Here is a 55,282-nt window from a genome sequence, read left to right on the forward strand (position 1 = left end):
ACCGTGGTGCCGGGCGCGAGCCCGGCCTTCCCTTCATCATCTGCTCCGGATCATCATGCTCGGTTCGAGTCTTTCCACTTTCTTCTGCCCCACCCGCATCCACATGGGCGTGGGCGCCCACGTACGCATCGTCGACCTGCTGCGCCAGCACGGCTGCAAACGGGTGTTCGTGGCCATCGACGGCGCGTTGCTGGATACCGAGTTCTACGCTCAGCTGCAGCGGATGCTGCAGGAAGCCGGCATTGCCACGGCCTCCTATTCGGACATCGAGCCGGATCCCAGCGCGCACACCGTGGCGCGTGCCTTCGAAGCCTGCCAGGCCCACGGCGCAACGATGCAGCTGGCCATCGGCGGGGGCAGCACCATGGACGTGGCCAAGGCGGTCGGCATTCTTGCCACCAACGGGGGGCGTATCCACGACTACGAGGGCATCGAGAAGTTCAGTACGCCCGGACTGCCGCTGATCGCCGTTCCGACCACCGCAGGAACGGGTTCGGAAGTGTCGGGGTCCTGCGTGATCACCGATACGGACAACAACCGCAAGATGTCCATCCGGCACGCCGCGCTCAATCCGGCCACGTACGCCGTGCTGGACCCGCTGGCGCTGCGCACGGTGCCGGCGCACGTCGCCGCGCACTCGGGCATGGACGCATTCGTGCACGCCTTCGAGTCATACCTGTCGCGCCAGGCCAACCTGTTCACCGACGCGATCAATCTCCAGGCCATCGGCCTGATCGCCGCCAACCTGCGCCAGTTCGTTGCCAATCGCGACAACCTGGAGGCCGGCCTCAACATGCTGTGCGGCTCCGCCCTGGCCGGCATCACCTTCGGCCAGACTGGCCTGGGCAACGTGCACTGCATGGCGCGGTTCGTGGGCGCGGCCTGCCATGTGTCGCATGGCCTCTCCAACGCCGTATGCCTGCCCGCCGTGGCGCGTTTCAACCTGCTCGCCAATCCCGCCAAGTATGCGCGCGTGGCCGCAGCCATGGGCCGGCCGGTGCAGGGCATGCCGGAGCTGGACGCGGCATACGAGGCCGTGCATGCCATCGAGGCGCTCTGCCGCGACCTGGGCATTCCCGCGCGCCTGCGTGACATCGGCGCCGAGCAGGACAGCCTGCCGCAGCTGGCGCAGTGGTGCAGCGAGGCCGGCTACAATCGCTGGAACCCCCGCCACACGAGCCGCGCGGACTTCCAGGCGCTGTTCGAGGCTGCCTACTGACCAACACGCCGCCCAGGCTGAAGCCCCCTCGCCACTCCACTGTGAAAGCGTCCGAGCCGTCGCCAGACGACGTCGCAATCCCCCGCAAGCGCGTCACCGTGCATGACGTCGCGCGTGCCGCCGGGGTCGCCATCAGCACCGTGTCGCGCGTCGTCAATGGCGCGCCCACCGTCACGGACGACATCCGGCAGCGCGTCGAGTCGGCCATCAGGCAGCTGGGCTGGACCCCCAGCATCGCCGCGCAGGCCATGCGGGGGGCATCGGCGCGCATGGTGGGATTCATCTTTTCCGACATCCGCAACCCGATGTACACGGAAGTGATCAAGGGCGCCGAGGACGTGCTCAGCGCCCACGGCTACATGCTGATGGTGGCCAGCAGCGACGGCCAGCCCGCCCGCGAACTGGCCCTGATCGAACTCTTCCGGCGGCGCCGCGCCGACGGCCTGCTGTTCGGCGTGGAAGAAGAGTCGAACCCCGAGGTCATGCGCGGCGTCGTCTCGGCAGGCTTCCCCACGGTGCTGCTGGAGCGCGAAATGGCGTTGCCCATCAACGCGGTCGGCGCCGACCATTGCTCGGGCACGCTGCACGCCACGCGCCACCTGATAGCGCTGGGCCACCGCCGCATCGCGCTCATCAGCGGAGGCCGGCGCAACCGGGTGGGGCGCGACCGGCTCGCGGGGCTGAGCCAGGCCCATGAAGCGGCGGGGCTGCCGCTGGACCCGGCGCTGCTGAGGCTCGACAGCTTCGCCACCGAATACGCGTTTCGCGAAACCCAGCTGCTGCTCGCGCTCGACGAGCCGCCCACGGCCATCATTGCGGCAGGCATGCACCTGCTCGAGGGCGTGCTCCCCGCCGTGCGCGCAGCGGGGCTCGCGATACCCGGCGATCTCTCCCTGGTGGCCTCCAATGACAGCCCGCTGGCCCGCCTCGCCACGCCGGCGATCAGCGTGATCCGCTACGATGCCTATGCGCTGGGCCGCGAAGCCGCCATGTTGCTGCTGGGACGCATGCAGGAGGGAGAGCCGGCCACGCGCAGCCGGATCCAGATTCCCACCGAATTCGTGCTGCGCGACTCCTGCGCCAGCCCGCCGCGCCGGCGCGACAAGCGCAGGCGCTGATCCCGCCGCCCGCCTCGGCGCCGCCCACCACACCCCTGCCATGACCGGTTTCGAACACAATCCCTTCCTGCACTCGCTGGGTGCCGTCATCGAGAGCTGGGGCGACGGCCGCATCGTGCTCGGCATGGACCTCAGGCCCGGCCACCTGAACCGCCAGGGTGCGCTGCAGGGCGGCGTGGTGTGCGCGCTCCTGGATGCCGCCTGCGGCTACGCCGGCATCGTGCCCGACGGCGAGGACAGCCGGGGCAACGCCGTCACCATCTCGCTGGCGATCAATTTCATCGGATCGGTCAAGGAAGGCCGGGTCATCGCCACCGGCACCGTGACGGGCCGCGGCCGCAAGATATTCTTCTCGCGTGCCGAGGTGTGCACGCCCGACGGGCGGGTGCTGGCGTCGGCACAGGGTTCGTTCAAATATGGCGGGCCGCGCCTGGTGGCCGGCGAAGCGCAGGGAGCCGTCTCATGAGCGATGCGTCGCAGGCCGTGGAACATGCCATCACGTCGCGCTGCAGCGTGCGCGGCTTCCTGCCCGATCCCGTGGCGCCGGCGACGATCCGCCGCATCCTGGCAGCCGCGGCGCGTGCGCCCAGCGGCAGCAACATACAACCCTGGAAGGTGCACGTGCTGACCGGCGCAGCGCGCGACGCCCTGTCGCGCGCCCTGCTGGCAGCCCACGAGCGCGGCGAGCCCGAGCGGCGCGAATATCAGTACTACCCCGTGAACTGGCGCAGCCCCTACCTCGAGCGGCGCCGCGAGACCGGCTGGGGACTCTACAGCCTGCTGGGCATCGCCAAGGGCGACAGGGCCGCGTCGGCGCGCCAGCACGGGCAGAACTACGTGTTCTTCGGCGCCCCCTGCGTGCTGATCTTCACCATCGACGCCGACCTGGGCCAGGGCAGCTGGCTGGACTACGGCATGTTCCTGCAGAACATCATGGTGATGGCGCGCGGCTGCGGCCTGGACACCTGCGCGCAGGCCGCGCTGGCCAACTATCCCGACATCGTCAGGCGGCAACTGGGCATCCCCGGCGACCAGGTCGTGGTCTGCGGCATCTCGCTCGGCTACCGCGATCCCGCGGCGCCCGCGAACCGGTACCGCACGCGCCGCATCCCGGTCGACGAATTCGCCACGTTCCACGACGCCTGACGGGCGGCCGCAGGCCGCGCCCCGGTCAGGGCACGTCGATGACCCAGTCGGCCCGGAAGCCTGCCTGCTCGCCCTTGCGGGCATAGCCCAGCGGGTTGGCGACCACCCGGCATGCGGTTTTCCGTCCGCCTGCCGTGCCCTGGACCACGTAGTCGTGCGGGCAGTGCAGGTGGCCGTGTATCCACAGGCTGGCCAGGGGCAGCAGGTCGTCCAGGCCATTGCAGAAACCCGCCGTGCCGGGCGTCAACCCATAGCGCGGGTCGGCGCTGAGCAGGCTGGGCGCGAAGTGCGTGACCACCACGGTGGTTCCATCGTAAGGCTGCGCCAGCGCGCCGCGCAGCCAGTGCTGGCACGCCAGGCCGAGCTCCCGCAGGTCTTCGGCCAGCATGGGCCGCCCATCGCGCAGCGTGGTGTTCTTGCCGAGGTAGAAGTTGGCCGCGCGATAGGCCTTCTCCAGTTGCTGGCGGCGGCGCGTCTCGGTGGGCTGGCGCAGGGCCAGCGCCTCGAAATCGGTCCACAGAGTGGTGCCGATGAAGCGCACGCCCTGGATCAGGACAGTTTCGCGCTCCAGCCAGACGATGCCCAGCCGTGCGCAGATGCCGCGCAGGCGCGCCAGGGTGTCGTCGAAATCCAGCGCGTCGAATTCATGATTGCCCGGCACGTACAGCACCGTGGGCCAGCCGCTCTCGCGGCCGAGCGGCGCAAAGCGCTCCAGGCCGAAGTCGTCGCCGTCCAGCGCCGAGCCCGGCTGGTACGAGCCGATGTCGCCCGCCAGGACCAGCACGTCCACGCCGGGCATCGGTTCGAACTCGAAACCGGGCTCGGCTTCCAGGTGCAGGTCGGAGAGGATTTGCAGGCGCATGGATGGCGATGCGGGACAGGAGGGTGGCCCGCCCTACACGATTCGAACGTGTGACCGCTCGCTTAGAAGGCGAGTGCTCTATCCAACTGAGCTAAGGGCGGACTTGCGCCGGACGGCGCCGGCGAAGTGGCGGGTATTTTACCTGCATGGCATGCGGCGTCGCGCCGCCCCCCGGGGCAGGCCGCCACGCCGGGCCAATCCTGCTTACAGGCCGTATCATGTCCGCTATCTGCCGGTGCTACAGTGCGCCGTCGAAACAGCAAGCCTCCAATCGATGCTCATGCCCGACCCCTTCACTTTCCGCGCTGTCCCGCGCGGCATGCGGCGCGCTGCGGCCGCGGCCGTGCTGGCCGCCGCTTCCTGCCCCGCCATCGCAGGCGTCACCTATCGGCTGGATCGTCCCGCTGCGGCGTCCGGCGAAACCGTGCGCCTGGAAGCCATTTTCTTCAACGACGGCGACGCCGTCATGCGCTGGGAGGCCCCGCGCGAACTGGTGGTGCAGTGGCGCAACGCCAATGGCGGCGTCGTGCGCAGCCTGGCCACCCTGCCCGGCGATCCGCCTGCGGTGGAGATCCCGGTCAACAACTTCGCGCGCGTGAGCTGGAACGTGGTCGTGCCCGTGCAGGCGCGCGGCATGCAGGCCGTGTCGATCGAGGGCGAATCGGCCATGCTGGCGCTGGAGGCAACCGGGCGGTCGGGCAGCCAGCTGGCGGCCACCCCGGCCGACGTGCCGGTCACCGACGCGCTCACCGGGCAACCGGTCGCGCCGGCCGGGGTCACCCAGGCGGGCGCTTCGCCCGCGCAGGGATCGGCGCCGGCCCAGGTGGCTGCCGCGCCTGCCGCCGGGGCATCGGCCTCGCCGTTCGAATCTTTCCGCAGCGCCATCACGCCCTACCAGCCGATGTACTTCAGCGTGGGCACGCGCGGCGGCACCACTGCCCGCTTCCAGATCAGCGCCAAGTATCGCGTCTTCACGCCGCCCAGCGACCGGCCGGCAACCTTCGCGGAAAACTTCTACCTGGGCTATACGCAGACCTCGCTGTGGGACCTGGAAGGCGACTCCCGGCCGTTCATCGACACCACGTTCAATCCCAGCGTGTTCTGGCTGTCGGACAACCTCTGGCAATCGGCCAGCCGCAACTGGCGGCTGGGCCTGAACACCGGCGTGGAACACAACTCCAACGGCAAGGACGGCGACGACTCGCGCTCCTTCAACGACGCCTATGTGCAGCCCGCCCTGAACTACCGGTTCGACGGCGGCAGCACACTGACCTTTGCCCCCAAGTTCAAGCAGTATTTCGGCAAGGGCGGCGAGAACCACGACTACGCCGACTACGCCGGCTACGTCGACTGGAACCTGCGCTGGGCGCAGGACAACGGCGCCGTGGTGTCGGCCATGTACCGCCAGGGCGACCAGGGGCGCCGCACCACCCAGCTGGACTTCGCCTGGCCGCTGCAGCGCACCTGGCTCGACATGAACGGCTACCTGCACCTGCAGTATTTCAACGGCTACGGCGAGACCCTGCTGGGCTACAACCAGCGCAACGAATCCCAGTTCCGCATCGGCCTGTCCATCGTTCCCTGACCGCGGGCGCCCGGTACCATCGGCTTCCCCCGGGCCTCGGCCCGCCTGGGGCAGCCGCGGCCCCGACTTTGCCGCGACGCAACAATTTTCTCGGGGATTACCCTTAACATTCTCATTTTTTGAGAATTTCCGCTGAGAATTTTGAGAATTCCCGGCCTAACATCCCGGCGAAAGCAATAACTGCAACAAGGGGTGTGCATTCATGGCTGAGGATCGTGCCGTCGCCGGCGGCGCCGAACGGGTGCTGTCCGTGCTGGCGACGCTGGCCCGCCAGGAGCGGCCGCTCGGCGTCGCAGCCCTGGTCGAGCTGACCGGCCTGGCGCAGAGCACGCTGTATCGGCAACTGGCGCTGCTCAAGCGCTGGGGCTTCGTGAGCGAACATGCCGGCGAGTATGGCCCCGGGCCGCTGTGCCTGCAGCTGGCCTGGGGCTTCGACCAGTCGTCCTTCCTGATCCAGGAATCCCAGGAAGACATGGCGGCCCTGGCGGCCGAATCCGGCGAGACGGTCGGCCTGATGGCCGCCATCAAGGACCAGGCCGTGTGCCTGGACATGGTCGAAAGCCAGCATCCCTTGCGCTGCTCGTTCGTCAAAGGCCGCGGATTGCCGCTGGTGCATGGCGCCTCGGCGCGCTCGCTGCTGGCATTCATGCCCGAGCCGCGCCGGCAGGCCGCGCTGGAATCGCTGCGCGCCAGGCTGGAGCCCGCCGCCATGGCGGAACTGGAGCAATCCCTGGCGGCGATACGCGCCGCCGGCCATGCCGTCACCGACAGCCAGGTCGACCAGGGAGTCTGGGGCGCGAGCGCCCCCATCTTCCAGCGCCCCGGCCATGCCATCGCCTCGCTCACGCTGATGGCGCCGTCCACCCGAGCACAAGACCGCGCCGCCCAGCTGGCGGCGCTCACTGTCCAGGCAGCGCGCCGCATCTCGGCGCGGCTGCAAAGCCTGTGAACCCTCTCCTCCCCAGCCCCAAGGAACCCGCCATGCTGACTCGCCGCCATCTGCTAGCCACCTTCGCCGCCCTGTCGCTCGCCGCCTCCGCCGGCGTGGCCCAGGCCGCCGACACGATCCGCGCCGTGACCGACGCCACCTTCCCGCCCATGGAATTCGTCAAGGACGGCAAGCGCACCGGCTTCGACATCGAACTGGTCGAAGCCCTGGGCCAGGCCATGGGCAAGAAGATCGAATGGATCGACATCGACTTCAAGGGCCTGATCCCGGCCATCCAGGCCGGCCGCGCCGACATCGCCGTCTCGGCCATCTACATCACCGACGCCCGCAAGCAGGTGGTGGACTTCACCGATCCGTACTACGCGGGCGGGCTGGTGGTGCTCACGAAGAAGGACGGGCCGATCAAGAGCCTGAAGGATCTGGACGGCCGCAAGGTATCGGTGCAGGTCGGCACCAAGTCCGTGAACTTCCTGAAGGAGAACCATCCCAAGGTCGAGCGCGTGGAAGTCGAGAAGAACCAGGAGATGTTCAACCTGGTGCAGATCGGGCGCGCCGACGCCGCGGTCACCGGCAAGCCCGCCGCGAAGCTGTTCGCGCAGAGCACGACCGACCTGACCGTGCTCGATGAGCAGCTCACCACCGAGGACTACGGCATCGCCGTGTCCAAGCGCACGCCGGAACTGACCCGCGACCTCAATGCCGCGCTGGCCACGCTCAAGCAGGATGGCACCTACGCCAGGATCGTGAACAAGTGGTTCGAGGCCCCGGCGCGATGAACCTGGACTTCAGCCCCGTCTTCGCCGACTGGCCCGCGCTGATGCGCGGCGCGCTGGTCACCATCGAGGTCACGGCCTGCGCCCTGGTGCTGGGCTGCGTGATCGGGCTGCTGGCCGGCGTGGGCCGGCTCAACCCGCAGCGGCGCATGGTCTACGCGGCCTGCAGCCTGTACCTGGCGTGCTTCCGCGGCACGCCGCTGCTGGTGCAGCTCTTCATCTGGTTCTTCGGCCTGCCGCAGTTCGGCATCACGCTGCCGGCGTTCGCCTGCGGCGTGCTGGGCCTGGGCATGTACTCCGGCGCCTACGTATCGGAAATCGTACGCGGCTCGATCCAGTCGATCGACCGCGGCCAGACCGAAGCGGCCCGCTCGCTGGGCATGTCCGCCGGACAGGCCATGCGCATCATCGTGCTGCCCCAGGCCTTCGTGCGCATGATCCCGCCGCTGGGCAACGAGTTCATCGCGCTGATCAAGAATTCGGCCCTGGTCTCGCTGCTGACCATCCACGACCTCATGCACGAGGGCCAGAAGATCATCTCGGTATCGTACCGTTCGCTCGAGACCTACCTGGTCGTCGCGCTGATCTACCTGGTGCTCACCATGGCCACCACGGCGGCCCTGCGCCGCATCGAGAACCGCCTGCGCTCCGGAGGCATGGTGCAATGACCCACACCGACATGATCCGCATCCGCGGCCTGCACAAATCCTACGGCGACCACGCGGTGCTCACCGGCATCGACTTCTCGGTGCCGACCTCCAGCGTTGTCGTGGTGATAGGCCCCAGCGGCTCGGGCAAGAGCACGCTGCTGCGCTGCTGCAACGGGCTCGAAGTCGCCCAGCAGGGCACCATAGAGATCGACGGCCAGCCGCTGCTGGACCACGGCCGGCTGCTGCCGGACCCGCAGCTCAACGCCCTGCGCACCCAGGTGGGCATGGTGTTCCAGTCGTTCAACCTGTTCCCGCACCTCTCGGTGCTGCACAACGTCACGGTGGGGCCGCGCACGCTGCGCGGCATGCGCAAGGCCGAGGCCGAGGCGCTGGCGGCCGACCTGCTGGCCAAGGTGGGCCTGGCCGAGAAGATGCATGCCATGCCTGCCAGCCTGTCCGGCGGCCAGAAGCAGCGTGTGGCCATCGCCCGGGCGCTGGCCATGCAGCCCAAGGTCATGCTGTTCGACGAGCCCACGTCCGCGCTCGATCCCGAACTGGTGGGCGAAGTGCTGCAGGTGATGAAGCTGCTGGCCAGGGAGGGCATGACCATGATGGTGGTCACGCATGAGATGGGCTTTGCGCGCGAGGTGGCCGACACCGTGGCCGTGATGGACGGCGGACGCATCGTCGAGTCCGGATCGCCGGACGTGATCTTCAGCGCCCCGCGCGAACCCCGCACCCGCGCCTTCCTGCAGGCGGTATTGAAGTAGCGCCATGGACGCATCCCGTATCCTCCACGCTTCCGACGCCCTGCTGCCCGGAGGCTGGGCCCGCGACGTCATCCTGCAATGGGACGCCTGCGGTCGCTACACGCGGGTGGAACCCGGCGCAACGCCGCCGCCCCATGCACCGCGCGCATCCGGGCCGGTGATCCCCGGGCTCGTCAACCTGCATTCCCACGCATTCCAGCGGGCCTTCGCCGGCCTCACCGAATATCGCGCCGCGGAGGCCGACAGTTTCTGGAGCTGGCGCACGCTGATGTACGGTTTCGCCGCCGTACTGCGCCCTGAACAGGTGGAGGCCGTGGCGGGCCTGCTCTACCGGGAAATGCTGGAGGCGGGCTATACCCACGTCTGCGAATTCCATTACCTGCATCACGCCGAGGACGGCCGGCCCTACGCCGACGACACGGAAATGGCCCAGGCGGTGCTGCGCGCGGCAGCATCGGCGGGCATGGGCATCACCCTGCTGCCGGTGCTCTATCACGCTTCCGGCTTCGGCGGCGCGCCGCTCAATGCCGGCCAGCGGCGTTTCGGCCACGACCTCGACAGCATGCAGCGCCTGCTGCAGCATCTGCAACCGCAATGCGCCGCCCAGGATGCCCGCCTGGGCCTGGCGCCGCACTCGCTGCGCGCCGTCCCGCCGGCGCAATTGGCGGGCGCGCTGCAGCTGCTGGACGACATCGACGCCACGGCTCCCGTCCACATCCATATCGCCGAGCAGGTCAGGGAAGTGGAAGACTGCCTCGCGCATACCGGCCAGCGGCCGGTGGCGTGGCTGCTGGACCATGCGCCCGTGGACCGCCGCTGGTGCCTGGTGCACGCCACCCACATGACCCCGGACGAAGCGCGGCGCGCCGCCGCCACCGGCGCCGTGGCCGGACTGTGCCCCAGCACCGAGGCGAACCTGGGCGACGGCATCTTCGACATGGCCGCGTGGCGCGAAGGCGGCGGCGCGTGGGGCGTGGGCTCGGACAGCCACGCCTGCGTGAACGCCGCCGAAGAACTGGCGCTGCTCGAGTACAGCCAGCGCTGGGCCACGCGCGCCCGGAACGTGCTCGCCACGCCGGCGCAGCCCCACGTGGCCGACGCCATGCTGCAGGCGGCCGTGGCGGGCGGCACCCAGGCCGCGGGGCTGCCCGCAGGCGGCCTGCAGGCCGGCGCACGGGCCGACTTCGTGGTGCTGGATCCGCAGCATGTGGCCCTGGCGGGGCTGCCGCCGTCCGACATGCTGTCGGGGCACGTGTTTGCCAGCCATCGCACGTCTGCCGTCGCCGAAGTGTGGCAGGCCGGCAGTCGCCGCGTGCAGGCAGGTCGCGCCGAGGGCATGGAAGCAGCCCGGCAGGCCTTCGTGGCGGCGCGGCGTGCCCTGCTGGCACGGGTTCGCGCCTGACCCCGCCTTTGGCGGCCTATGCCGCGGGGCAGCCGGTTCCGCAGCGGGCCTGCAGCAGCCTCACCAGCGCCCCGTGCGCGGCGGCGAAGCCGTCGCTGCCGGGGCCCTCGCGCACCAGCGCCCAGACCAGGCGCTCCCGGGCGGCGCGCTCCGGCGGGCTTTGCGGCCATCCCATGTCGCTGTCCATGTCGAGCAGGGACTGCACCAGGGCGCCGTCTCCGGCTTCGGACCCGGGCCGCGCCGGCGGTGCGGACGCGTCCACGTTCATGAGCAGGCGCTCCTCCCAGCGTACGAAGCGCGCCAGCGCATGCAGCGGCCCCGCGGGGCGGTGGTCGGGTGCACGGCTGACGTAGGCGGCCAGCCAGTCCGGCAGCGACTCGGCAGGCATGGGCATGGAGACGACATAGCCCTGCACGACGTCGATGTCCAGCGCCCGCAGGGCATCGAGCAGGTCGGAGGACTCCACGCCTTCGGCCACCACCTTGCGGCCCAGCGCATGCGCCAGGCGCGTGAGCTGGAACACGAAGCGCAATCCACGCGTGGGGTCGGGCTCGTCGATCTCCAGCATGCTGCGGTCCAGCTTGGCCCAGTCGAACGGCGCGCGGCGCATGCTCCCCAGCCCGCTGTGCCCTGCGCCGAGGTCGTCCTGCGCCAATTGCACGCCCAGCTCCTTGAAACGCAGGAATATGGCCTGGCGCCCTTCGGCCAGCCGCAGCTCTTCGTGTTCCAGCACCTCGAGGATCAGCCTTGCCGGCGGGCAGCCGTGCGCCTGCAGGGCCGTGCGCGTGGCCTCGTAGTAGCGGATGTCGTCCAGGGCGGCGGTGGGGAGGTTCATCGAGATCGCGATATCCAGCCCGTCGTGCTCCTGCCAGGCCCGTCGCTGCGCCAGTGCCTGGTCCAGGCCGCGCGCGTAGAGATCGAAATAATCGTCCGAGGAAAAGGCCGGCAGGAATTCGCCCGGCGCACAGACGCGGTCGCAATCGACCAGCCTGGCCAGAGCCTCGACCTTGGAGACCGTTCCCGTCCGCAGGTCGAGCAGCGGCTGGTAGTACATCTTCAACCCGCCCGAGCGCAGCAGCGTCGCCCAGTGCATGCGGCTGGCATGCGACACCGCGCCGCTGGCGTCGAGGTCGGAAAGGCTCATGAAGGCGCCGTCCACCAGCCTGCCGAGCAGGTCGACGAACGCCACCTGCTCGGGCCCCAGGAAGCCGCCGGGATAGTCGGAATCCAGCACCAGCACGGCCACCGGCTTGCCGCCCTGCGGGCCCAGGGGAATGGCGACGGAGGAGCGCACGCCCTGCCGGCGCACCGGCTGCTGCCAGGGGTCGACCTGCGGATGCGTGGCCACGTTGACGATGCGCTCGACCCTGTCGTTGCGCCAGGCCAGGCCGATATGCGACTGCCCCTGGGGCACGTCGGCGGCCGTGACGAAGCGGGTCTCGGGCGCCGAGGCCATCTCCAGCAGGGCCTGGCCCTTGTCTTCCGGCGCGACCGCCTCGAAGTGGAACACGCCCTGGCCATCCGGCCGGCAGATGCCGCAGCGCGTGATTTCGTCGTGTTCCGCCAGGATGCGGACCAGCCCCTGGATGAAATCGGTGTAGCGATGCACGCTCCACGCCAGCTGGGTGAGCTCCAGCAGCACCTGCTGCCGGGAATCCTGCAGGGCCTGGTAGGCCTTGAGCTGCCACGCCAGGTCGGTGTTGAGCCGCCGGATGTAGCGGTTCAGCGAGCGGGCGCTGACCGACGGCGCGACCACCGCGTCGAGCGCATTGGACAGCGCATCGCGGCTGCGCACGAGTTCCTCCTCGTCCAGCCCCACGATGGCATGCACGCGCCCCACGCGCAGCGCCATCTGGGCATGCGCCTGCGGATCGAGTTCCGGCGCCGCCAGCGCCAGCAGGTTCTCGGCCTGGCGCCGCTTCAGGTAGGCGAATTCATCGGGCGACAGCATGCGCAGGATCTGCTCGGACTTGGGCAGACCCGACAACGCCGCGTAGAACGCCTCCACGACGGCGTGAACCTCGCGATTCAGTACTTCGATGAGATCCTGCATCGACCGCCTTTGCACGGGCCGGCGGCGCGCGGCCCAATACGGGAAATACTACGGCCAGTTGTAGCGCTGAGGCAAGGCACGCGCTTATCGCCCGGTGTCCGGGTAATTCGGTCCGGCGTCGTGGAAGCCCCCGTTGCTGTAGGGATTGGCGGCACCCGGATGCGGCGGCCCCGGATTGGCGAAGCGCTCGGAAGCGCACCCGGCCAGCGTGCCGGCCAGCAGGATCAGCAGGGCACAGCGTTGCAATGCGGGCGACATGGCATCCTCCTTCTGAACGGGCCATGCCGCATTGTGCCGCTGCCCGGCCCGGACGCCAAATCGCCGCGGGCCGGCGCCGCTACGCGCGCCGCGGCGCGGCGCGACGGCAAGTGCCAGCCACGCTTCGCGCCCGAAGGCCCTGGGCGCCACATGACAGCCGGATGACCCGCGAGGCCGATCCGTTTGCGTTCTGTTTCCTTTTCGTGCCGCCACTTCACCGCGATGTCATTTCGCGTTCCTAGACTGCCGCGGGTCTGCCGTCCGGTGCTGCGGCCCTGCGGCAGGCATTTCCCGTTCCGGATACCCACCTACTATCCCATGCCAAATCTCACTACTGCGCGCGCCCTCGCGGCTGCGCTGGCCATGGCCGTGCTCATGACGGCCTGTGGCGGCGACGACGATGACGACCACGGCCCCGGCGCCGACCCCGGAGGCAGCCCCGGCACCGAGCAGCCCGCGGAATCCAAACCCGAACTGCGCTGCGCGCCCTGAACCGGCCCGCCCTTCCCATCCACGCACAGCGATCCATGACCTCACGCCGCCAATTTCTGCAGACCACCGCCGGAGCCGGCTTTGCCGCCGCCGTCCTGGCAGCCTTCCCGCCCAGCATCCGCAAGGCCCTGGCCATCCCCGCCAACAACAAGACGGGCACCATCAAGGACGTCGAGCACGTCGTCATCCTGATGCAGGAGAACCGCTCGTTCGACCACTACTTCGGCACGCTCAAGGGCGTGCGCGGCTTCGGCGACCGCATCACCATTCCGCTCGCCAACGGCCGCAGCGTCTGGGAACAGGAGCGCGCCAACGGCGAAGTGCTCATGCCTTACCATCTCGACGGCACCGCGCACAACGCGCAGCGGGCCAGCGGCACGCCCCACTCGTGGGACGACAGCCAGCAGGCCTGGGACAACGGCCGCATGAACCAGTGGGCACGGCACAAGACCGACACCTCCATGGGCTACTTCAAGGAACAGGAGATCCCGTTCCAGGTCGCCCTGGCCAACGCCTTCACGATCTGCGATGCCTATCACTGCTCAATGCATACCGGCACCGACGCGAACCGCTCCTTCCACCTCACCGGCACCAACGGCCCCACCGCCCAGAACGTGGCCTACGTGAACAACGAATGGGACTGGATCAGCGGCCTGCCCGACTCCGATTCCGTGGGCTACACCTGGAAGACCTACGCCGAACGGCTGGAAGAGGCCGGCGTGAGCTGGATCTGCTACCAGAACATGCCCGACGAATGGGGCGACAACATGCTGGGCGCCTTCCGCCAGTTCCGCGCCGCCAACCTCGCCTCCGGCTATCCCGTGTGCAGCGGCGGCGCACCGAACTCGCCTTATGCCAATACCGGCCAGGCGCTGCCCTACAAGGCCTACGACCCCGCCACCGACAACCCCGGCAACCCGCTCTACAAGGGCATCGCCAACACCCTGCCCGGCACGCAGCCTGAGAACTATCTCGACGCCTTCCGCCGCGACGTGATGGAAGGCCGCCTGCCCCAGGTTTCGTGGATCAACGCGCCGTCGATCTACTGCGAGCACCCGGGCCCCTCCAGCCCCGTGCAGGGCGCGTGGTTCCTGCAGGAAGTCCTGGACGCGCTCACGGCCAATCCGGAGGTCTGGAGCAAGACCGTGCTGATCGTCAACTTCGACGAGAACGACGGCTACTTCGACCACGTGCCTTCGCCCTCGCCGCCCTCGCGCAACGAAGACGGCACCTATGCAGGCAAGACGACCCTCAGCGAGCAGGACCTGGAACCGGAATACTTCACCCAGCCCGCGCCCGAAGGCAGCACCAGCCAGCCGGCGCCCGACGGACGCGTGTTCGGCCCGGGACCGCGCGTGCCGATGTACGTGATCTCGCCCTGGAGCCGCGGCGGCTGGGTCAACTCGCAGGTGTTCGACCACACCTCCGTGCTGCGCTTCCTGGAAGCCCGCTTCGGCGTCGAGGAGCCCTACATCAGCCCCTTCCGCCGCGCCATCTGCGGCGACCTCACCAGCGCGTTCAACTTCGCCACGCCCAACACCGAGACCCTGCCCACCCTGGACGGCCGCACCACGCGCACCGTCGCCGACCAGCTGCGCGCCACGCAGGAAACCCTGCCGGCAGTGCCGCTGCCCACCGACATGCAGCCGCCGATACAGGCCAGCGGCACCCGGCCCTCGCGCGCCCTGCCCTACGAGCTGCATACCAGCGCCCGCTGCGGCACCGACGGCAACGTGGAACTCATCTTCGCCAACACCGGCAAGCAGGGCGCCGTCTTCCACGTCTACGACCGCCACCACCTGGACCGCATCCCGCGGCGCTACGCGGTGGAAGCCGGCAAGACCCTCAGCGACACCTGGAACGCCGGCCTCGACAACCTGGGCCGCTACGACCTCTGGGTGCTCGGGCCCAACGGCTACCACCGCCACTTCAAGGGCGATACGGGGCGCATCCGCGACACCGCCACGCGGCCCGAGACCCGCGTCTGCTACGACATCGCCAACGGCAACGTGTACCTGGAGCTCATGAACGGCGGCACCGCCCCCTGCACCTTCACGGTCACGGCCCGGGCCTACCGCACCGACGGCCCCTGGACCGTCACGGTGGCACCGGGCGGCATGGAGACGCTGCACTGGCAACTCGCCGACAGCGGCCAGTGGTATGACTTCGCCGTCGCCTGCAACACCGATCCCGCCTACCTGCGCCGCTTCGCCGGCCGCGTGGAGACCGGCCGGCACACGGTGAGCGATCCGGCGATGGGCACCGCCACCGGCGAGGCCTGATCCGCGGCGCAGCGGCTGGCCGTTGCATGCATTGCGCGGCCAGCGGCCTCCGCCCCGGGGGCGGGCCGGGAGAGACAGCCGCCGCTCCTGCCGGCGTCTCCGGCGCCCGGCCCGAGCCCCAGGCGGGCCCAGTGCAGCAGCGCCTCGCGGTCGTCGAGCGCATCATCGGGTACCGAGTAGTAGCCCAGCGCCACCGCGCCCCGCGCCTTCGTATCGTAGGTATAGGGCGCGCACCCGTGCCGCCTGAATACGTCCACCGCCGGCCCCTTGGCCTTGACGTAGAGGCGGTTCTCGCCGCTCACGAAAGCGAACATCGTTCCTTCCAGGAACAGCCCCATGCACCCGAAGATCCGCCGCGTGCTGATGCGCCCGAGCGGGGAGAGTTGGTCGACGAGGTGTTCTACCAGGCCTTTCGAAGGTGCCATCATGCGCCCAATGATACCTAGGGTAAGCCCTCTTAATTTACATACTGATTAGTTGGTATCTTTATCGGAACCCCATTTGAACTCATGCGCTTCAGCGGCGTCCCCTCATGCTTCCCAGCGTTGCCGACTATCGAGACGTGGCCCTTCGGCGCCTCCCCCGCTTTGCCTTCGACTATCTCGAAGGCGCGGCCGAGGACGGCGATGCCATGCATCGCAATCTGGACAGCTACCGTCGCATCCTGCTGCGGCCTCGCGTGTTGCGCGACCTGACGCACTGCTCGACGGAGACGACCTGGTTCGGGCGTACACAGGCGGCTCCCATGGCAGTCGGGCCTACCGGCCTGAACGGGCTCTTCTGGCCCAAAGCGGACGAACTGCTTGCTGCAGCCGCCGCCCAGCGGGGCTTGCCTTTCATTCTTTCCACGGCATCGACTTCCCTGCTGGAGGACGTCCGAAGCGCCGCGCCCGGTGCGGATCTCTGGCTCCAGCTCTATGTGCAGCGCGACCGCGGCATCGCCGAAGACATCATGCGTCGGGCCGGCAAGGCAGGTTATCGGTGCCTGGTAATGACAGTGGATACGCCGGTCCATGGCAAGCGGGACCATGATCTGCGAAACGGCTTCAAGCTGCCCATACGCCTGACACCCGCGCTGGCCCGCGACGTGCTGCGCCGCCCCAGGTGGGCCTGGCAGATGCTGCGCAATGGCGGTCCGCAATTGCTCAACATCGCGCGCAGCCTGGGCGAAGCGCCGGAACTGGCGCGGCAGGCGGCCACGCTGAGCCGCGCCATGGACCTGGCGCTGCAATGGGACGATATCTCGTGGGCCCGCCGCCATTGGAACGGCCCGGTGCTCATCAAGGGCATACAGACCATCGAAGATGCGCAATTGGCCGCCCGGCACGGCGCCGATGGCATCGTGCTCTCCAACCACGGCGGCCGGCAGCTGGGCAGCGCAGCGGCGCCTCTGGATGTGCTCCCCTCCGTGCGGAACGCCGTGGGCGAGCGGCTGCGCATCTTCGTCGACGGCGGAGTGAGGCGTGGTGCCGACGCCATCAAGGCGGTGGCCTGCGGCGCGGATGGCGTATTGCTGGGTCGCGCGCCGCTATATGGCCTGGCCGCAAGCGGCAGCAGCGGGGTAAACGAAGTGCTTGCGCTGCTGCTCGAGGAAGCCGCCATCTGCCTGCGCCTGCTTGGCTGCACCTGCATGGGCGAGCTGGATTCCACTCATGTGCAGCAGATCCCCCTGACCGCCCTCATGCCAGCCCCAACCCATTGAATCGGACTCGACATGCAAGATCGGAATGCAATTCTCGCTGAACTCGCCGGCCTATTGGGCAATGCCGGCGTGGTGGCCGACGAGAAAGACGCAGCGCCTTATCTCAGCGACTGGTGGGGCAAGAACCGAGGGTCGGCCCTGGCAGTGGTCAGGCCCGCCAACACGGAAGAAGTGTCTGCCGTGGTGAAACTGTGCGCGCGCGCAGGCATCGGCATTGTGCCGCAAGGCGGCAATACGGGCCTATGTGGCGGCGCCACGCCCATCCCCGGCGGCCGGGATTGCGTGGTCCTATCGCTGTCGCGCATGAACCGCATCCGCGACCTGGCCCCCTACAACCAGACCATGACCGTCGATGCCGGCTGCACGCTGGCCGCGGTCCAGGACGCCGCCCGCGACGCCGAACGCCTGTTCCCGCTCAGCCTGGGCAGCGAGGGCACCTGCCAGATCGGTGGCAATATCTCCACCAATGCGGGCGGAACGGCGGTGCTGCGCTACGGGAACATGCGTGACCTGGTGCTGGGCATCGAGGCCGTCCTTCCCGACGGGACGATATGGAACGGCTTGCGTGGATTGCGCAAGGACAATACCGGCTACGACCTCAAGCACCTCTTCATCGGCGGAGAGGGCACGCTGGGCATCGTGACCGGCGCCGTCCTGAAGCTCTTTCCTCGGCCGAAAGCGCACGCCACGGCATGGGCCGCGCTCGACACCCTCGATCAGGCTCCGTTGCTGCTGGCGCTGGCACGCTCGGTCTGCGGCGACCGCATCACCAGCTTCGAAGTGTGCTCGCGATCGCAGCTCGACCTCGTCTATCGGCATATCGCGGATACGCGCGATCCGCTGAATGGCCGTGGCGACTGGATCGCCTTGATCGAGCTGGCGGACATGCAGGATACACAGGCTCTGCAAGTGCTGCTCGAAACGGCAATGGAGCAGGCACTGGAAGACGACATTGCCAGCGACGTCGCCATCGCCGCCAGCGAAGCGCAATCCGAGGCCATCTGGCGCATCAGGCATTCGGTTTCCGAGGCGAATGTGCGCGAGGGCCATAGCATCTCCCACGACATCTCGGTGCCGTTGTCGGCCGTCGGCCAATTCGTCGACAAGGCCAACGCCGCATTGGCCGATCTCGCGCAGGGCGCACAGACGCTCGTGGTGGGCCATGCCGGCGACGGCAACCTGCACTACATCCTGCTGTTCCCGCATGCCGTCTGGGGCGAACTGGACCCCACCCTGCGCGCCGGACGCGCCGCGGCGATTACGGCAATCGTGCAACAGACCGCGCTGACCCTGGGCGGCAGCATCAGCGCCGAGCACGGCATCGGCGTGGCGCATCGCGACGAGCTGCAAGGGGCGAAGCCGGCCATCGAGCTCGCGCTGATGCGCACCGTGAAACAGGCCATCGATCCGCTGGGGATCATGAACCCCGGCAAGCTGCTGTAAGCCCAACCTCATCTCCTACAGGGAAATCCCATGACACTGGACGCAGCACATCTCACAGGCATGTTCCCGGCACTGCCCACGCCTTTCCGGACAGACACCAGCGTGGACGAGCCCAAGCTGGCGCAGTTGGCCGAACACCTGATCACCGCGGGCGCTGCTGGATTGGTGCCGATCGGCGGCACCGGGGAATACACGGCCATGACGCCCGCAGCGCGCGTCCAGGCCGTGGCAACGACCGTACGCGCCGCGCGTGGCCGCGTGCCGGTGATAGCGGGGGTGCTCTCTCCAGGCTACGCCGAAGCGCTTGCCGCCGGGCAGGCCTTCATGGACGCAGGCGCGAGCGGGCTGCTGCTCATCACGCCCTTCTATGCCCGGCCCACGCCGGACACCCTGCGTGCCTACTTCAAGCAGTACGCACGCGAGTCCGGCGCTCCCCTCCTGCTCTACGACATCGGCGCGCGCACAGGCGTGAGCGTGACGCCGCAACTGGTGGGCGAGCTGGTCGACGATGGCAGCATCATCGGCATGAAGGCCTGCAACACCGACATCACCCATTTCGAGCGCCTGGTCGACCTGGTCGGCGAGCGGATCAGCCTGCTGTCGGGCGATGATTACCTGTACCCCGTCCATGCGGCGCTGGGCGCACGAGGAGGCATCCTGGCCTCCTCGGTACTGCTGCCCCGGTATTGGGAGAAGATCGCCGGCATGGCGCGGCAGGGCGATTTCTCCGGTGCGCAACGCGCCCGATCCCTGATCCTGCCCCTGCTCGATGCCCTCTTCGCCCAGACCAATCCCGCTCCACTCAAGGCGGCCCTGCGCTTGAACGGCATGGAATTCGGCGATGCCATCCTGCCCCTGGCCCCGCCCGACGAAGCGCTGGTCGCGCGCTTGAACACTGCCATGCGCCAGCTGGCACGGCAAGGCATCGAAGACCTCGCAGCCCTGGCGTCCTGAAGCGGCCCGACGCATTCCGGAATCGGTTCGACGTCCAGGCACCCCGACTTCATACAGGGTAAATCCCGGCTTTCAACTTACATACTGACTAGTTAGTATTTTTTTACCTCACCACAGGACCGGGAAATGACCGTGGACACCAAACCCAAAACGCGCAGAACCCAGGCAGACCGCAGCAGTGCAGCCAGGGCAGCCCTGGTCGAAGCCGCCGTGGTGCTGCTCAGCGAGGAAGGATTCGGTCGCACCACCACCGCCGCGATCGCCAAGCGCGCCCGGGTCACGACTGGCGCGCTGCACCATCACTTTCCCACCAAGGAAAGCCTGTTCATCGCCGTGCTGGACCAACTGGCCGTCGAAGCGCTGCAGTTGTTCTCCATGTTGACCGACAAGGGCAAGAAGCCCCAGCAGGCGGCTGCCCTGCTCGTCGATACCCTCTGGGCGCTGTATGGCAGCAAGCGCTATTGGGCAGTGTGGGAGATCAACATGGGCTTTCGTCACGATGAAGCCATGCACGCGAAGATCGTCGAGCACCGGCTGAGCACGCGAGCAGCAATGGAGCAAGCCATCCAGTCGAATCCATTGCTGCGCGAAACCACGCGCAAGGCGCTGTTCGCCCGCATGAACTTCATCCTCTCAGCCATGCGCGGCATCTTTCTGGACACCTTCTTCGCGGGGCATGAAAACCGCCGCCTGGATCAGCAGCTCGACGTGCTGAAGCAGGAACTGGCCTGGGAGCTGTCCAAAGAACACGACGCCTAAGCCGGCAATACGACGCGGCAGCAAGCCGCACGACCAGAACGCGACAAGGGAACAGCGCATGCAAACGAACCATCTTGCCTCGACAGCGGGGACAGTCGTATCCAGACAGTTGACGCTCGATGGCGTCAGCAAGCGCTTCAAGGGCGCCATCGCCCTGCAACAGATATCCCTGGCGGTGCAACCCGGCGAGCTCATTTCCCTGCTCGGCCCTTCCGGCTGCGGCAAGACCACCACGTTGCGCCTCATCGCCGGGTTCGACTTCCCGGACGAAGGCTCCGTGCGCATCGACGGCCAGGACATCTCGCATCTGCCGCCCAACAAGCGCGGCCTGGGCATGGTGTTCCAGAACTACAGCCTGTTTCCCCACATGACCGTGGCGGAGAACATCGGCTTCGGACTGAAGATGGCCGGCGCTCCCAAGGAGCGCATTGCCGCCGAGGTCAGGCGCATGCTCGACATGATTCGCCTCGGCGAGTTCGGCGATCGCCATATCTCGCAGCTCTCGGGCGGCCAGCAACAGCGCGTAGCGCTTGCGCGTGCCATCGTCACGAATCCGTCCGTACTCCTGCTCGACGAGCCACTGGGCGCGCTCGACAAGAACCTGCGCGAGGGCATGCAGTTCGAGATCCGCCGGCTGCAGCAAAGCCTGGGCATCACCAGCGTCATGGTGACCCACGACCAGGAGGAAGCCATGACGATGAGCGACCGCATTGTCGTCATGAGCCAGGGGCGCATACTGCAGATCGGCAGGCCCGGCGAAGTCTATGACCAGCCCCGCACGCGCTTTGTGGCCGAATTCCTGGGTACGGCCAACATTCTTGCCTGCCGCCTGGCCACCGCCCACGAGAATCGACTGGAGTTCGCCCTACTCCGGCAGGATAGTGCACCAACCGGCGCCGGCGTCCACGACACCGCGCACCGCATCCGGCTGAACGATGCAGCCGCTGCCACCTGGCTGCGACCCGGCGGTATCGCCGAGATTGCAATCCGGCCGGAGAAACTGCGCATCGGCACTTCGGCAACGCCGAACGGCATATCGCTGCCAGCCGTGGTGCAGCAGCACGTCTTCCGGGGGTCCCAGCATTCATACCGGGTCGACGTGCCTGCCATCGGTGCCACGCTCACCGTCAATCAATTGGCGGACACTCGCCTGGGCGCCGCCCACCAGGCCGGCGACGCGGTGAACGTGTCGTTCGACGAAGAGGCAGCGGTCCTGCTGCAACCCGAGGAAACGGCAGCCGGCGAGCAACACAGGGAAGCCCGCCCGGCCCCGATGCAGCGCAAGGCGGCATGACAATGCAGACCGCACTTGCCCACACCCTCCCGGCCGAGCGCGGCGCACGCCCGCCGCGCTCGCGACGCTGGCTGCTGATTCTCCCCTCCCTCGCATTCCTCGTGCTGTTCTTCGCGGTCCCGCTGCTGCAGAACGCAGCGCGCAGCCTGGACCCCGGTCCGGACGGCGCGATGGCCAACTACATCAAGCTGCTGACCGACGAGTACTACCTCAAGGTGGTGCTGGAAACGCTGGTGGTCAGCTTCAACACCACGGTCCTCGCCCTGGTGGTGGGCTACCCCATCGCCTACTACATGGTCCGCCGCGCCGGGCGCATGGCGCTGCCCCTGCTGTTCCTCCTGGTCGCGCCCCTGCTCACATCCATCATCATGCGGACCTTCGGCTGGCGTGTCCTCTTTGCGCGGCGCGGCATCGTCAACGAGTTCCTCGACTGGGCAGGGCTGATCGACCGTCCGCTGAACCTGCTGAACGGGCCCTTTTCCGTCTACGTGGGCCAGGTTCATGTCCTGGTCCCGTTCATGGTGCTGTCCATCATCCCGGTCTTGCGCTCCGTGGACACCCGGCTCGAGGAATCTGCCCGGGTGCTGGGCGCCGGCGCGCTGCGCACTTTCGTCACGGTGACCCTGCCCTTGTCCCTGGACGGCATCGTTACCGGCGTAATCCTGGTCTTCATGCTGAGCACCGGCAGCTTCATCACGCAGTTGCTGCTCGGCAACGGCTCGATCGTCACCCTGCCGCTGCTGATCTTCCAGCAGTTCGCCCTCACGCAGAACGTAGGCCTGGCCTCGGCCATGGGCAACCTCCTGTTGCTCATCGTGCTCGCCTGCCTGTTCGTACAACTCCGCCTGACCGACGGCAAGCGAGGTGCCCGATGATCCGCCACCCGCTGCGTTTCCACCCCGGCCGCTGGGGCTGGGCGTTGCTCGCCCTCTACACCGCCCTCTTCTTCATCTTCGTATTCGCGCCCATCGCCGTGGTGGTGGCGGTCTCGTTCACCGCGGAACAGGGCGTACAGTTCCCCTACCGTGGCACGTCGTTCCAGTGGTACGTGCGCCTATGGGAGTACAAGCCCTTTGTCGACTCCCTGCTTACGAGCCTGTACCTCGCCATGGCTTCGGCGCTCGCCGCCATCGTCCTGGCGGTACCGGCAGCGCTGTATCTGGGGCGTTCCCAGGGCGCCGCCGCGACCGCCATCGCCTCCTTCCTGCTGGCGCCTATCGCGATACCCGCGCTCGTGATCGGCATGTCGCTCCTGTATTTCCTGTCGGCCATCGGCATCGGCGTGTCGTTCACCGCCTTGTTCATCACGCATACGGTCGTGTCCATCTCGTACGTGATGCGCACGACCCTGGCGGTCTATCGCAGCGTGAGCCATAGCCTGGCCGAAGCTGCTGCCGTGCTGGGCGCATCCCCCTGGCGCACCTTCGCCCATGTCACCCTGCCCCTGATTGCCCCGGGGATATTCGCCGGCTCGCTCTTCGCGATCCTCGTATCGCTCGACAACCTCGCGCTCTCGTACTTCTTCGGCACGGCCAACGTCACCACGCTGCCGGTGGTGATGTTGTCGTACATGCAGAACCAGTTCGATCCGGCGATCGCCGCGATCAGCACGGTGCAGATGGCGATCTCGATCATCCTGCTGCTGATTGTCGAGAAGACCTACGGCCTGAGGGCCCTCACCACGCAGTAAGCCCAGCGCCCGGCCCGATGGCCGCCACACACCCAACCCAGCAAGCGGAGTCGATCATGCCTCTACAGAAATGCCGGACCCTCGTTGCATCCCTGGTTCTCGCCACCACCAGCCTCGGCGCCAGCGCAGCCGACCTGACCGTCACGGCCTACGGCGGGGTCTGGGAGAAGGTCTACCGGGAATGTTTCGTCCAACCCTTCGAAGCCAAGACCGGCAAGAAGGTCGACGTCATTCTCGGCAGCCCCATGCAATGGGTCAACCAGATTTCCGCCAACCCCTCCAAGCCTCCCATCGATGTCATCGTCGGGCTGGCGGACACCGGCCTGATCCTGAGCCAGCGCGGCCTCGTGGAGCCGATCAGCGCCAAGGAGATCCCCAACCTGGAGCACCTCAAGCCGCACATGGTCGACTATGGCAACGGCTACGGATTCCCCATCGCCTATGGCAACTTCGGCCTGATGTACAGCAAGTCCCGCGTGAAGAACCCTCCCACGAGCTGGCAGGAGTTCGTCGAGGGCACGGTCAAGGGAGACTGGCAAGCGGCGCTTCCCGGCATTTCCTATGTTGGCACGGTGCAAGGGCTCATCGGCCTCTTTGCCAATCTGTACGGCGGCAATCTGGAAAACGTCCAGCCCGGGCTGGACCAGGTCAAGCGCATGTCCGACAGCGGCAACGTCATCTTCTACAGCGAACCGAATTCGCCGCTGGTTGCGATGAAGTCCGGCGATATCGACATCGCGATGTACTTCGACGGCCGTGCCTGGGCAGAGCATGACGCCAACAATCCCGACATCGCCTATCTCGATCCGAAGCCGGGCGCCGTCTCATTCCCGACCATGGTGCAGAAGGTCAAGAACGGTTCCCCGCTGGGTTTCGACTTCATGAACGTGATTGCTTCGGACGAAGGCCAGACGTGCTTTGCCAACAAGATGGGCTATTCCGCGTCCAGCAAGAACGTGAAGTACGAGGACCGCGTGAAGCCCCGCGTGGCTTCCGACGACACCTCGCTGTGGCTGCCTTTTCCCGAAATTGCGCGCAACACCCCTTCGTGGGTCGAACTTTGGAACAAGCAGATCGGCCGTTGAGGCATCCCTGCATTTGAGGATTCAACCATGAGCTTGAGAATTGGCGTCGACATCGGTGGCTCCTACACCGATTTTGCGGTACTCGACGAAGAGACGCGCAGTGTCCGGACCCTGAAGGTGTTTTCCAGGCCGGATCAGCCCGGCAGCGAAGTCATTGCGGGCATGCAGGGCCTGGTCGAGCGCTATGGCATCGATCCGGCCGAAGTCGGCTACTTCACGCACGGCACCACCGTTGGCGTCAATGCCGTGGTCCAGCGCAAGGGCCTCAGGCTGGCCCTGATCACCACGGCCCGCTTCGAAGATGTGCTGGAAATCGCCCGGCTCAAGATACCGGATCCCTACCACCTGTATTCGGCCCGCCCGGAGCCGCTGGTGCCGCGCGACCGGGTGTTCGGCATCGTCGAGCGCACGCTGCCGGACGGGTCGATCGAGACGCCGGTCGACGAGGCCAGCGTGCTGCGCGCCCTGGAACACATCGATGCGCTGGAGTGCGAGGGCATCGTCATCTCGCTGCTGCACTCCTATCGGAATCCGGCCAACGAGAACGCGGTCCGCGACATCATCCAACGCGTTCGGCCGGGCATGTTCGTATCCTGCTCCCACGAGGTCTGGCCCATCATCCGGGAATATGAGCGCACCACGACTGCGCTCATAGGCGGCTACGTACAGCCCAAGGTAGCCGATTACCTGACGAGCCTGCAGAAGGCGCTGGTGGAGGCTGGCGTGACCGCGGAACTCAAGGTCACCAAATCCAACGGCGGTGTGATGGGCGCGGAGCACGGCAAGACCAATTGCGTGCAGATGATCCTCTCGGGCACTGCCTCGGGCGTCATCGGCGCCGCCTATGTTGCCAACGAATGCGGCATCCGGAACTGCATGAGCCTGGATATCGGCGGAACGACCGCCGACGTGGCGCTGATCGTGGATGGCCAGCCCCAGTACGCCAGCGGCGAATATATCGGCGACTTCCAGATCCACATCCCCTCCGTCTCGGTCACGTCCATCGGCGATGGCGGCGGCTCGATTGCCTGGGTCGACGACTATGGCGTCCTGAAGGTCGGCCCCCACAGCGCGGGGTCGACCCCCGGGCCGGCCTGCTTCGGCCGGGGCGGCACGTCCGCCACGATTACCGACGCATTTGCCGCCATGGGCATACTCGGACAGGCAGAGCTGGGCTACAACTCCGTCAAGGTCGACACCGCCGCCGCGCGCCGGGTCATCGGTGAACTCGCCGCCAGGCTCGACGAATCGGTCGAGCACACTGCCGAGTCCATCGTGCGCGTGTCGGTGTCCGGCATGTATGCCGGCGTGAACCGCCTGATCTCGCGCTTCGGCATCGATCCGCGCGTCTTCACCCTGATGCCTTTCGGGGGAGCGGGCCCCATGCTGGGGTGCTACCTGGCGCGCGCCCTGAACATGCCCAGCGTCATGGTTCCGACAACGCCGGGGGTCCTCAGCGCGCTGGGTGGCCTGATCGCCGATACGAAGAACGACTTCGTGAAAACCACCTACTACGACCTGAACGACGATACCGCCGCCCGCCTCAAGCACGACCTCGCGGAACTGGAAAAGCAGGCGCACGCCTGGATGGCGGATCAGAATGCATCGCATGCCGCCCCCCGGCTGCTGGCTTCGGCCGACATGCGCTACCAGGGCCAGTCGTTCGAAATCGACACCAGCCTACCCCTGGACGCGATCATGCGCGGCGACGCGCAGGCCTTGCGGCAGGCCTTCCACCAGGAACACGCGCGCCTCTACGGCCACAGCGACCCGCATTCGCCCGTGCAGATCGTGGCCCTGCGGCTGGTGATCGTCTCGGAGACGCCCAAGCCGGCGCTGCGGCGCATTGATACTGCGGCCGCACCGCTCGAACCGCGCACGACCACCCGGGTATGGATGGACGATGCCTGGCGTGAAGTCCCGCTCTACCGGCGGGACGACCTGCGAGCCGGCCACACCTTCCAGGGACCGGCCATCGTCGCCCAGGACGACACCACGACCTGCGTCCTGCCGGGCTTTGCCGCGTCCGTAGACGCCTACGGCAATCTTTTCCTCAACCAGGACGTCGCTCACGCCGCGAAGGACTGACCATGAAGCTGAACAAATCCGAATTGCAGATTTTCGCCAACTATTGTGTCGCGGCGGCGGAAAGCATGGCCTTCACCCTGATCCGCACGGCCCACTCGACCTTCGTCAAGGAGACTGAAGACTTCTCCTGCGCGCTGACGTCCGTGGAAGGACTGACCTTCGCATCGCCCAAGACGCTGGGGGCCACCTGGTACGCCGGCCTGGATTACGGTCCACTGATCAAGACGGTTCCGTGCTACAAGCCGGGCGACATCTACATGTCGAACGATCCGTATAGCGGCTACGTGGCCACGCACACCCCTGACCTGGTGATGTGGAAGCCCGTCTTTCACCAGGGCGAGATCATCTGCTTCGTTGCCGGCCACATCCACAACACCGACATGGGCGGCGCCGTGCCGGCCTCCTTGTCGCGCTCGCTCACCGAGATCCAGCAGGAGGGCATACGCTTTCCGCCCACGCGCATCGTGGAGGATGGCACCCTGAACGAGACATCCCTGTCCTGGATGCTGGCCAACGTACGGGCACCCGACCAGAACCTCGGCGACCTGAAGGCGCAGATTGCCTCCCTCATGACGGGCGAACGCCGCGTCCTGGAGATCGTGGAGCGATTCGGCGTCGATGTCTTCAAATCAGGCATCGACGAGCTGCTCGATTATTCAGAGACACAGGCCCGCACGGTGGCTCGCGGCATCCCCGAAGGGGAGTACTTCTTCTCGGAGTATGCCGACGAAGACAGCGTGGGCGGCAAGCCCATGCGCATCGCCCTGAAGCTCACCGTCAAGGATGGCTTGCTTCATTTCGATTTCTCCGACAGCGACCCCCAGCTGACTTCCTCGCTGAACGTGCCTACTGGCGGCCATCCGCGCCATGCGCTATTGCTGGTGGGGCTGTACTACGTCCTGTATACGCTGGACCCCAACATCCTGCTGAACGCAGGCATGCTGCGCATCGCCACCTGCGTCACGCCCAAGGGTACGGTTCTCAACCCCGTCATGCCTGCGGCAGTCGGCATGCGCAGTCTCACGTGCGTGATCGTCCAGGCCGCGATCTTCGGCGCATTCGCCCAGGCCCTGCCGGACAAGATGCCGGCCTGCCCCTCGTCCAGCGTATGCCTGCTCAATGTGAAGACCACCGACGCCAAGGGCAAGACCATCATGGCGTCGATCGGTCCGGTGGGCGGCGGTGCTGGCGGTTCCGCCAACGGCGATGGTTCGGATGCCTCGGGCGCCAACATGGCCTTCCTGCGCAACACGCCGGTCGAAATCAACGAAGCGGAAGTGCCGATCCGCATCACCGAGTATGGCCTCGTCTGCGATAGCGGCGGCGCGGGGCTGCACCGCGGTGGCAGGGCCATCGTCATGGAATTCAAGGTCTTCTCGCCCAACTCGCTGGTCACCGCCCGTAATCGCGATCGGACCGTATTCGGATCCTGGGGATTCAAGGGCGGGCATTCCGGCAGCACGGCCCGCTTTATCCGCAACCCCGGCCTGCCGGACAGCGAGGAGCTGGGCAACACTGACCTTGTCCAACTGGCGCCGGGCGACGTCATCCGCCTGGAGGGCAATGGCGGCGGAGGCTACGGAGACCCCATGCTGCGCGACCCGGCCCTGGTGGCAGGCGACGTCCGGCGCCATTGCGTGTCGCTGCAGGCAGCACGCGACATCTATGGCGTGGCCATCGTGGACGGCAAAGTCGACGCCGAGCTGACTGCCCGGCTGCGCAGCAATGCCCAGCCTCCCCTGGCCAGCGACCTGTATGACGGCTCATACGGATTCAACCCGAGCCGCCAGGCCCACGAACGGCTCTGGACGCGTGAACGCTACGCGATGCTCAATGCGTACTTGCAGGAAATTCCGATCGGATGGCGCTTCTTCGTCAAGCACCAGGTCTTCGATCTGCTGGCGCAGCACGTCGACAAGGCGGGAGACACGCCGGGAACCGGAATCGTGGCACAGTTGCTGAACGACCTGCGCGAGAAGTATCCGGCAATGAGCCAGTCCGCCGCGTGATACGGGACCCGGGCTTGCGGCCTGGGCGCAGGGCCCAGACGGAAAATCCCGGCCTACGACCAGGGGCCGCAAGCCCCGCTCAACCTCGATACTCCTCCACCAGCCGCTGCACCAGCTCCGCCGCCGCGGCCTCGCGGGCCAGCGGCGCGCCCTGCCCCGCCCAATGCGCGGCGAACTCATGGTTGCCCTGTTTCGCCGCCGCGGCATGCAGGCGCTTCGCGGCATCGTAGGCCACCGGATATGCGGGCGGCGGGCTGGCCGCCGCCTCAGCATGGGTGATGAAGCGGTTGACGATGCCCCGCGCGGGGCGGCCCGACAAGGTGGCCGTCAGCCGCGTGGCCGCGGCGCGCGGGCTCTTGAGATTCGCGCGGTAGCCCTCGTTTGCCGCGGATTCGGGGCAGAGAATGAATGCGGTGCCCAGCTGCGCCGCGGCCGCCCCCAGGTCCAGCGCCGCCTTGACGCCCCGGCCGTCCATGATGCCGCCTGCGGCGATCACCGGCAGGGTGCACCTCTGCACCAGCAGCCTCACGAGCACGGAGGTGCTCAGTTTCTCGTCGGCGGCAGCCGTGTCGAACACCCCGCGATGCCCGCCAGCCTCGATCCCCTGCGCAACGATGGCATCGACGCCGGCCTGTTCGACCAGTCCGGCTTCCTGCAGGTTCGTGGCCGTGGCCAGCGTGTAGACGCCCGCCTCGCGCAATGCCTGCAGGCGCTCCGCAGCCGGCAGCCCGAAGTGGAAACTGACCACTGCCGGACGCTCCTCAAGCAGCATCTCGAACGTTTCCTCGTCTTCCAGGAAAGTCCGGTAGACCTCGTCGAGTGAGTCGGGCAGCGTGGCGCCGGCCTCATCGAACAGCGGCGCCAGGTGCCGCAGCCATGCCTGCTCGCGCCCGGCATCCCGCCGGGCAGGCGCGTGGCAGAACACATTGACATTGAACGGACGGCTCGTGAGCGCACGCGTCTCGCGGATCATCTGCCGCGCCTGCGCCGCGGAGCTGGCGCCGATGCCCAGCGAGCCCAGCCCTCCGGCATTCGACACCGCGGCGGCGAGCTGCGGGGTGGCCACGCCGGCCATCGGCGCCTGGATGATGGGATAGATGCCCAGGCGCTTCGTAAGAGGGTTCAGCTCGCTCATGCCGTCTCCGCTGGAAAGAGGGGAACGCGGGGATTATATGTTCCTTTTTCAAGAATATAATCCAAATATAATTTCTTAACAAAGAACCAGATGGACTTCGACTCCCTGCGCATCTTCACGGCCGTGGCTGCCGAACTCAGCATCACCCGCGCCGCCGTCCGGCTGGGCAGGGTTCAATCCAATGTCACCACCCGCATCCAGCAGCTCGAAGCCGACCTCGGCGTGGAACTGTTCGTCCGCGTCGGCAAGCGCATGTCCCTGTCCACCGCCGGCGAACGCTACCTGGAATACTGTCAGCGCATGCTGGCCCTGGAAGCCGAAGCGCGCCAGGTCGCAACCGGCGGCCTCGACGGCGGCGCGCTGAACATCGGCTCCATGGAAAGCACGGCCGCCAGCCGCCTTCCCGCGGTACTGGCCGCCTACAACGCCCGATATCCCGCCACGCGGCTCAAGGTCGGCACCGGCCCCTCGCGCGCGCTGCTCGAGCAGGTGCGCACAGGCAGGCTCGATTGCGCCTTCGCGGCGCTTGCGGGCACCGCGGACGACGAGGCCGCCCTGGCCGAACTGGGCCTGTCCGCCACGGCGCTATGGCGGGAGGAACTGCTGCTGCTGCTGCCGGCCGCCGACGCCGCGGCACGCTCGCCCGCGCAAGTCGGCACCCGCACGCTGGCGGCCTTCCCGCAGGGCTGCACCTATCGCGCCATCGCGGAAGACAAACTGGGCATCGCCGGCAACACCGGGTGGACGGTGCAGGAGGTGGGCTCCTACCACGCCATGATCGCCTGCGTTGCGGCAGGCGCGTGCGTCACGCTCGTGCCCCGGAGCGTCCTGGACCTGGCCCGGGTGCCGGCAGGCCTCAAAACCCTGAAGATGGGGCGCATCGACACGCAGCTCTTCTGGCGCACGGGGTATGAAGCGCCGGCGTTCCGGAACCTGGTGCGGCAGCTGGAGGAAGGGAGAAACGGGCCCGGGCGCGGGTGACGCGAGACCGGCCTACCCTTGATCGGCCGGCTTGACGATGCCGTGCAGGAAGATCTGTGCATATTCGCGGGCGATCTCGCGCGCCGTCTGCTTGCCGCTGGGCCGGTACCAGCGGGCCATCCAGTACACCGAGGAGATCACCGCGCGCACCACCGCATCGGGGTTGCGCCCATGGAATACGCCGGCAGTCACGCCGTCGCGCACGATCTGGCGGATGGTGTTCTCATAATTGACGCGCCATTCGATGGCAACGTCGCGCATTTTCGGCTCCCGCAGATTGGCTGAGCGCGTCAACAGAACCTGGAAGGAGGCCTGGTGTTTCTCGAAGAACTCGGCCTGGGCCTCCATGAAGGCAACCAGGCGGTCCTGCGGCGATTCGTGATGCGATACCGCCTCTTCCACGTATTCGCTGAGCTCCCTCACGGTGCTGACCACGATCGTGCCGAGTATGTCTTCCTTGCGGTCGAAATAGTGGTACAGGGTGGTCTTGGAAAGGCCGACCGCATCGGCAATGTCGAGCAGGGAAATGGCGTTGTACCCTTCGTCGGCGAAGAGCTGCGCGGCGGTTTCCAGGATTTCATCTTTGCGCGGCGTGCGGTGCACCGGCTGGCGCACCCGCTTCCTGGGCGCAGGCTTCTTCTCGGGCATACGGCTTACAGGGTTAGGGTCGGGACACGGCCAGGCCGGCCCCGAACGAGGCCGACCGGATGGTCGGTTTGATGCGTATCATAACCTTCGCTTCTGGCCTGCCGGAGCACCGTCATGCCCCTTGACCCTTGACCAGCCGCAGGGGCGTGTAGACCAGCACCACGTCGCCGCGCTGATTGACCACTTCGTTGCGGGTGCGGACCAGTCCGCGATTGCCCTGTGATGCCGCCCGCGACTCCGTCACGATTCCTTGGACGTGGATCGTGTCGCCGACGACGGTCGGCAGCTTTACGTCCAGCTCCGCCCCAAGGAAAGCCAGGCCGGTGAATTGCATGCTGGGCGTGAGCAAGCCCTCGGCGTAGGCATACACCAGCGAGCCGGGCACCACGCGCCCTTTCAGGGCGCGCGACTCCGCATTGTCGCTGTTGACGAATACCTCCTCGGCAAACCATGTCAGGTTGATATAGCTGACGAGATCGGCCTCGGTGATGGTGCGCCCCATCGTCCGGAATCGGAAACCGACGGGCATTTGCTGGTAGAAATAACCATGGCCCAGCAGTACGGGTTCGGCATGCATGATGGCTCCTGATAGTCAGCGCCCGACCCAACGCGGCGGACGTTTCTCGACGAAAGCACGTGGCCCCTCCTCGGCATCTGCGCTGGCATACACCGGCTCATGGACGCGCTTGGCATAGGCGAAGCCGGCGTCGCAACCCAGGCTGGGCGCCGCCATCAGGCTGCACTTGGCCGCGGCCACGGACAGCGGAGCGTTGTCCCGAATGCGGCAGGCCACGGCGCGAGCCCGCGCCAGCACGCCGCTGTCGTCGTCGGCCAGGGCGTTCAGGAATCCCAGCTGATACAGGCGTTCCACGGCCACGGGTTCTCCGGTCAGCACCATTTCCATGACGACGGCCTGGGGGGCCATCCAGAGCATCGGGACCGCCCATGGCGACCCGCGTCCCACTTTTGCTTCTGCGATGCCCGCCCGGGTGCCGGCGAGCCCCACGCGCAGGTCGCAGTTGACCGCCAATACCATTCCGGCCGCCGTGAAATGGCCATTCAGCGCCGCAATCAGCGGCTTCCGGACGGCACGCATGCGTTCGTAGAACGGGTCATCGAGAACCTGCAGGATGTCTGTGCCCTGCTCTGCGCGCACACGCGCGGCATCCTTCAGGTCCATTCCGGCGCAGAACACGCCGCAAGGCGTGGAGGTGAGGATGGCGACGCGCACGTCGGGCCGGGCGTCGATGTCCTGCCAGAGCGCAGACAGCCGCGCGGCCGCCTGCAGGGAAAGTGCGTTGCGCTGCTGCGGACGGTTCAGGGTAATGGTGGCGATGCCGTCGGAGACCTCATAGAGTACGTCGCTCATGACTCTGCCTGGGTGGAGGGTGGAGAATGGGCTGCACTGCGCCGGGCCAGCCACCAGCCGAATTCCCTCGGCCACATGCCGAAATCCGGGTCCGCCCCCAGCGCCTGGGCCGCATGTAGGGGCCAATTCGGATTCCACAGCATTTCGCGGCCGAGCGCGACCAGGTCGGCCTGCCCCTCTGCAATGATGGCCTCTGCCATCGATGGCTCGCGGATCAATCCGACTGCGAGGGTCGGCATACCGGTTTCCCGCCGCAAAGCCGCCGCCAGCGGAACCTGGAAACCCGGTGACCGCGGCAGCAGATGGGCGCGCGTGGGCAGCCGCATGCCGCCCGAAGAGCAGTCGATCGCATCCACGCCGGCGTCTTTCAACATGCCAGCCAGGGCGATGGAATCGTCCATGCTCCAGCCTATCCCCACGCCATCCACGGCGGAAATCCGCATCAGCAGAGGCTTGTCTGCCGGCCATGCGCTCCTTACGGCACGCGCCACCGCCAGCGGGAAAGCGGCCCGCGCGGCCAGGCTCCCGCCATGGCGGTCGCGGCGATGATTGGACAGAGGCGACAGGAAGGAATGCAGCAGGTAGCCATGGGCGGCGTGGACTTCGACGACGTCGAAACCGGCCCGGTCGGCCCTTTGCGCCGCAGCGGTGTAGCACTGCAGCAGATAGTCGATGTCGGGCTCGGTGATGGCATGGGCGCGCGGATAGTCCTCGCTCCAGCCCTCTCCGGTGACGCCCCAGGCCGTCCAGGGCGTCTCCCCGCGGGCGGCATCGGCCTGGCCCAGCGGACCGAAGCCGTCCCATGGCGCCTGGCAGGAGGCCTTGCGGCCTGCGTGCTGCAGCTGGATGCCGATGGCAGCGCCGGCTGCCCGGGCCAGCGCGGTGATACGGCTGTACCCCTCGATCTGGCTGTCGCACCAGAGCCCGTTGTCGTGCACGGTGCTGCGCCCTTCGGGACACACGGCAGTCGCTTCCATCAGGATCAGCCCGGCTCCGCCCAGCGCGAAGCGGCCGATGTGGGCCAGGTGCCAGTCGCCCACCCTGCCGTCCCTTACGCCATACATCTGCATGGGCGATACCACCACCCGGTTGCGCAACCTCAGGCCGCGCAGCCGGAACGGCGTGAAGAGCAACGGGCGGTCCGGGAGCTCGTTCGCCATGGTTCAGATCGTCCCGCGCTCGCGCAGGGCTTGCACGGATTCACCGGAAAGGCCGAGCACGTCCCGCAGCACTTCGTCGGTATGCTGGCCCAGGGTGGGTGGCGCGTGGGTGTACTGCACCGGCGTTTCGGAAAAGCGCATGGGACTTGCGATCGACGGTACCGTCCCTGCGCGCGGGTGAGGAAGGTCCACACGCAGGCCGCGCGCCTGGACCTGCGGGTCTGCGAAGACCTGGTCCAGCGTATTGATGGGCCCGCAGGGCACGTTTTCGCGCTCCAGATCGCGGATCCACTCCTGGCATGGCCGGGTGCGGATGATTTCCGCGATCATGGGCAGGAGCGTGTCGCTGTTCGCATTGCGGGCCGCGATGGTGCGATAACGGGGATCCCGGGCCACTTCGGGCATGCCTGCCACCGCGCAGAACCGCGCGAACTGCTCATCATTGCCGACGGCCAGGATGATATGGCCGTCAGCCGCGGCAAACGATTGATAAGGCGCGATGTTGGGATGGCCGTTGCCGGAGCGGCGCGGCACCTTGCCGCCTATCAGGTAATTCATGCCCTGGTTGGCCAGCACCGCAACCTGGGCGTCGAGCAGCGCGATATCCAGATACTGGCCGTGCCCGATGCGGTCGCGCGCATATAGCGCGGCGAGGATCGCGGCGGTGGCATACATGCCGGTGGTGATGTCGGCCAGGGCCACGCCGACTTTCTGCGGCCCGCCGCCCGGCAGATCGTCGCGCTCCCCGGTGATGCTCATCAGCCCGCCCATGCCCTGGATCAGGAAGTCGTAGCCCGGCCGGTTGCGATAGGGCCCGGACTGGCCGAAACCGGTGATGGAGCAGTAGATCAGGCGGGGATTCTCCGCGCGCAGCGATGCATAGTCCAGACCATACTTGGCCAGCCCGCCCACCTTGTAGTTCTCCAGCAGGATGTCGGATCGGCGCGCCAGGTCGCGCACGACCGCCTGGCCGTCGGAGCGGGTGAAGTCGATGGTCACGGAGCGCTTGCCGCGGTTGGCGGCCGCGTAATAGGCGGCGTCCACGGGTTCCCCGCTTTCCCGGTCCAGGATCCACGGCGGGCCGAACTTGCGCGTGTCGTCGCCCTCGCGGGGGCGTTCGACCTTGATGACATCCGCGCCCAGATCCGCAAGGACCTGCGCAGACCACGGTCCGGCCAGGATCCGGCTGAGATCCAGCACGCGCACGCCAGCCAATGGTGCAGACATGTATGCCTCCGTGCCCTGTCAGACCCGCATGGTCTTGGCGATGATGGTTCGCTGGATCTGCGACGTTCCGGCGCCTATGGTCGATTGCATGCCCTCGCGGAAGTAGCGCTCCATGTCGGCTTCCGGCAGCATGCCATGCCCGCCGTAGATCTGCATGCCGGCACGCGTCACCTCCTGCAGCGTTTCGGAAGCGAAGAGCTTGGCCATGCTCACTTCCCGGCTGCACGGCACGCCCTCGGACGCCATGTGCGCCGCGCGATAGACCAGCAGCCGCGCAGCATCCACCTTCGTCTGCATGTCCGCCAGCATGTGGCGGATCACCTGGAAATCGAAGATGGGCTGGTCAAACTGGTGACGCTCGTGGGCATAGCGCAACGCGTCATCGACGGCCTGCTGCGCGTTGCCGACATAGCCGGCCGAAACCGCGATCCGTTCCAGCTCGAGATGCCCGGTGATGATGCTCCAGCCCTGGCCGGGCTCGCCCAGCAACTGGCCCGGCGGCAGGCGCACGTCGTCCACGAAGATCTCCGTGGTGCCGGTGGCGCGCCGTGCCATCGTCGGCAGGCGGCGGATGTCCAGGCCCGGCGTGTCGTTGGGCACGAGGAAAACCGACAGGCCCTCGCGCTTCTTGGCCTGCGGATCCGAGCGGACGAGCATGGCGATCACGACGTCGCGCGCCGCCGCACCGCTGCACCACAGTTTCTGGCCGCGCAGCACGTAGTCGTCGCCATCGCGCACTGCGCGTGTCCGTGTGCTGGCCGCGTCCGACCCCGCGCTGGGCTCGGAGATGGAAATCGAGAAGCGCAGGTCGCCGCGCATGAAGGGCTCGAGATAGCGCGCCTTCTGGTCATCCGTTCCGAACTTGACGATGTTCATGGCGGTGAAGGTGGACACCATCATGGCGGTGGCGAAATCGAAGCCATACTTCGACACGCCCTCGCACATCAGCGCATAGTCGAAGATCGTGCCGCCCAGCCCGCCGTGGTCTTCGGGGATCAGCAGGCGCAGCCAATCCTGCCTGGCAATCGCCTCATAGCCCTTGTAGGGATACTCGCGATTGATATCGCATTGACGGATGTACTCCCGGCCGATCTCCTTGTCCATCAGGCGATCGATCTGCTCCTTCCAGAGCCTCTGTTCCTGCGTCAGAAAATTCATGTTTCCTCCAGATCAGGCGGCCATCAGGCGCTCGCGCCTGACCAGCAGGCTGAATTCGCAGCTGAGCACGGTTTCCTCCCGCTGGTTCACTGCCTTGAGCAGGACCGTCGCGACACCGTGGTTTTCGCCCTTGTCGCGCAATCCTATGATCTCGGAATGTGCATGCAGCGTGTCGTTGATGAAAGTGGGCTTGGCGAAACGCAGCTTGTCCACGCCATAGAACGCCTCGATCAGCTCCCCGTCGAAGCCCATCAGCGCATTGACGATGACGAACACCAGCCCACCCTGCACCAGCCGCTGGCCATACAGGGTTTTCTTGGCAAATTCGGCGTTGGCATGCAGCTCCAGCCAATTTCCGGTGAGCATGCAGAAGTTCACGACATCGGTCTCGGTAATCGTCCGGCCCCGCGATACGCTTTTATGGCCAAGCTTGAGAGACCCGTAAGGGGCATCGATCATGAAGTTCTCCAAGGACTAGATGGCGTGCCGCTGCATCCCGCCGGCCTCGCGTCGCGCACGGGCAACCTGCACGGCGATACAGGCGGCGAACATGGCGCAGGCTGCGGCGTCGGTAGCGGCATAAGGAAGGAAGAAGAGAATGCCGTTGGCCAGCAGGTATAGCCGGCTGGCCGTGCCCAGGGGCCGCGCCAGGTACCCGATCGACGCGCAGGCAATGCAGAACATCGCCACGGCCGTGATCCCCAGGGCGTAGGCGACTTCCATTGCCGTTCCGTCCAGCAGCAGCCCAGGCCGGTAGACCATCATGAACGGCAGGAAATACACGCCGCCGGCGATCAGCAGCGCGTATCGCGCGACGCGCCAGAAGGATTCCCCCACCAGTGCCGCCGCGGCATAGACGCTTGCGCACACGGGAGGCGTGATGGCCGAAAGGATGGCGAAATAGAAAATGAACAAATGGGCGGTCAAGGGCGGGATGCCCAGCTTGGTCAGCACCGGGGCGGCGACCGACGCCGTCAGCACATACGATGCCGTAGTCGGGACGTCCATGCCCAGCAGAATGCAGAGCACCGCAGCCGCAACCAGGGCAACGATCAGCTGGTCGCCCGCCAGGGCGATAAGCTCGCCCGACACCTTGTTGCTCAGGCCGGACGCCCCAAGGATGGACGTGACCAGGCCCGCGCACGCCATCAGCACGGCGATCATGATGAGGCCTTTGCCGCCTTCCGCCAGGCCGCGGCCCAGCGTCTGCGCGTACGCGACGGCGGCGGCGGACACGTCGCCATGCATCGCCGCCGCCAAGCGCCACACGCCCGCCACCACCACCAGGACCAGGGTGGCCATGGCGCCCGCATAAGTGGCTGTGTAGCCTGAAGCCAGCAGGTAGATCAACATGCCCACCGATGCGGCCAGCGGCACGGCCTTGTCGAAATGGATCGGCGTGCGCGGAATCGGCGTGGCCGCCAGGCGATGCTTGCGTGCGTACAGGTCCACGCCAGTGAAGATGAGCGCGAAATACAGCAGTGCCGGTAGAAGCGCCGCCTGGGCAATCTGCACGTAAGGGATATTGAGCAGCTCCGCCATCAGGAAGGCGCCGGCGCCCATGATGGGCGGCATGAGCTGCCCTCCCGCCGAGGCGCTGGCCTCCACGCCCGCGGCGAAGGCCTTGGGATAGCCGGCCCTGCGCATGGTGGGGATGGTGACCGAGCCCACCGCCATGACATTGGCCACGGCCGAACCTGATACCGTGCCGAACAGCGCAGAGGTCACGACCGAGACTTTCGCCGAGCCGCCGTGGCCGCGCCCCGCCAGCCGGCTGGCCACCTGCACGAAGACCTCGCCCGCGCCCGTGGCCATCAGCAAGGCACCGTAGATGACATAGACTGCGATCACACTGGTGCCGATATCCGCCATGAAACCGAAGATGCCGCCGGTGGAGGCGTACAGCGTGCTCATGGCCGTATCCATCGAAACCCGCGGCGGTTGCCACAGGCCGCTGATTGCGCCGTACCCATACAGGTAATAGAGCATTCCCAGCCCCGCCAGGCAGGGCAGCGCCCAGCCGAGCAGGCGTTGCGTGGCCACCAGTACGAGCACGATGGCGCCTGCGCCGACCGCCAGGTCGGCAACCTGAAGATCGGACATGACGTCCATGAAACGTGCATTGTTCAGCATGACATGCAGCCCGGCATACCACGACAGCAGGGCAAGAAGCGCGAGCAGCCCGGTCTTGCCTGCACCCGCTCCGTCTGCGCGCGCCTTGGCCGCCAGGCCCCAATACGCCAGTGCCATCCCCGCCCCGATGAACAACCCACGCTGGATCAGGGGGTCGAAAGCGCCGGCGAACGCGGTGTAGAGATGGAACAGAGCGTAGGCGGCGCAGCAGATGCCGAAAGCGGGACTCTGCCTGGCGCTGCCCTGCGGGGCGTCCGGGAGCGGCAGGGATTGCTCCTGGCTCATTGGACCGAATCCCAGAAGCGCTTGGCGCCGGGGTGCAGTTTCACGCCCAGCTTTTCGGCAGCCAGGGCCTGCGCCTTGAAGTCGAAATCCTTCAGGTGCGGCCAGGCCTCGATCAGCAGGTTCCGATGATCATAGATTCCCTTCGCGATGGCGTAGGCGGTTTCGTCGTCCATGAGCGAGCGGCGCGTTGCATAGACGATCAAGACCGAAGGCGCCATCACGGGCGGACTGCCTTCCTTCACGTTGGCGATGCGCGTGAAGCCCACCCCCTTGACCTGGTCGATGATCTTGTCCTGCTGCGCCTGGGGAAAATCGAGCAGCTGCATCGGCGTGGTGACGATGAGCTCACGCAGCGTGGCATCCACGCCCTGGCCGGGGCCGTACTTCGAGTAGCCCACGAGCTGGCGGTTCTGGATGCCCTCCGTGGAGTCCTTCACGGTGCCTGGCACCCAGGACGGCTCCACGCCCAGGGTGGCGAAAATCTGCCGCGTTACCTGCTCCGCGCCGCTGCCCCGGATGCCGGGATTGAATTTCTTCCCTGCCAGGTCCTCCAGGCGTGCAACCCCGGCATCCTGCCGCACCGCCACATTGAGAACCGACACATCGTAGGCATACAGCGCCACCAGGTCCTCCACGGCCTTGCCCTTGAACGGGCCGGAGCCGGTCAGGGCCTGGATGCCCGCATCCGTGGCCACGAGGCCGAGATCCAGTTCGCCCTTGGACAGCCGTCGGATGTTGTCGACGCTGGCGCCGGTCTCGACATGCGACACATGGGAGCCGGGAATGCCCAGGCCGATGGCCTTGGCCATCGCGTTCGACACCACGAAATGGCTGGACGTGATGTTGGTGGAGCCCAGCGTGAGATTGGTCTTGGGAGCGGCAAGGCAGGCACCGGCCTGGATGGCGAGCAGGGCGGCGCCCAGCGCGGCGCGGACGGAAGTGTTCATTTGTCTCCTCCTAAGGTCGGCCGCAGCATTTCGCTGCGGCGCATTAACCGACTGTATGGTCGGTTTTTTTACCGATCATAGGCCATCCAGCCGGAACGTCAACATCAAGATCAACATATCGGCAAAAACCCGGGAAAATACTGATATCCGACCAAGCCTGGATTTCCTCGTTGACCGATACTGAACTCCATGAAAGAATAAAAACCGACTGATCAGTCGGGTTATCGCCACGTAGCGATGCCACGCCGGCCGGTCACGGCAGCCCCCAAGGGCCCCACATACGAAGGCGGCAGCCCGTGCACACGGGATGAACCGCCCACGGAGACAACCATGCCCAGCGCCAGCCCATCCGAATGGGACCACCGCATTCCTTTTCTGCATTTCATCGGCGCGCAGCTCACACATTGGGAGCCCGGCAATGCCACTGTCGAGCTGCTGCTGGATGAACGACACATGAACCGGTCGGGGGTCGCCCATGGCGGGCTCTACTCCGTCCTGATCGATGCCGCCGGCGGCCTCTCGGGCTGTCACAGTGGCGACCGTATCGGCCGCAAGGCGATCACGCTGTCGCTGACCACCAGTTTCACGGGGCAGGTGGCGGGCGGGCGGCTGTCGGCGCATGCGCGCGTCCGCAAGCGGGGGACGCGCATCTTCTTCTCCACCGTCGAGATCTACGACGACCAAGGCCAGCTCGCCGCCCTGGGCGAAGGCACTTTCCGCCTGCGCAGCGAACCATCCGAAACCGCGGCCACGGCTCCCGCCGTGGCCTCTTGAAGGAGCCGACATGCAAGGTACCGATACGCTGCGACTGGGCAGCGGTGGTGGTTTCTGGGGCGACGCGTACGACCCCGCCGAGCAACTGCTGCGCGCAGGCCGACTGGATTTTCTCTGCTTCGATTTTCTGGCGGAGCTCACCATGGCCATCCTGCACCGGCAGAAGGCACGGAATCCGGAGGCCGGCTACGTGGCCGATGTGGTGCCCTTCATGACGGGGCTGGCTCCCCTGGCACGCGAACACGGCACCTGCCTGGTGTCGAACGGCGGCGGCGCCAACCCGGCAGCGGCCGGCCGGGCCATTGCCGCCGACCTGCGCCAGCGTGGCCTGCGCAATATGCGCATCGGCGTGGTGCACGGCGACGACCTGATGGATCGACTCGACGCAATGATTGCCGACGGCGTTCCCCTGCCCAACAGCGTGACGGGCCAGAGCGACCTGGCCGGGCTGCGCGACCGCATCCTGTGCGCCAACGTCTACGCCGGCGCCGAAGGCATCATGGAGGCAGTGGGTGCCGGTGCGCAGATCATCGTCACCGGGCGCGTCGCCGACAGCGCATTGTTCGTCGGGCCCATCTTGCAGCGCCTGGCGGTAGGATACGACGATCCCGACCTGGTGGCGGCCGCCGTGGTGGCCGGCCACATCGCCGAATGCGCTTCCGCCTGCACCGGCGGCATGTCCTCCCGCTTCGACGAAATGCCGCGCATGGGCGAAGTGGGTTTCCCCATCATCGAATTCAGCCGCGATGGCAACGCCGTCATCACCAAACTACCCCGCACGGGCGGCATCGTGGATACCTTCACCGTCAAGGAACACCTGGTGTACGAGATCGGCGATCCGAGGCGCTACATGGTGCCCGATGGGATCGTCGACCTCACCGCCCCAAGCGTCATCCAGGCCGGTCCCGACCGGGTCCTGGTGCGCGGCTGCAAGGGCCAGCCCCGCCCCCGCCAGCTCAAGCTGCTGATCGGCTACGCCGATGGCTGGATCGGCGAAGGCCTGCTGATGTTCCCATGGCCGCGCGCCCTCGACCGCGCGCGCAAGGCGCGCGACACGCTCATGGAGCGTTTCGGCCGACTCGGGCTGGAGGCTGACGACGTGCAGTTCTCCTTCGTCGGCATCGACACCCTGCATGGGCCCGCCGCACCGCAGCCCGAGCGCGACGACTTCAACGAGGTCGGCCTGCGGGTGGCGGTACGCACCCGCACGCAGGCCGAGGCGGAGAAAGTGCGCCGCGCCTGCACCCACCTGTGGATCATGGGCCCTGGAGGCACATCGTTCGGCGCGCCGTTCAAGCCCCGCCCCGCCATCAGCCTGTGGTCCACGTACATCGACCGCGACATGGTCACGCAGAAGATGGAGATCATCGAATCATGAGCCGACTGCTGCAGGATATCGCCTATGTGCGCGCCGGCGACAAAGGCGACAACGTCTCGATAGGGCTGCTGGCAAAAAAACAGGAAGACTATCCCGCCCTCCTGCGCAGCGCCACGCCGGATGCCATCCGCAAGCTCTATGGCGACTGGGTGAAGGGCGAGGTCAACGTATACCCCATGCCGAACATCGATGGCTGCCTGGTGCTGCTGGAACAGGCGCTGGGCGGCGGAGCCACCTGCACCCTGCGCTTCGACCAGACGGCAAAGTCCCTGGGCTATGCGCTGCTGCGGCTGCCGGTGCGCGATTGACGGTCCGCGTGGGGGCAACACCCATGGAGCGCGTCAAGGGCGCCTCGCACGGGCGGGCTCGTGCATGAAGCCAGCCCGCTGATTTCTATCTGGTCGGGGCGGCGGGATTCGAACTCGCGACCCTCTGCTCACCAAGCATATATAGAAGATCTCAAGTGGGAGTGGGAGCACGCCTACCCCAGGCAGCATGGCTACATGGAGCTTGAGGTGCTTTTGCAGCACTTCTCTACATCCATTTCAAATCGCTTGCCCATCTGGTCTAGAACACATCGCCACGCGCTTCATATCGCCCGTCGCATCCTCAGCAGTGATGTGCACGGCCGAACGCTTGATGATCGCGTGGAAGTCGCTCAGCGTGCCTTTACGTCGCTACTGGATTGGTGGGCCAGCCCCAAACTGGATTTGCATTCTCCGACGTGTGCAGGCGGGCAATCGAAATTCTGCCGCCCGACTCTGCCGCCTACCAAGTAGCAGGCTTATGGATAGCCGCTCCCTGCGCGTCAGTCACGACGCTGGGAAACTGGCTCGCAGCAAGCGCACCAGCACGAATCTGCTTGATGAAATCCGTATGCGGCAACAAAGCCCGGCTCGGGTTCTTGTGCGGGTTCAGAATCCCCACTTGCTTCCTCAACTCCGCACGAACAAGTCGGATCGGCTCAAGAAGATCGGAGTCGTTGGAGATCACCACGGCGATGTCGAAGCGATTGAGGTGGGCATCGTGCAGCCAGTGGGTCGCCAGATTGACGTCCGAACCCTTCTCCTCCGTCTTGATGATCTTCACATACGGACTGTTGCCAGGAACGGGATTCGCCAGCCTAGCCATGATGGCATGGGACAGATAATGCCCATAGATCACCTCCAAGTTGGGCAGCGTTCCCAAGGCGCGTAGATACGCCTGCTGGCGGGCCGGCTGTTGGGGGTCATTGGGGCGCGCGCTGACGGTCGCGGTGAAATATTTGATGGTGGTGATGTCATTGCCCGGCAAGTACGCCCGGCATAGCGCATCCAGGTTCAGCCACCGATGGGCCGTGCGTGCCCTTGAGCGCACCGTAGTAGAGATTGAAAGCATCGACATAAACGCTGGTTCTTGGTTTTTCTGCCGCCATGCGTGCCTCATAAATGCAGAGGCCCCCTTTCGGGGGCCTCGCGCCCTAGCATCGAAATGCGAGGGGAGATAAAGATGCAGGGAGCCTTGCGGCTCCCGCGCCCAACGGCCGAGGCCATTGGGGAAATGTTCAAAAATGATAACGCTCAAGGCCGGCCGAGTCAATCCGCCGCAACACTTGAGAGCAGCATAGCGGGCTCTCATTGTTACCCTAACTGGTACCCTGAGACATGCAAAACCGGAGGAAGAATCCGGCCAAAAACCACATAAGTTATTGGATTTTATTGGTCGGGGCGGCGGGATTCGAACTCGCGACCCTCTGCTCCCAAAGCAGATGCGCTACCAGGCTGCGCTACGCCCCGACGGTGCCGGATCACCGGCGGGTGGCATTGTACCCGAGACCACGCCTCCGGTTTTCCGGCGCAGTTCCCAACTCCCGCCCCTCGCACCCGCGCCGCATTTTTGCCAAACTATCCCTTGTGGGCGGAACCACCGCACCCGGCGCCGGGGCTAACCCGCCGCTGATACAATCCTCCGCTCCCTCAAACACCCCTCACCCCCCGAGCGACGATACACATGGGATTCGAGAAGCTGGCCGAACTGAAGCGACAACTCGCTGCCCAGGCCGCGCAAGAAAAACGGGCCCAGGCGCCTGCGCAAGGCAAGCGCCCGCCCCGTTCGGGCAAGCCGCAGCAGCAGGCCGGCAAGCCCGGCGGCGCCGCGGCGCAGGGCCGGAATCCCCGCAAGCCGGAGGCGCCCCAGGCCCCGCGCGATCCGCTGCTGATGGCCATCGCGCGCCTGCAGCAGAACTTTCCGCTGGCCTTCCCGCGCCGTCCTGCACCGCGTGTGCCGCTGAAGCTGGGCATCATCAACGACCTGTACGCCCAGGCAGGCAAGCTGCGGCTTACCGAAGACCAGATCAAGGAAGCGGTGGCCACGTGGTGCTCTGGCGGTCGCTACTGGGCCTGCCTGGTCCAGGACGCGCAACGGGTAGACCTCGAGGGCCAGCCCAGCGGCACGGTCACGGCGGCGGAAGCGGCCCATGCCAGCTTCCTGGCACGCCGGCAGCGCAAGCAACGCGCCGCCGAGCGTCGCGCCGCGTCGGGAGTAGCCAAGGCGGAGGATGCCGCCACGAATCCGGATGCGCCCCCGGCCCCGGCAGGCAACGATGCCGCGGCAAACAGCGAGGCCCCTGCAAATGCAGAGGCCTCGGAAGTGCAATCGCACCCTTCCACAGACGACGCCTGAGCGCCGCTGCGTCGGGCGTCAGTGGGCCAGGCGGTAGGGCCGCTGACGGCCATGGCGCGCAGCGCGCGCGTGGCCGGGCACCAGCACCATGGCGGCGCGATGCGAGGGCCGCTTGCGGGCCGACTTGACGGCCCTGGGCTCCATGCCCGGCTGCCAGGACGCGGGAATCAGGCTGATCCAGCCGAAATCATGCTGGTACAGGCGGCGCCCGGTGCGGCGTGCGTTCTTGACGATGGCGTCGACGTGCGGATGCTGGTTGGCCAGCCGATGCACCTGGGCCACCTGCCTGGCGGCCAGCGGCTCGTAGGCGTTCATGTCGGCATCCTGGCGCGCCAGCCGGAACAGCAGCAGCACGCAGGCCAGCAGGCCCAGGCCGGTGAGCCCCCAGCCGGCCATGCCCAGGGCCGGAACTGCCCATAGCGGCCCCGCCAGGCCGGTAAGCGGCGCGAGACCGGCAAAGGCCGCCAGGGACCGTCGCTGGGCACAGGCGAGGCGCTCGTGCTCTGCATGCGCTTTCTCGTCGGAAAGCAATTCGCGGGAACGCTCGACATACATCGTTGCTATCGTCATCAGCTCCTCCTGCCGACTAGATGATGGGATGTCTGTCCTGATAGCCTGTGCCGTTGCGGCACTTACTGCGGACCTTCAGGGCAAAACGCCTGCTGCGGGATAGGTCTGGGATTTGTCTCGGGTCTGTTTTCGTCGTTTGACTACAGAAATACTCCTTTCACCAGGCTTTCGCAAGCGCGACATGCCGGTGTTGCGCCCGAAGCGCAACACCGGCATGCGTGTGAAGCCTGGAAGGAACGCCTGCCGGGCGTGCCGGCCGGCGCGTCAGTAGACGGCCGGAACGAACATCTCCGGCGGCAGCGGCCGGCGGGTGTAGTCGGGGTGGTGTTCGCGGGCAGGCAGCTCGATGGGCGCGTGCTCGACCTCGCCGTAGGGAATCTGGCCCAGCAGGTGGTGCATGCAGTTCAGGCGGGCGCGCTTCTTGTCCACGCCTTCCACGATCCACCAGCGCGCTTCCGGGATGTGGGAGCGCTCTATCATGACTTCCTTGGCCTTGGTGTAGGCCTCCCAGCGGCGCCGCGATTCGAGGTCCATGGGCGAGAGCTTCCACTGCTTGAGCGGATCGTGCATGCGCATGAGGAAGCGCCGGTGCTGTTCGTCGTCGCTGATGGAGAACCAGTACTTGATGAGGATGATGCCCGAGCGCACCAGCATCTTCTCGAACTCGGTGACGCTGCGGAAGAACTCTTCGTATTCCTCGTCGGTGCAGAAGCCCATCACGCGTTCGACGCCCGCGCGGTTGTACCAGCTGCGGTCGAACAGCACGATCTCGCCGCCCGCCGGCAGGTGCGACACGTAGCGCTGGAAATACCATTGGGTGCGCTCGCGATCGTTGGGCGCCGGCAGCGCCGCCACGCGGCACACGCGCGGGTTGAGCCGCTGCGTGATGCGCTTGATCGCGCCGCCCTTGCCCGCGGCGTCGCGGCCCTCGAACAGCACCACGACCTTGAGCTTCTTCTCGACCACCCAATCCTGCAGCTTGACCAGCTCGCCCTGCAGGCGCAGGAGCTCGCGGAAATAGATGCGGCGGTCGATGTCGCTGTCATCGTCGCCTTCTCCGCCCGCGAGGGCATCGAGGCGGCTGTCGTCCAGTTCCATCTCCAGTTCCTCGTCGAAGCTGTCGATGATTTCCGCATAGAGCCGGCGGGCGTGGTCTGACAAGGGATCGGTCATGGCGCGATGATCCTGTATCCGGGATGGCCGCGGCGGGCCGGCCTCAGCCGAAGCGGCCCGTGATGTAGTCTTCGGTTTCCTTGCGGGTGGGCTTGACGAAGATCTGATCGGTTTCGCCGAACTCCATCAGTTCGCCCAGGTACATGTAGGCCGTGTAGTCGGAGCAGCGGGCGGCCTGCTGCATGTTGTGGGTGACGATCACCACGGTGTAGTCGTTCTTGAGCTCGGCGATGAGCTCCTCGATCTTGGCAGTGGAAATGGGATCCAGCGCCGAGCAGGGCTCGTCGAGCAGCAGCACTTCGGGCTTGATGGCCACGCCGCGGGCGATGCAAAGGCGCTGCTGCTGGCCGCCCGAGAGGCTGTTGCCGCTCTGGTGCAGCTTGTCCTTCACTTCGTTCCACAGCGCCGCCTTGGACAGCGCCCATTCCACGCGCTCGTCCATCTCGCCCTTGGACAGGCGCTCGAACAGGCGCACGCCGAAGGCGATGTTGTCGTAGATGCTCATGGGGAACGGCGTGGGCTTCTGGAACACCATGCCGACCTTGGCGCGGATGAGCGAGATGTCGGTCTTGGAGGTGAGCAGGTTCTCGCCGTCGAGCAGGATCTCGCCCTCGGCGCGCTGGGCGGGATAGAGCTCGTACATGCGGTTGAAGGTGCGCAGCAGCGTGGACTTGCCGCAGCCCGACGGGCCGATGAAGGCGGTGACCTTGTTCTCGCGGATCGACATGTTCACGTTGCGGATCGCGTGGAACTTGCCGTAGTAGAAGTTGAGGTCCTTGACTTCGATCTTGGCTTTGGTAGCGGTGACGGTCTTTTCCATTTGGCTTCCTAGGGCCGGCGCCGCATGGCGCCGGCGGCAGCGATCATTTGTTGCGGAACATGTTGCGGGCAATGATATTGATGCCCAGCACCAGCAGCGTGATAAGGGTGGCACCGGCCCAGGCCAGGTCGTTCCAGTCCTGGAAGGGGCTGGCGGCGTACTGGTAGATGACCACCGGCAGGTTGGCCATGGGCGCGTTCATGTTGAGCGACATGAACTGGTTGGACAGCGCGGTGAACAGCAGCGGCGCGGTTTCGCCGGAGATGCGGGCCACGGCCAGCAGGATGCCGGTGATGATGCCCGTCTTGGCGGCGCGATAGCAGACCAGGGTGATCATGCGCCACTTGGGGCAGCCCAGCGCGGCCGTGGCCTCGCGCAGGCTGTTGGGCACCAGCAGCAGCATGTTGTCGGTGGTGCGCACCACCACCGGGATCACCAGGATGGACAGCGCCAGGGCGCCTGCCCAGCCCGAGTAGTGGCCGACCTGGGCCACGTAGACGGCATAGATGAACAGGCCGATGATGATGGAGGGCGCCGAAAGCAGCACGTCGTTCAGGAAGCGCGTGGCCGGGGCCAGCCAACCGCGCTGGCCATATTCGGCCAGGTAGGTGCCGGCGAGGATCCCGACCGGCGTGCCGATCAGGGTGCCCACGCCCGCCATCATCACGCTGCCGGCCACGGCGTTGAGCAGGCCGCCCTTCTGGCCGGGGGGCGGGGTTATTTCGGTGAACAGCGTGAGCGAGAGCGCGGGGGCGCCCTTGAGCAGCAGGGTGAGGATGATCCAGAACAGCCAGAACAGGCCGAACACCAGCGTGATCAGGGACAGGGTCAGCATCACCTGGTTGACCCTGCGCCGGCGCCGGTAGACGCCATTCTGCATGTTGAGTACGGAGGTAGCCATTGTGTTTCTTCCCAGTTCCTCAGGAGGCCTTGCCTTCCATGGCCGACAGGCGCAGCAGCAGGACCTTCGAGCAGGCCAGCACCACGGTGGTGATGAGGAACAGGATCAGGCCCAGTTCCAGCAGCGCCGCCTTCTGGATGCCGCCGGCCTCGTTGAATTCGTTGGCCAGCGCCGAGGCGATGGAGTTGCCCGGCGAGAACAGCGAGCCCGACCAGCGGAACGCATTCCCGATCACGAAGGTGACGGCCATGGTCTCGCCCAGGGCACGGCCCAGGCCGAGCATGATGCCGCCGATGACGCCGGACTTGGTGAAGGGCAGCACCACGCGCCACATGACTTCCCAGGTGCTGCTGCCCAGGCCGTACGCGGACTCCTTGAGCATGGGAGGCACCAGTTCGAACACGTCGCGCATCACCGCGGCGATGAACGGGATGATCATGATGGACAGGATCAGGCCGGCGGTGAAGATGCCGATGCCGAACGGCGGGCCGGCGAACACCCCACCGATCAGCGGCATGTTGCCCAGGGTGGCGATCAGGAAGGGCTGCACGTACTGCTGGAACACCGGCACGAAGACGAACAGGCCCCACATGCCATAGATGATGGACGGGATGGCGGCCAGCATCTCGATGGCGGTGCCCAGCGGGCGGCGCAGCCAGGCCGGCGCCAGTTCGGTGAGGAACATGGCGATGCCGAACGACACCGGCACCGCGATGATGAGCGCGATGGCGGAGGTGAGCAGCGTGCCGATCATCGGCACGACCGCGCCGAAGTTCTCCTGCACCGGATCCCAGTCGTTGAGCCACAGGAACGACAGGCCATACTTGGCCAGCGACTCCTTGCTCCCGTAGATCAGGGAAATCATGATCGCCGCCAGCAGGATGAACACCAGGAAGGCGAACAGGCGGGTCAGGTTCTTGAACAGCGCATCCATCAGCGCGTTATTGGTAGGCTTCATAGGCGAAGGCGTGCCGGAAGTGGTGGAATCGGCTGCCCCGGACGGGGACATCGGCACACTATTATCCATTACCGCGCTCATGGACGGGCTTTCCTTGGAGGGACGGACTTCTTGGAGGGGCATTCGCGGCACGGGGGCGCCCGAAGCGCCCCCGAAGGTCGTGGTGGCGGGCGGCGCGGCGGACCGCGCCTGCCCTCGGACCGGCCCGGGCGCTAGCCGGGGCCGGACCATCCATTACTTCCAGACCGGCTTGCCGTCGGCCGACTTGATCTCGCCCCAGGCGGTGCGGATCTGCGAGGTGACTTCGTCGGGCAGGGGCACGTAGTCCAGTTCGGCAGCCGACTTGGCGCCGTTCTTGAAGGCCCAGTCGAAGAAGTCCAGAACCGCCTTGCCCTGGGCCGGCTTGTCCTGCACCTTGTGCACCAGGATGAAGGTGGCGGCGGTCACGGGCCAGGAGGCATCGCCGGGCTCGTTGGTCAGCACCACGCCCATGCCGGGAGCGCTCTTCCAGTCGGCGTTGGCAGCGGCAGCGGCGAAGGCCGTCTGCTCGGGCTGGACGAACTTGCCGGCCTGGTTCTGCAGCTGGGTCCAGGACAGCTTGTTCTGCTTGGCGTAGGCGTATTCGACGTAGCCGATCGAGTTCTTCAGCTGGCCGACGTAGGCGGCGACGCCTTCGTTACCCTTGCCACCCTGGCCCACGGGCCACTTCACGGCCTTGCCCTCGCCCACTTGCGACTTCCAGTCGGGCGAAACCTTGGACAGGTAGTTGGTCCAGCCGAAGGTCGTGCCCGAACCGTCGGAGCGGTGTACCACGATGATGTCGGCCGAAGGCAGCTTGACGTCGGGGTTCATCGCCTTGATGGCGGCGTCGTCCCACTTCTTGATCTTGCCCAGGAAGATGTCGGCGATGACCGGGCCCGACAGCTTCAGCTGGCCGGGCTTGACGCCATCGATGTTGACCACGGGCACCGTGCCGCCGATGACAGCCGGGAACTGCAGCAGGCCGTTCTTTTCCAGGTCGTCCGCCTTGAGGGGATCGTCCGAGGCACCGAAGTCGACCGTCTTGGCCTTGATCTGCTGCTGGCCGCCGCCCGAACCGATGGACTGGTAGTTGACGGCGTTGCCGGTGGCAGCCTTGTAGTCGGAGGCCCACTTGGCGTAGACCGGGTACGGGAACGAGGCGCCGGCGCCGGTGATATCGGCCGCCTGGACGGCGAACACGGCGGCGCTCAGGGCGACACCCACCGAAACTTGCTTGAATACGCGTTTGAACATCTGGGTTTCCTTCTGTGCTCGTTGAGGAATTCCGGCGGGTTTCTCAGCACCCGTCGCGGCCAACAAACGCATGTTAGAAGCCGAAAATGACAGGATAGTGACAGTCACATTCCGACGTGGCCCAGCCTCTGCATCAGGTAGTCGTGCACGTCGAAGGGGCCGCGGCGGTTGCGCACGCGGGCGTAGGTACCGTCCGGCTGCTGCTGCCAGGCGAGCTGGTTGTCGCGCAGGGCGTAGGTGAACGCCTCGTCGATCACGCGCTTCTTGAGCGCCTTGTCGGATATCGGGAATGCGATTTCCACCCGGCGGAAAAAATTGCGGTCCATCCAGTCGGCCGAGGACAGATAGACGGTTTCCTGGCCGTCTGCGTAGAAATAAAAGACGCGCGAGTGCTCCAGGAAGCGCCCCACGATGGAGCGCACGCGGATGTTCTCGGACAGGCCGGGCACGCCGGCGCGCAGCGCGCAGACCCCGCGCACGATGAGGTCGATCTTCACCCCGGCCTGGCTGGCCTCGTAGAGTTCCTGGATGACCTGCTCTTCGAGCAGCGAATTCATCTTGGCCATGATGCGGGCGCGGCGGCCCGCCCGGGCCGCGCGGATCTCGGCGCGGATCAGGCCGATCATGGTCTCGTGCAGGGTGAAGGGCGACTGCAGCAGGGCCTTGAGCTGGCGGCGCGCACCCAGGCCGGTGAGCTGGCCGAAGACCTTGTCCATGTCTTCGCAGAGCCTGGGGTCGGCCGTGAGGAGCCCGAAGTCGGTATAGAGCCGTGCCGTGCGGGGATGGTAGTTGCCGGTGCCGAGGTGGGCGTAGCGGCGCAGGCGCCCCTGCTCGCGGCGCAACACCAGCGCCATCTTGGCGTGCGTCTTGTGGGCCACCACGCCGTACACCACGTGGGCGCCGACTTCCTCGAGGCGCGCGGCCCACTGGATGTTGGTCTGCTCGTCGAAGCGGGCCATCAGCTCGACCACCACCGTGACCTCCTTGCCGGCGCGCGCCGCAGCCAGCAGGATCTCCATCAGCTCGGAATCCTCGCCGGTGCGGTAGATGGTCTGCTTGATGGCCATGACGTCCGGGTCCAGGGCCGCGGCCGTCAGGAAGTCGATGACCGGCTGGAACGACTGGTAGGGGTGGTGCAGCAGGCGGTCCTGCGCCGCGACGGCGGCGAACAGCTCGGCAGGCTTGTCGCCCACCTTGTCGAAGGGCGCCGGCACCACCGCGTGGTAAGGCGGGAACAGCAGGTCGGGCCGGGTATTGGTATTGCAGAGCTGCATCAGCCGGGAGAGGTTCACCGGGCCGCTGACGCGATAGGTGTCCTCGGCCGTGAGCGAGAACTCGCGCTGCAGGTAGGCTTCCAGGTCGGGCGGCGTGAGGCGGTCGATCTCCAGCCGCACTGCGGCGCCGAAGTTGCGCTGCGACAGCTCGCCCTGCAGGGCCAGCCGCAGGTTGGTGACTTCCTCCTCGTCGACGAAGAGATCGCTGTTGCGGGTGACCCGCCATTGGTAGCAGCCCAGCATCTCGAGCCCGGGAAACAGTTCTCCCACGAAGGCGCGCAGCAGCGAGGTGAGCAGGATGTAGCCGTCGGGATGGCCCGAGATCTCGGGCGGCATGCGCATCAGGCGCGGCAGCGCGCGCGGCGCCTGCACCACGGCGATGGAGGCCTGGCGGCCGAAGGCGTCGGAGCCGGACAGGGCCACGATGAAATTCAGGCTCTTGTTGTAGACCCGCGGGAAGGGATGCGCCGGGTCCAGCCCGATGGGCGTGAGCAGCGGCATGACCTCGCGCATGAAGACGTCGTAGGCCCACTGCTGCTGGGCCTCGTTCCATTCGGAAGCATGATGCAGCGCGATGCCCTCCTGCTGCAGCTGGGGCAGGATCTCGTTGTTGAGCAGCGCATACTGGCGCTCGACGAGCTGGTGCACCTTGGCCTGCACACGTTCGAAGGCCTCGCCCGGCAACAATCCGTCGGGCCCGGGCGTGGTCGGCGTGAGGCGCTGCTGCTCCTTCAGGCTGGAGATGCGGATCTCGAAGAACTCGTCCAGGTTGGCGCTGACGATGCAGACATAGCGCAGCCGCTCCAGCGCGGGCGTGCGCGGGTTTTCGGCCATCGCCAGGACGCGCTCGTTGAACTTGAGCAGAGACAACTCGCGATTGAGCAGCAACGGCTCGCTGGACGCTCTGGGGGGCATTGCCTGTTCCATGGACGAAACTCTTGTTTTTACTACAGCACAATGACATTTCCATGACGCAGGCGACGACCCCCGCAGGCCGCCCGCCCGCGCTCCCCTAAGCGTACGACAAATCCGGGACACATGACACGCGCCGAGGCCCGTACGGGCCGTCGACCGGCCGTGGCACGGCCGGCGGCTCCACGCTGCGCACGCGACTCTCCGGGCATGTCACGCCGGGGTCTCTATAATCCCGGGACCGATAGTCTTACCAAGGAGCCGCATGGACCATCTATTGGCCGCCGTGGACCTGGGGTCCAACAGTTTCCGTCTTTCGATCGGCCGGGTCGTCCAGGAAGACGCCAGCGCCCAGATCTACCCGATCGACAGCCTCAAGGAAACCGTGCGCCTGGCCGCCGGGCTGGGCCCCGACAAGCGCCTGAGCGACGAAGCAATCGAACGCGCCATCACGGTGCTCGAGCGCTTCGGCGAGAGGCTGCGCAGCTTCCACCCGAACCGCGTGCGCGCCGTGGCCACCAATACCTTCCGCGTGGCCCGCAACACCCAGGAGTTCCTGCCCCGCGCCGAAGCGGCGCTGGGCTTTCCGGTGGAAGTCATCGCCGGACGCGAGGAGGCGCGCCTGATCTACCTCGGCGTCGCGCACAGCCTGCCGCCCTCCCCCAACAAGCGCCTGGTGGTCGACATCGGCGGCGGCTCCACCGAGGTGATCATCGGCAAGGGCTTCGAGCCGGGGCTGATGTCTTCGCTGTACATGGGCTGCGTGAGCTACAGCCGCCAGTTCTTCGGCGACGGCTCGGTCGACGCCCACCAGATGAAGCAGGCCGAGCTGGCGGCACGCCGCGAGATCGAGGTGATCGCGAAGCAGTACCGCAAGGCGGGCTGGAAGGAAGCGTACGGCTCCTCAGGCACGGCCAAGGCGCTGTACGCCATCCTGCAGGAATGCGGCTTCTCCGACCGCGGCATCACCCGGGCCGGGATGAACAAGCTCAAGGAGCGCATCATCCGCTCGGGGCGCGTGATTCCCGAGGAATTGCCGGGCATCAAGCCGCACCGCACGGATGTGCTGGCCGGCGGGCTGGCCATCATGAGCGCCCTCTTCGACGAGCTCGGCATAGACGTGATGCACACCGGCGACGGCGCGCTGCGCCTGGGCGTGCTGTACGACCTGCTGGGCCGCGACGACGCGCACGACAAGCGCGACGAATCGGTGCGGCAGTTCATGAAGCGCTATCACGTCGACCCCAACCAGGCCCGGCGCGTGCGCCAGGCGGCGCTGGCCCTGTTCGACTCGATTGCGCAGCAGGGCGACGACCGCGTCGACATGCGCGCCGTGCTGGGCTGGGCGGCCGACCTGCACGAGACCGGCCTGTCGATCGCGCACAACACCTATCACAAGCACACGGCCTACGTGCTCGAGAACGCCGACATGCCGGGTTTCTCGCGCGATGACCAGCAGCTGATGGCGCTGCTGGCGCTGGCCCACCAGGGCAAGCTGACCAAGCTGGAATCGCTGGTGAAGCGGCGCAGCCTGTGGCTCGCCATCCTGTGCCTGCGGCTGGCCGTGCTGCTGTTCCGCCGCCGCGAAGACATCAACCCGCTGCCGCTGTCGCTGTCGGTGAAAGGCGATTCGATCGTGGTGCGGGTGAACGGCGCCTGGCTGCGCGAGCACCCGCTGAGCGATTTCACGCTGCGCGCCGAAGAATCAGAATGGCGCAAGGTCGGTTTCGCGTTCGAGCTGCTTGAGTACTAGCCTCACGGAACGCGTCATGCGCCGCATCAGCCGCACTCTGGCCCGGCGCAGCAGGCGGCGCATGGTCAGCGCTCCTGGCGGTCCAGGCCGAAATGCCGGCGATAACGTTCGTCCATGCCGTCCATCCGGAGCAGCACGGGGAAGTCGGCGGTATTGAAGTCCGGATCCCAGGCCGGCTCGCCGCAAACGCGGGCGCCGAGCTTGAGGTAGCCCTTGATGAGCGGCGGCACGCGCGCCGGCAGCGTGCTGTCCAGCCTCTCCACCGGATAACGGTGCAGCGGGGTCACGCGCGGCAAGGTCTGGTCTTCGAGGTGCCGCGACACATTGCGCCAGACCTCGGCCGCGGTCACGCCGTCGTCGCGCAGGCTGACGCTGGCGCAGCCCAGCACGTGGCGGTGGCCGCCGCGCCGCAGGTATTCCGCCAGCCCCGACCACAGCAGCATGATCACGGTGCCGTTGCGGTAGTCGGCGTGGGTGCACGAACGGCCCAGTTCCACGATCTCGTTGCGCAGTGCGCCCAGTCCGGAGAGATCGAACTCGGATTCGGAGTAGTACCCGCCGGCCCGCGCGGCGTTCTCGGGGGTAAGGATGCGATAGGTGCCCACGACGCGGCCGGTGGGCAGTTCGCGCACCATCAGGTGTTCGCACCAGGGATCGTAGCGATCCTGTTCGATGCCGTCGTGCGCGTCGGGGAAGACGGCGCCCATGTCTTCGGTGAAGACTTCGTAGCGCAGGCGCTGGATCTGCTCGACCTCTTCCGCGGTGCGCGCCAGCCCCACGACCAGGGCACAGGGCGCGGGCCCCGCCCACGTACGGGCTGGATCGGGAATGGTGTCGATGCGGGCTAGTTCGAGCATTGCACGAAACTCCTAAGTGTCCGGCAAGTTTGGACGCGCGTCATGACAGTCATCTGACTGATTTGTGACATGACTATGAAGTTTAGCCCGCCCGCTGATGCCCGGGCCCGGCCCGGCCGGGGCATGCCGTCACACTGTTGCAGGAACACCCGAACCGCGAGGCGCTCCGCCGCCGGATCTCAGGCCAGGGAGTCGGCCAGGCGCTGCGCGCAGGACGTGGCCAGGCCTTCGTCTTCGGCCTCGACCATGAGCCGCAGCTTGGGCTCGGTGCCGGACGCCCGGATCAGCACCCGGCCGCGGCCGGCCAGGTCGGCCTCCACGGCCTGCCGGGCGGCCGCGAGGCCCTCGTG

The 55,282-nt window shown here is 66.7% G+C and carries 52 protein-coding genes and 2 tRNA genes (1 of these 54 running past the window's edge); 28 read left to right on the forward strand and 26 right to left on the reverse strand.

Going from position 1 to position 55,282, the window contains the following annotated elements; genetic code table 11:
- Nucleotides 1-55: 55 nt before the first annotated feature.
- From ACYBYQ_RS15020 to ACYBYQ_RS15035, 4 genes are read left to right on the forward strand one after another with little or no spacing between them, the layout of a single operon-like run.
- Entirely contained in the window at nt 56-1,219 is a 1,164-nt protein-coding gene (locus ACYBYQ_RS15020; RefSeq protein WP_459615052.1) for an iron-containing alcohol dehydrogenase, read from the forward strand.
- A gap of 41 nt (nt 1,220-1,260) precedes the next feature.
- Nucleotides 1,261-2,337, forward strand: a complete 1,077-nt coding sequence (locus ACYBYQ_RS15025) for a LacI family DNA-binding transcriptional regulator (RefSeq protein WP_459615053.1) — start codon at nt 1,261-1,263, stop codon at nt 2,335-2,337.
- Nucleotides 2,338-2,377: 40 nt separating this feature from the next.
- Nucleotides 2,378-2,803: a PaaI family thioesterase gene (locus tag ACYBYQ_RS15030; RefSeq protein WP_459615055.1), complete on the forward strand. Its 426-nt coding sequence runs from the start codon at nt 2,378-2,380 to the stop codon at nt 2,801-2,803.
- Complete coding sequence (locus ACYBYQ_RS15035) at nt 2,800-3,483, forward strand: nitroreductase (protein ID WP_459615056.1); 684 nt, start codon at nt 2,800-2,802, stop codon at nt 3,481-3,483. Before ACYBYQ_RS15030 ends, ACYBYQ_RS15035 begins: the two co-directional genes overlap by 4 nt.
- A gap of 25 nt (nt 3,484-3,508) precedes the next feature.
- Here ACYBYQ_RS15035 and ACYBYQ_RS15040 read toward each other — a convergent pair whose 3' ends face one another.
- Together ACYBYQ_RS15040 and ACYBYQ_RS15045 are read right to left on the reverse strand one after the other, a co-directional pair.
- Entirely contained in the window at nt 3,509-4,345 is an 837-nt protein-coding gene (locus tag ACYBYQ_RS15040) for a metallophosphoesterase (protein ID WP_459615057.1), read from the reverse strand.
- Between the two features lie 24 nt (nt 4,346-4,369).
- A tRNA-Arg gene (locus ACYBYQ_RS15045) sits at nt 4,370-4,446 on the reverse strand.
- 173 nt (nt 4,447-4,619) lie between these two features.
- Here ACYBYQ_RS15045 and ACYBYQ_RS15050 point away from each other — a divergent pair.
- From ACYBYQ_RS15050 to ACYBYQ_RS15075, 6 genes are all read left to right on the forward strand, one after another.
- On the forward strand, nt 4,620-5,930 hold the full coding sequence (locus tag ACYBYQ_RS15050) for a phospholipase A (RefSeq protein WP_459615058.1): 1,311 nt from the start codon (nt 4,620-4,622) through the stop codon (nt 5,928-5,930).
- Nucleotides 5,931-6,132: 202 nt separating this feature from the next.
- Nucleotides 6,133-6,879: an IclR family transcriptional regulator gene (locus tag ACYBYQ_RS15055; protein WP_459615059.1), complete on the forward strand. Its 747-nt coding sequence runs from the start codon at nt 6,133-6,135 to the stop codon at nt 6,877-6,879.
- A 32-nt stretch (nt 6,880-6,911) separates the two neighbouring features.
- Complete coding sequence (locus tag ACYBYQ_RS15060; RefSeq protein WP_459615061.1) at nt 6,912-7,655, forward strand: transporter substrate-binding domain-containing protein; 744 nt, start codon at nt 6,912-6,914, stop codon at nt 7,653-7,655.
- Nucleotides 7,652-8,320 (forward strand): amino acid ABC transporter permease, encoded by a 669-nt coding sequence (locus ACYBYQ_RS15065; protein ID WP_459615062.1) that lies wholly within the window; start codon nt 7,652-7,654, stop codon nt 8,318-8,320. The genes ACYBYQ_RS15060 and ACYBYQ_RS15065 overlap by 4 nt, the downstream gene beginning before the upstream one ends.
- On the forward strand, nt 8,317-9,072 hold the full coding sequence (locus tag ACYBYQ_RS15070; RefSeq protein WP_459615063.1) for an amino acid ABC transporter ATP-binding protein: 756 nt from the start codon (nt 8,317-8,319) through the stop codon (nt 9,070-9,072). The genes ACYBYQ_RS15065 and ACYBYQ_RS15070 overlap by 4 nt, the downstream gene beginning before the upstream one ends.
- Before the next feature lie 4 nt (nt 9,073-9,076).
- Nucleotides 9,077-10,474 (forward strand): formimidoylglutamate deiminase, encoded by a 1,398-nt coding sequence (locus ACYBYQ_RS15075; RefSeq protein WP_459615064.1) that lies wholly within the window; start codon nt 9,077-9,079, stop codon nt 10,472-10,474.
- A gap of 16 nt (nt 10,475-10,490) precedes the next feature.
- Here the strand turns inward: ACYBYQ_RS15075 and ACYBYQ_RS15080 are convergent, their stop codons facing one another.
- Nucleotides 10,491-12,527: an EAL domain-containing protein gene (locus ACYBYQ_RS15080; protein ID WP_459615065.1), complete on the reverse strand. Its 2,037-nt coding sequence runs from the start codon at nt 12,525-12,527 to the stop codon at nt 10,491-10,493.
- Nucleotides 12,528-12,611: 84 nt separating this feature from the next.
- Nucleotides 12,612-12,785: a hypothetical protein gene (locus ACYBYQ_RS15085; RefSeq protein ID WP_459615066.1), complete on the reverse strand. Its 174-nt coding sequence runs from the start codon at nt 12,783-12,785 to the stop codon at nt 12,612-12,614.
- A gap of 318 nt (nt 12,786-13,103) precedes the next feature.
- On the opposite strand from ACYBYQ_RS15085, the gene ACYBYQ_RS15090 reads away from it, so the two are divergent.
- Together ACYBYQ_RS15090 and ACYBYQ_RS15095 are read left to right on the forward strand one after the other, a co-directional pair.
- Entirely contained in the window at nt 13,104-13,277 is a 174-nt protein-coding gene (locus ACYBYQ_RS15090) for a hypothetical protein (RefSeq protein WP_459615067.1), read from the forward strand.
- Nucleotides 13,278-13,312: 35 nt separating this feature from the next.
- On the forward strand, nt 13,313-15,559 hold the full coding sequence (locus ACYBYQ_RS15095; protein WP_459615068.1) for a phosphocholine-specific phospholipase C: 2,247 nt from the start codon (nt 13,313-13,315) through the stop codon (nt 15,557-15,559).
- Here the strand turns inward: ACYBYQ_RS15095 and ACYBYQ_RS15100 are convergent.
- Nucleotides 15,472-15,987 carry a TfoX/Sxy family protein gene (locus ACYBYQ_RS15100; RefSeq protein WP_459615069.1) on the reverse strand — a complete coding sequence of 172 codons (516 nt, stop codon included), beginning with the start codon at nt 15,985-15,987 and terminating at the stop codon, nt 15,472-15,474. The two genes, ACYBYQ_RS15095 and ACYBYQ_RS15100, sit on opposite strands and share 88 nt — an antisense overlap.
- A 104-nt stretch (nt 15,988-16,091) precedes the next feature.
- Here ACYBYQ_RS15100 and ACYBYQ_RS15105 point away from each other — a divergent pair, with 104 nt between their 5' ends.
- The 10 genes from ACYBYQ_RS15105 (at nt 16,092) to ACYBYQ_RS15150 (ending at nt 28,583) form a co-directional block, all read left to right on the forward strand.
- Nucleotides 16,092-17,261, forward strand: a complete 1,170-nt coding sequence (locus tag ACYBYQ_RS15105; RefSeq protein ID WP_459615071.1) for an alpha-hydroxy acid oxidase — start codon at nt 16,092-16,094, stop codon at nt 17,259-17,261.
- 12 nt (nt 17,262-17,273) lie between these two features.
- Nucleotides 17,274-18,704 carry an FAD-binding oxidoreductase gene (locus ACYBYQ_RS15110; protein ID WP_459615072.1) on the forward strand — a complete coding sequence of 477 codons (1,431 nt, stop codon included), beginning with the start codon at nt 17,274-17,276 and terminating at the stop codon, nt 18,702-18,704.
- A 30-nt stretch (nt 18,705-18,734) separates the two neighbouring features.
- A complete protein-coding gene (locus tag ACYBYQ_RS15115) occupies nt 18,735-19,658 on the forward strand; it encodes a dihydrodipicolinate synthase family protein (protein WP_459615074.1) in 924 nt (307 codons plus the stop codon).
- A gap of 126 nt (nt 19,659-19,784) precedes the next feature.
- Nucleotides 19,785-20,417, forward strand: coding sequence for a TetR/AcrR family transcriptional regulator (locus tag ACYBYQ_RS15120; protein WP_459615075.1), 633 nt, complete (start codon nt 19,785-19,787; stop codon nt 20,415-20,417).
- 58 nt (nt 20,418-20,475) lie between these two features.
- On the forward strand, nt 20,476-21,711 hold the full coding sequence (locus tag ACYBYQ_RS15125) for an ABC transporter ATP-binding protein (protein WP_459615076.1): 1,236 nt from the start codon (nt 20,476-20,478) through the stop codon (nt 21,709-21,711).
- Between the two features lie 2 nt (nt 21,712-21,713).
- Nucleotides 21,714-22,586 carry an ABC transporter permease gene (locus ACYBYQ_RS15130; RefSeq protein ID WP_459615078.1) on the forward strand — a complete coding sequence of 291 codons (873 nt, stop codon included), beginning with the start codon at nt 21,714-21,716 and terminating at the stop codon, nt 22,584-22,586.
- A complete protein-coding gene (locus ACYBYQ_RS15135; protein WP_459615080.1) occupies nt 22,583-23,401 on the forward strand; it encodes an ABC transporter permease in 819 nt (272 codons plus the stop codon). Before ACYBYQ_RS15130 ends, ACYBYQ_RS15135 begins: the two co-directional genes overlap by 4 nt.
- A 56-nt stretch (nt 23,402-23,457) precedes the next feature.
- On the forward strand, nt 23,458-24,486 hold the full coding sequence (locus ACYBYQ_RS15140; protein WP_459615082.1) for an extracellular solute-binding protein: 1,029 nt from the start codon (nt 23,458-23,460) through the stop codon (nt 24,484-24,486).
- A 27-nt stretch (nt 24,487-24,513) separates the two neighbouring features.
- Entirely contained in the window at nt 24,514-26,574 is a 2,061-nt protein-coding gene (locus ACYBYQ_RS15145; RefSeq protein ID WP_459615084.1) for a hydantoinase/oxoprolinase family protein, read from the forward strand.
- 2 nt (nt 26,575-26,576) lie between these two features.
- Nucleotides 26,577-28,583 carry a hydantoinase B/oxoprolinase family protein gene (locus ACYBYQ_RS15150; protein WP_459615085.1) on the forward strand — a complete coding sequence of 669 codons (2,007 nt, stop codon included), beginning with the start codon at nt 26,577-26,579 and terminating at the stop codon, nt 28,581-28,583.
- Between the two features lie 79 nt (nt 28,584-28,662).
- On the opposite strand, the gene ACYBYQ_RS15155 is transcribed toward ACYBYQ_RS15150, so the two are convergent.
- Nucleotides 28,663-29,718 (reverse strand): NAD(P)H-dependent flavin oxidoreductase, encoded by a 1,056-nt coding sequence (locus ACYBYQ_RS15155; RefSeq protein WP_459615086.1) that lies wholly within the window; start codon nt 29,716-29,718, stop codon nt 28,663-28,665.
- Nucleotides 29,719-29,808: 90 nt separating this feature from the next.
- On the opposite strand from ACYBYQ_RS15155, the gene ACYBYQ_RS15160 reads away from it, so the two are divergent.
- Nucleotides 29,809-30,699 (forward strand): LysR substrate-binding domain-containing protein, encoded by an 891-nt coding sequence (locus tag ACYBYQ_RS15160; RefSeq protein ID WP_459615087.1) that lies wholly within the window; start codon nt 29,809-29,811, stop codon nt 30,697-30,699.
- 12 nt (nt 30,700-30,711) lie between these two features.
- Here the strand turns inward: ACYBYQ_RS15160 and ACYBYQ_RS15165 are convergent, their stop codons facing one another.
- From ACYBYQ_RS15165 to ACYBYQ_RS15205, 9 genes are all read right to left on the reverse strand, one after another.
- Nucleotides 30,712-31,347: a TetR/AcrR family transcriptional regulator gene (locus ACYBYQ_RS15165; RefSeq protein WP_459615089.1), complete on the reverse strand. Its 636-nt coding sequence runs from the start codon at nt 31,345-31,347 to the stop codon at nt 30,712-30,714.
- Nucleotides 31,348-31,459: 112 nt separating this feature from the next.
- Nucleotides 31,460-31,924: a MaoC family dehydratase gene (locus ACYBYQ_RS15170; RefSeq protein ID WP_459615091.1), complete on the reverse strand. Its 465-nt coding sequence runs from the start codon at nt 31,922-31,924 to the stop codon at nt 31,460-31,462.
- Nucleotides 31,925-31,939: 15 nt separating this feature from the next.
- Entirely contained in the window at nt 31,940-32,716 is a 777-nt protein-coding gene (locus tag ACYBYQ_RS15175; RefSeq protein ID WP_459615092.1) for an enoyl-CoA hydratase/isomerase family protein, read from the reverse strand.
- Complete coding sequence (locus ACYBYQ_RS15180; protein ID WP_459615093.1) at nt 32,713-33,876, reverse strand: NADH:flavin oxidoreductase/NADH oxidase; 1,164 nt, start codon at nt 33,874-33,876, stop codon at nt 32,713-32,715. The genes ACYBYQ_RS15175 and ACYBYQ_RS15180 overlap by 4 nt, the downstream gene beginning before the upstream one ends.
- A 3-nt stretch (nt 33,877-33,879) precedes the next feature.
- Complete coding sequence (locus tag ACYBYQ_RS15185) at nt 33,880-35,103, reverse strand: CaiB/BaiF CoA transferase family protein (RefSeq protein WP_459615094.1); 1,224 nt, start codon at nt 35,101-35,103, stop codon at nt 33,880-33,882.
- Between the two features lie 18 nt (nt 35,104-35,121).
- Nucleotides 35,122-36,261, reverse strand: a complete 1,140-nt coding sequence (locus ACYBYQ_RS15190; protein ID WP_459615096.1) for an acyl-CoA dehydrogenase family protein — start codon at nt 36,259-36,261, stop codon at nt 35,122-35,124.
- Nucleotides 36,262-36,273: 12 nt separating this feature from the next.
- Nucleotides 36,274-36,720 carry a MaoC/PaaZ C-terminal domain-containing protein gene (locus tag ACYBYQ_RS15195; protein ID WP_459615097.1) on the reverse strand — a complete coding sequence of 149 codons (447 nt, stop codon included), beginning with the start codon at nt 36,718-36,720 and terminating at the stop codon, nt 36,274-36,276.
- A gap of 15 nt (nt 36,721-36,735) precedes the next feature.
- On the reverse strand, nt 36,736-38,679 hold the full coding sequence (locus tag ACYBYQ_RS15200; protein WP_459615098.1) for a TRAP transporter permease: 1,944 nt from the start codon (nt 38,677-38,679) through the stop codon (nt 36,736-36,738).
- On the reverse strand, nt 38,676-39,626 hold the full coding sequence (locus tag ACYBYQ_RS15205) for a TAXI family TRAP transporter solute-binding subunit (RefSeq protein WP_459615099.1): 951 nt from the start codon (nt 39,624-39,626) through the stop codon (nt 38,676-38,678). Before ACYBYQ_RS15205 ends, ACYBYQ_RS15200 begins: the two co-directional genes overlap by 4 nt.
- 330 nt (nt 39,627-39,956) lie before the next feature.
- On the opposite strand from ACYBYQ_RS15205, the gene ACYBYQ_RS15210 reads away from it, so the two are divergent.
- Genes ACYBYQ_RS15210 through ACYBYQ_RS15220 form a run of 3 tightly spaced genes read left to right on the forward strand, consistent with a single transcriptional unit; the run spans nt 39,957 to nt 42,086 of the window.
- A complete protein-coding gene (locus tag ACYBYQ_RS15210) occupies nt 39,957-40,400 on the forward strand; it encodes a PaaI family thioesterase (protein ID WP_459615101.1) in 444 nt (147 codons plus the stop codon).
- A 10-nt stretch (nt 40,401-40,410) separates the two neighbouring features.
- Nucleotides 40,411-41,778, forward strand: a complete 1,368-nt coding sequence (locus ACYBYQ_RS15215) for an acyclic terpene utilization AtuA family protein (RefSeq protein ID WP_459615103.1) — start codon at nt 40,411-40,413, stop codon at nt 41,776-41,778.
- Nucleotides 41,775-42,086 carry an AtuA-related protein gene (locus tag ACYBYQ_RS15220; RefSeq protein ID WP_459615104.1) on the forward strand — a complete coding sequence of 104 codons (312 nt, stop codon included), beginning with the start codon at nt 41,775-41,777 and terminating at the stop codon, nt 42,084-42,086. The genes ACYBYQ_RS15215 and ACYBYQ_RS15220 overlap by 4 nt, the downstream gene beginning before the upstream one ends.
- A gap of 460 nt (nt 42,087-42,546) precedes the next feature.
- Here the strand turns inward: ACYBYQ_RS15220 and ACYBYQ_RS15225 are convergent, their stop codons facing one another.
- Together ACYBYQ_RS15225 and ACYBYQ_RS15230 are read right to left on the reverse strand one after the other, a co-directional pair.
- Nucleotides 42,547-43,161 (reverse strand): NYN domain-containing protein, encoded by a 615-nt coding sequence (locus ACYBYQ_RS15225; RefSeq protein ID WP_459615106.1) that lies wholly within the window; start codon nt 43,159-43,161, stop codon nt 42,547-42,549.
- Between the two features lie 315 nt (nt 43,162-43,476).
- A tRNA-Pro gene (locus tag ACYBYQ_RS15230) sits at nt 43,477-43,553 on the reverse strand.
- A 214-nt stretch (nt 43,554-43,767) separates the two neighbouring features.
- Here ACYBYQ_RS15230 and ACYBYQ_RS15235 point away from each other — a divergent pair.
- A complete protein-coding gene (locus ACYBYQ_RS15235; protein ID WP_459615108.1) occupies nt 43,768-44,439 on the forward strand; it encodes a ProQ/FinO family protein in 672 nt (223 codons plus the stop codon).
- 18 nt (nt 44,440-44,457) lie between these two features.
- Here ACYBYQ_RS15235 and ACYBYQ_RS15240 read toward each other — a convergent pair whose 3' ends face one another.
- From ACYBYQ_RS15240 to ppk1, 7 genes are all read right to left on the reverse strand, one after another.
- Nucleotides 44,458-45,009, reverse strand: coding sequence for a hypothetical protein (locus tag ACYBYQ_RS15240; protein WP_459615110.1), 552 nt, complete (start codon nt 45,007-45,009; stop codon nt 44,458-44,460).
- Between the two features lie 264 nt (nt 45,010-45,273).
- Complete coding sequence (gene ppk2, locus ACYBYQ_RS15245) at nt 45,274-46,182, reverse strand: polyphosphate kinase 2 (RefSeq protein ID WP_459615111.1); 909 nt, start codon at nt 46,180-46,182, stop codon at nt 45,274-45,276.
- Between the two features lie 43 nt (nt 46,183-46,225).
- Nucleotides 46,226-47,002: a phosphate ABC transporter ATP-binding protein PstB gene (gene pstB / locus ACYBYQ_RS15250; protein ID WP_459615113.1), complete on the reverse strand. Its 777-nt coding sequence runs from the start codon at nt 47,000-47,002 to the stop codon at nt 46,226-46,228.
- Between the two features lie 43 nt (nt 47,003-47,045).
- Nucleotides 47,046-47,903 carry a phosphate ABC transporter permease PstA gene (gene pstA, locus ACYBYQ_RS15255; RefSeq protein WP_459615114.1) on the reverse strand — a complete coding sequence of 286 codons (858 nt, stop codon included), beginning with the start codon at nt 47,901-47,903 and terminating at the stop codon, nt 47,046-47,048.
- A 19-nt stretch (nt 47,904-47,922) separates the two neighbouring features.
- Nucleotides 47,923-48,942, reverse strand: a complete 1,020-nt coding sequence (gene pstC, locus ACYBYQ_RS15260; RefSeq protein ID WP_459615115.1) for a phosphate ABC transporter permease subunit PstC — start codon at nt 48,940-48,942, stop codon at nt 47,923-47,925.
- Between the two features lie 153 nt (nt 48,943-49,095).
- The gene (gene pstS / locus ACYBYQ_RS15265; protein WP_459615117.1) at nt 49,096-50,136 is read right to left on the reverse strand and encodes a phosphate ABC transporter substrate-binding protein PstS; all 1,041 of its coding nucleotides are present in this window, start codon (nt 50,134-50,136) and stop codon (nt 49,096-49,098) included.
- A 104-nt stretch (nt 50,137-50,240) separates the two neighbouring features.
- Nucleotides 50,241-52,325 (reverse strand): polyphosphate kinase 1, encoded by a 2,085-nt coding sequence (gene ppk1, locus ACYBYQ_RS15270; RefSeq protein WP_459615119.1) that lies wholly within the window; start codon nt 52,323-52,325, stop codon nt 50,241-50,243.
- Nucleotides 52,326-52,587: 262 nt separating this feature from the next.
- Here ppk1 and ppx point away from each other — a divergent pair, with 262 nt between their 5' ends.
- Nucleotides 52,588-54,075, forward strand: coding sequence for an exopolyphosphatase (gene ppx / locus ACYBYQ_RS15275; RefSeq protein WP_459615121.1), 1,488 nt, complete (start codon nt 52,588-52,590; stop codon nt 54,073-54,075).
- A gap of 65 nt (nt 54,076-54,140) precedes the next feature.
- Here ppx and ACYBYQ_RS15280 read toward each other — a convergent pair whose 3' ends face one another.
- Together ACYBYQ_RS15280 and glmM are read right to left on the reverse strand one after the other, a co-directional pair.
- Nucleotides 54,141-54,932: a GNAT family N-acetyltransferase gene (locus tag ACYBYQ_RS15280; protein WP_459615123.1), complete on the reverse strand. Its 792-nt coding sequence runs from the start codon at nt 54,930-54,932 to the stop codon at nt 54,141-54,143.
- A 179-nt stretch (nt 54,933-55,111) separates the two neighbouring features.
- Nucleotides 55,112-55,282, reverse strand: partial view of a phosphoglucosamine mutase gene (glmM, locus tag ACYBYQ_RS15285; protein ID WP_459615124.1) — the 3' portion only. Its footprint extends 1,173 nt past the window's final position; the window shows 171 of its 1,344 coding nt (coding positions 1,174-1,344); its start codon lies beyond the right edge, outside the window; it ends in the stop codon at nt 55,112-55,114.

Source organism: Bordetella sp. 2513F2, from assembly GCF_054642735.1.

What these genes read in the sequence shown, in the direction of transcription:
- ACYBYQ_RS15020 (WP_459615052.1), top strand. Translation starts at nt 56, where the DNA reads ATGCTCGGTTCGAGTCTTTCCACTTTCTTCTGCCCCACCCGCATCCAC.
- ACYBYQ_RS15030 (WP_459615055.1), top strand. Translation starts at nt 2,378, where the DNA reads ATGACCGGTTTCGAACACAATCCCTTCCTGCACTCGCTGGGTGCCGTC.
- ACYBYQ_RS15035 (WP_459615056.1), top strand. Translation starts at nt 2,800, where the DNA reads ATGAGCGATGCGTCGCAGGCCGTGGAACATGCCATCACGTCGCGCTGC.
- ACYBYQ_RS15040 (WP_459615057.1), bottom strand. Translation starts at nt 4,345, where the DNA reads ATGCGCCTGCAAATCCTCTCCGACCTGCACCTGGAAGCCGAGCCCGGT.
- ACYBYQ_RS15050 (WP_459615058.1), top strand. Translation starts at nt 4,620, where the DNA reads ATGCTCATGCCCGACCCCTTCACTTTCCGCGCTGTCCCGCGCGGCATG.
- ACYBYQ_RS15055 (WP_459615059.1), top strand. Translation starts at nt 6,133, where the DNA reads ATGGCTGAGGATCGTGCCGTCGCCGGCGGCGCCGAACGGGTGCTGTCC.
- ACYBYQ_RS15060 (WP_459615061.1), top strand. Translation starts at nt 6,912, where the DNA reads ATGCTGACTCGCCGCCATCTGCTAGCCACCTTCGCCGCCCTGTCGCTC.
- ACYBYQ_RS15065 (WP_459615062.1), top strand. Translation starts at nt 7,652, where the DNA reads ATGAACCTGGACTTCAGCCCCGTCTTCGCCGACTGGCCCGCGCTGATG.
- ACYBYQ_RS15070 (WP_459615063.1), top strand. Translation starts at nt 8,317, where the DNA reads ATGACCCACACCGACATGATCCGCATCCGCGGCCTGCACAAATCCTAC.
- ACYBYQ_RS15075 (WP_459615064.1), top strand. Translation starts at nt 9,077, where the DNA reads ATGGACGCATCCCGTATCCTCCACGCTTCCGACGCCCTGCTGCCCGGA.
- ACYBYQ_RS15080 (WP_459615065.1), bottom strand. Translation starts at nt 12,527, where the DNA reads ATGCAGGATCTCATCGAAGTACTGAATCGCGAGGTTCACGCCGTCGTG.
- ACYBYQ_RS15085 (WP_459615066.1), bottom strand. Translation starts at nt 12,785, where the DNA reads ATGTCGCCCGCATTGCAACGCTGTGCCCTGCTGATCCTGCTGGCCGGC.
- ACYBYQ_RS15090 (WP_459615067.1), top strand. Translation starts at nt 13,104, where the DNA reads ATGCCAAATCTCACTACTGCGCGCGCCCTCGCGGCTGCGCTGGCCATG.
- ACYBYQ_RS15095 (WP_459615068.1), top strand. Translation starts at nt 13,313, where the DNA reads ATGACCTCACGCCGCCAATTTCTGCAGACCACCGCCGGAGCCGGCTTT.
- ACYBYQ_RS15100 (WP_459615069.1), bottom strand. Translation starts at nt 15,987, where the DNA reads ATGATGGCACCTTCGAAAGGCCTGGTAGAACACCTCGTCGACCAACTC.
- ACYBYQ_RS15105 (WP_459615071.1), top strand. Translation starts at nt 16,092, where the DNA reads ATGCTTCCCAGCGTTGCCGACTATCGAGACGTGGCCCTTCGGCGCCTC.
- ACYBYQ_RS15110 (WP_459615072.1), top strand. Translation starts at nt 17,274, where the DNA reads ATGCAAGATCGGAATGCAATTCTCGCTGAACTCGCCGGCCTATTGGGC.
- ACYBYQ_RS15115 (WP_459615074.1), top strand. Translation starts at nt 18,735, where the DNA reads ATGACACTGGACGCAGCACATCTCACAGGCATGTTCCCGGCACTGCCC.
- ACYBYQ_RS15120 (WP_459615075.1), top strand. Translation starts at nt 19,785, where the DNA reads ATGACCGTGGACACCAAACCCAAAACGCGCAGAACCCAGGCAGACCGC.
- ACYBYQ_RS15125 (WP_459615076.1), top strand. Translation starts at nt 20,476, where the DNA reads ATGCAAACGAACCATCTTGCCTCGACAGCGGGGACAGTCGTATCCAGA.
- ACYBYQ_RS15130 (WP_459615078.1), top strand. Translation starts at nt 21,714, where the DNA reads ATGCAGACCGCACTTGCCCACACCCTCCCGGCCGAGCGCGGCGCACGC.
- ACYBYQ_RS15135 (WP_459615080.1), top strand. Translation starts at nt 22,583, where the DNA reads ATGATCCGCCACCCGCTGCGTTTCCACCCCGGCCGCTGGGGCTGGGCG.
- ACYBYQ_RS15140 (WP_459615082.1), top strand. Translation starts at nt 23,458, where the DNA reads ATGCCTCTACAGAAATGCCGGACCCTCGTTGCATCCCTGGTTCTCGCC.
- ACYBYQ_RS15145 (WP_459615084.1), top strand. Translation starts at nt 24,514, where the DNA reads ATGAGCTTGAGAATTGGCGTCGACATCGGTGGCTCCTACACCGATTTT.
- ACYBYQ_RS15150 (WP_459615085.1), top strand. Translation starts at nt 26,577, where the DNA reads ATGAAGCTGAACAAATCCGAATTGCAGATTTTCGCCAACTATTGTGTC.
- ACYBYQ_RS15155 (WP_459615086.1), bottom strand. Translation starts at nt 29,718, where the DNA reads ATGAGCGAGCTGAACCCTCTTACGAAGCGCCTGGGCATCTATCCCATC.
- ACYBYQ_RS15160 (WP_459615087.1), top strand. Translation starts at nt 29,809, where the DNA reads ATGGACTTCGACTCCCTGCGCATCTTCACGGCCGTGGCTGCCGAACTC.
- ACYBYQ_RS15165 (WP_459615089.1), bottom strand. Translation starts at nt 31,347, where the DNA reads ATGCCCGAGAAGAAGCCTGCGCCCAGGAAGCGGGTGCGCCAGCCGGTG.
- ACYBYQ_RS15170 (WP_459615091.1), bottom strand. Translation starts at nt 31,924, where the DNA reads ATGCATGCCGAACCCGTACTGCTGGGCCATGGTTATTTCTACCAGCAA.
- ACYBYQ_RS15175 (WP_459615092.1), bottom strand. Translation starts at nt 32,716, where the DNA reads ATGAGCGACGTACTCTATGAGGTCTCCGACGGCATCGCCACCATTACC.
- ACYBYQ_RS15180 (WP_459615093.1), bottom strand. Translation starts at nt 33,876, where the DNA reads ATGGCGAACGAGCTCCCGGACCGCCCGTTGCTCTTCACGCCGTTCCGG.
- ACYBYQ_RS15185 (WP_459615094.1), bottom strand. Translation starts at nt 35,103, where the DNA reads ATGTCTGCACCATTGGCTGGCGTGCGCGTGCTGGATCTCAGCCGGATC.
- ACYBYQ_RS15190 (WP_459615096.1), bottom strand. Translation starts at nt 36,261, where the DNA reads ATGAATTTTCTGACGCAGGAACAGAGGCTCTGGAAGGAGCAGATCGAT.
- ACYBYQ_RS15195 (WP_459615097.1), bottom strand. Translation starts at nt 36,720, where the DNA reads ATGATCGATGCCCCTTACGGGTCTCTCAAGCTTGGCCATAAAAGCGTA.
- ACYBYQ_RS15200 (WP_459615098.1), bottom strand. Translation starts at nt 38,679, where the DNA reads ATGAGCCAGGAGCAATCCCTGCCGCTCCCGGACGCCCCGCAGGGCAGC.
- ACYBYQ_RS15205 (WP_459615099.1), bottom strand. Translation starts at nt 39,626, where the DNA reads ATGAACACTTCCGTCCGCGCCGCGCTGGGCGCCGCCCTGCTCGCCATC.
- ACYBYQ_RS15210 (WP_459615101.1), top strand. Translation starts at nt 39,957, where the DNA reads ATGCCCAGCGCCAGCCCATCCGAATGGGACCACCGCATTCCTTTTCTG.
- ACYBYQ_RS15215 (WP_459615103.1), top strand. Translation starts at nt 40,411, where the DNA reads ATGCAAGGTACCGATACGCTGCGACTGGGCAGCGGTGGTGGTTTCTGG.
- ACYBYQ_RS15220 (WP_459615104.1), top strand. Translation starts at nt 41,775, where the DNA reads ATGAGCCGACTGCTGCAGGATATCGCCTATGTGCGCGCCGGCGACAAA.
- ACYBYQ_RS15225 (WP_459615106.1), bottom strand. Translation starts at nt 43,161, where the DNA reads ATGTCGATGCTTTCAATCTCTACTACGGTGCGCTCAAGGGCACGCACG.
- ACYBYQ_RS15235 (WP_459615108.1), top strand. Translation starts at nt 43,768, where the DNA reads ATGGGATTCGAGAAGCTGGCCGAACTGAAGCGACAACTCGCTGCCCAG.
- ACYBYQ_RS15240 (WP_459615110.1), bottom strand. Translation starts at nt 45,009, where the DNA reads ATGACGATAGCAACGATGTATGTCGAGCGTTCCCGCGAATTGCTTTCC.
- ppk2 (WP_459615111.1), bottom strand. Translation starts at nt 46,182, where the DNA reads ATGACCGATCCCTTGTCAGACCACGCCCGCCGGCTCTATGCGGAAATC.
- pstB (WP_459615113.1), bottom strand. Translation starts at nt 47,002, where the DNA reads ATGGAAAAGACCGTCACCGCTACCAAAGCCAAGATCGAAGTCAAGGAC.
- pstA (WP_459615114.1), bottom strand. Translation starts at nt 47,903, where the DNA reads ATGGCTACCTCCGTACTCAACATGCAGAATGGCGTCTACCGGCGCCGG.
- pstC (WP_459615115.1), bottom strand. Translation starts at nt 48,942, where the DNA reads ATGAGCGCGGTAATGGATAATAGTGTGCCGATGTCCCCGTCCGGGGCA.
- pstS (WP_459615117.1), bottom strand. Translation starts at nt 50,136, where the DNA reads ATGTTCAAACGCGTATTCAAGCAAGTTTCGGTGGGTGTCGCCCTGAGC.
- ppk1 (WP_459615119.1), bottom strand. Translation starts at nt 52,325, where the DNA reads ATGCCCCCCAGAGCGTCCAGCGAGCCGTTGCTGCTCAATCGCGAGTTG.
- ppx (WP_459615121.1), top strand. Translation starts at nt 52,588, where the DNA reads ATGGACCATCTATTGGCCGCCGTGGACCTGGGGTCCAACAGTTTCCGT.
- ACYBYQ_RS15280 (WP_459615123.1), bottom strand. Translation starts at nt 54,932, where the DNA reads ATGCTCGAACTAGCCCGCATCGACACCATTCCCGATCCAGCCCGTACG.